Here is a 57,671-nt window from a genome sequence, read left to right as displayed (position 1 = left end):
AGGAAAACTGGAAGGCGGAGCGGAATGGCTCGATTATTTCGATATTCTCTATCCGATACAAAAAACATATATCAACGAATGGTGGTAATATGCGGTAATGCACATAATATATCTGATATATTATGTGCATTATTCTCTGTACGGTGTAAATTAATTGCTATATGGAGTCTATATGAGTTGGAAAACCTATACGGTAAAAGAACCGACGAAACTGACCGTATCTAAATATGTAAAAGAGCACTTTTCTCTATCGTCCCGCGATATTCAGATGCTGTTTCGCAAGAAACGGGTGAAAGTTAACGGTCGTGTGGCTCATTCGCAGCGTTTGTTGAAAAAGGGCGATGTCCTTACGCTTGAACTGCCGCAGGACAGGGATTACGGTGTAGAGACAGAAAACGGTCCTCTCACTGTACTCTTTGAGGATGAGCATACTCTTGTAGTCGATAAGCCTCCATTCATGTTGGTCCATCCGGCGGGACAGACAAAGTCCTCCACATTGAGCAATTATGTGGCGGGATATTATGCTAAAAAAGGTGTGGTTCATAAGATGCGGCCCGTTCATCGCCTTGATCGTGATACATCGGGATGTATTCTGTTCGGCAAGACGAAGACAGCTCAGCAATATTATGCTGATGAACTGAAAGCAGGACGTATTGACCGTATATATACGGGTCTTGTGGAGGGGCAAATTGATACATCCGGTATTGTGGATGCGCCCATAGGTGTAGACCCTGTATTTGATAATCGCCGTATTATCGATGAATTCGGGCAGCCTGCTCAAACGGAATATACTGTATTGGGTTATGAAGAAAATCATACCTTGTTGCGATTTAAATTGTTCACCGGGCGAACCCATCAGATTCGCGTTCATATGGCTTATATGGGGCATCCCATCGTGGGGGATGCTATGTATGGCACTCGTACTAAACCTTATACGAGACAATGTTTACATGCAACGGAATTAACGTTTGTGCCGTATGGCAGGAATGAGGCGGTAACGATTTTCAGTGATGTGCCTGAGAACTTCGGACGTGAGTAAGCTTTTATGCAGTTAATGCTGTTTAAGACGCTGTGATTAAGTCTCTATTATTTTGAAGGTTCATATTATATTGAAATGGCGGCATTATTTTGAATGAAGTGCCTTTGTATACAAAAAACAACCTTGATAAAAAATCATGGTCTATGCGTTCAATGCATAGACCATGTTTTTTTTATATTATCATTTCCCAATGGACAGTGGTATACTGTGCATAGACAAAAAATTCTATAGAATTTTAATTTACAGAATGGTTTGTAGTTTTACTTTCACCAAGACCGAACGGAACGATGCCGCAGTGCTTGGGATCAATCAAGTGATATACGAAGGGGTGCACGTTATGGATATGAAACAGAGCACAATTGAACAGCAGCGATTAGAGCAGGCGAACATGGAAGCCAACGGCATGTACAGCAGCCAATTTGAAAAGGATGCGTGCGGCATGGGCTTCGTCGTTAATATAAAGGGTAAGAAATCCCATGATATTATCGATGACGGACTGCGGATTTTGGAGAGACTCGAACATCGCGGCGGCGCCGGTGCGGACAAAGATACCGGTGACGGTGCCGGTATTCTGGTGCAGATCCCTCATGAATTCTTCAAACGCGAATGCGAAGTGCTGGGGATTAATCTGCCGCCGGCCGGTTCCTATGGCGTAGGGATGGTTTTTGCCCATAAATATGAAAGTCTTCGTAACGAGCAAAAGCGTATTTTTGAAGAGGTTGTACGAGAAGAAGGGCAAATCGTTCTCGGCTGGCGTGAAGTCCCTGTAGATTCCTCCGCAGTCGGTCAGGAGGCGGCGCTCATCCGTCCGTGGATGATTCAAATCCTCATCGGCAAAGGCCCGGATGTAATGAATGATAAAGAGTTTGAACGCAAACTGTACGTTATCCGTAAGGTGGCCGAAAAGCGTATCATTCCGTTGAGTAAGGAGTTATCCAGCGACTTCTATATTGCGTCCCTGTCGTCCAAGACAATCGTATATAAAGGGATGTTGACGCCGGGACAGTTACGGGATTTCTACCTTGATTTGAGCGACCTCGATTTCACATCTGCGTTGGCGATGGTTCACTCCCGCTTCAGTACGAATACATTTCCAAGCTGGGCCCGGGCGCATCCTAACCGATTCCTCGTGCATAATGGCGAAATCAATACGATTCGCGGTAATGTAAACTGGATCAATGCCCGTGAAGGCAAGGCGGAATCGCCTCTGTTCCCGGATATTAAAAAGGTGTTTCCCGTTGTAGATGACAGCGGTTCCGATTCGGCCATGTTTGATAATACATTGGAGTTCCTTCACATGACGGGGCGCTCCTTACCTCATGCGATTATGATGATGATTCCTGAACCTTGGGAACGTAATAATCTCATGAGCCAGGAAAAACACGATTTCTACGAGTTCAACAGCTTTATGATGGAGCCGTGGGACGGCCCTGCGGCGATAGGCTTTACGGACGGCACCGTTATCGGCGGTGTCCTTGACCGCAACGGCTTGCGCCCTGCTCGATACTATGTGACCACGGATGACCGCGTAATCATGGCATCCGAGGTTGGTGTCGTAAACGAAAATGCTGAAAATATCCGTGCAAAAGGGCGTTTGGAACCGGGGAAAATGCTCCTTATCGATACGGAGGAACAACGCATTATTTCCGATGAAGAAATTAAACAGCGTGTTGCCACTGAACTTCCATATCATGAATTGGTAAAGGAACATGTTATTCATCTGTCCGAAATTACTCAGGCCGATGAAAGCGCTATTCCTACCGTACATGACTTGTTTAAGGAACAGCAGGCTTTCGGTTATACACAGGAAGACCTTGTACGCATGATCGCACCTATGGCGAAGGACGGCAAGGATCCTGTAGGCGCTATGGGTGCCGATGCGCCGCTTGCGATTCTGTCCGATAAACCGCAATTGTTGTATAGCTACTTCAAGCAGATGTTCGCGCAAGTAACGAATCCTCCGATTGACTCCATCCGGGAGGAGATGGTTACGTCCACGCGCGTGATGCTCGGTAATTCCGGGAACTTAACGGATCCTAATAAGGCAGGTACCTATGCGTTATCGATGCGCACGCCGATTCTTACGAATCAGGAACTGGCATCGATTAAGGCCCTTGATTGCCGTCGCATGAAATCCGTGACCTTGTCGATTCTATTCGATCCCTCCAAGGGGGCGGAAGGCCTCCGCGATGCATTGCTGGAACTGTGCGAAAAGGCGGAAGAAGCGGCGCGTACGGATCAGAATGTATTAATCTTGTCCGATCGCGGCGTTGATGAAAATCATGCACCGATTCCCGCTTTGTTGGCGGTAGCGGCCGTTCACAATCATTTGATTCGCAAGGTGTTGCGCACGGAGATGGGGCTTATCCTCGAATCCGGTGAACCTCGTGAAGTACATCATTTCTGTACATTGATCGGGTACGGTGTAACGGCTGTCAATCCGTATTTGGCGCTTGAAACGGTTCGTGATTTACAGGCCCGTAAACGTCTCGGCGACATCACGGCAGAACAGGCTGAAAAGAATTATATAAAAGCGGCCGTGGGCGGCATCATGAAGGTTATGTCCAAAATGGGGATTTCCACGGTTCGATCCTATCATGGTGCGCAGATTTTTGAAGCCCTCGGCTTGAATTCGGACTTTATCAACAGATTCTTCGTGAACACGCCGACCCGCATTGGAGGTATCGGCCTCGGCGGGGTAGCGCACGAAGCATTGGAGCGCTTTAACCGTGCTTTCAAATCGGAAGAAAAAGTGCTCGAACCGGGCGGCTGGTATGGTCCTGTGAAAGACGGGGAAGAGCATTTGTTCAATCCTAAGACTATCGATTTGCTGCAGGAATCCCTTATCAACAACGATTATGCGAAATATAAGGAATATTCCAATGCGATTCGGAACGATTACCACGTTACATTGCGGTCCCTGATGGAATTGAATTATCCTGTAGGCGGCGGTATTCCTATTGAAGAGGTTGAGTCCGAAGAATCCATCGTTAAGCGCTTTAAAGCGGGGGCGATGAGTTACGGCGCCATCAGCAAGGAAGCGCATGAAACGATTGCGATCGCCATGAATCGTCTAGGTTCCACCTCGAACTCCGGTGAAGGCGGCGAAGATGTGGCGCGATTTAAACCGTTGCCGAACGGAGACAGTATGAACTCCGAAGTAAAACAGATCGCATCGGGACGTTTCGGGGTAACGGCGAATTATTTGATTCATGCAAAAGAATTGCAAATCAAATGCGCCCAGGGGGCGAAACCGGGCGAAGGCGGTCAATTGCCGGGCAAGAAGGTATATCCTGAAATTGCGAAGGCTCGTCACTCCACACCGGGCGTTGAACTCGTATCACCGCCTCCACATCATGATATTTACTCTATCGAAGATCTGGCTGAGTTGATTTACGACTTGAAATGCATCAATAAAGATGCCCGTATCTCCGTTAAACTGACATCCGAAGCCGGTGTCGGCACCATTGCTGCCGGTGTAGCGAAGGCAAAAGCGGATAATATCCTGATTTCCGGTTATGACGGCGGCACCGGTGCGGCAGGTCGTACGTCCGTGAAACATGCAGGCGTGCCTTGGGAGTTGGGCCTTTCAGAAACCCATCAGACATTGATGCTCAACCGTTTGCGCGACCGTGTTCAATTGGAGGTGGACTCTAAATTGATGACCGGCTTCGATGTGGCCGTAGCGGCTATGCTCGGGGCGGAGCTCTTCGGATTCGGTACGTTGCCGCTCGTAGCCGTGGGCTGTAAAATGGCTCGTGTATGTAATCTCAACACGTGCCCTTACGGCGTAGCGACACAGGATGAAAAATTGCGTGCCCGCTTTACGGGTAAACCTGAGTATGTCGAGAATCTGATGCTTTTCATCGCGCGGGAACTGCGTGAAATCATGGCGCGGTTGGGGATTCGCTCCGTCCGTGAACTCGTCGGCCGTATCGATCTCGTACGCCAGAAATCGCAAGGCGATAATTTCAAATTGTCCCGCGTTGATTTAAAACGTATCCTGTTCCGTCCGTACATTGATGCATCGGTGGGACATATGCATATGATCGACCAGGATCATGAATTGAAACGCACCTTGGATATGTCGAAGCTCTTGCGTATGTGCCGTCCTGCTATTGAGGAACAGAAACCGATTCGCGCGAAATTGGCCATCACCAATATCAATCGCGTCGTAGGTACGTTGGTCGGGTCCGAGGTCACTCGTAAATATGGTGAAAGCGGACTTCCGGACAATACCATCAAATTGAATTTTGAAGGCTCTGCGGGGCAGTCGTTCGGTGCTTTCATTCCGAAAGGCATGACCCTTGAACTCGAAGGGGATGCGAATGATTATCTCGGCAAGGGCCTGTCCGGCGGTACGATTACGGTATATCCGCCTAAAAATTCGATCTTTGAAGCGGATGAGAACATCCTTATCGGTAATGTCGCCTTCTATGGCGCCACGTCGGGTACCGCATATATCAACGGTGTGGCCGGTGAACGTTTTGCCGTTCGTAACAGCGGTATCACCGCCGTTGTAGAAGGCCTTGGTGACCACGGCTGTGAATACATGACCGGCGGTGAAGTCCTCGTACTCGGTAAAATCGGCCGTAACTTCGGTGCCGGTATGTCCGGCGGTTATGCGTATATTCTTGATTGTGATGAACGCTATGTCAATATCGGCCTTGTAGAATTACGTTCTGCCAATAATGATGATCTAAAACGGATCAAGGAACTGGTGGAACAACATGTATTGCATACCGGTTCGGCAAAAGGCCGCCACATTCTGGAAAACTGGAATAATTTTGTCAACAGATTTACAAAAGTTGTACCAGTAGCATATGAAGAAATGCATGCGGCGATTGAACGATTTAAAGAACAAGGCTTGTCCTTAGAAGAAGCACAATTGGCTGCATTTAAAGAAAAATATGCATAATAGATTTATAAAACAATGATAATACAAAAACTCCCACTAGTTGATTAGGAACTAGTGGGAGTTTTTGTATTATAGTTTAAGTGATACTAGGGATTATTCAAAGTAGGAGCTGACTAAACGTCCATCTTGATCTTTGATATACCATGTTGAATTAACTCTCTCCATGGTTACATTACCCGTAAAAAACTGATGTTTAACTCTACCATTAATTGAATCTTTTGCATGTAACTGATATTCGTAAATTACCTGATTTGGATTAGCAGATAATACCCTTGTTGAAGTTAAAGTAACATTAAGGGTTGTATTATATCCATTTCTCCAAGTGTTGTAATAACCTACGCTAGCTTGTTGCTGCTCGGATAATAGTGCATAAGCTCCATTAAAGTTCTTTTGGTTTAATCTATCGTAATAAGAACGTAATGCATTTGTGCTTTGTTCGATATAATTATTTTCGGGTTGTACAGCAGGTTGAGGTGTTGAAGTGGACTGAGGATTATTTCCTGATTGTGATACTGTTTTTGATGTATTTACTGTTGTAGTAGTAGAATTGGATGGTTTTGACTTTGTTGTATTGCTTGGAGATTTGTTGGAATCCATTGATACGAATGCAGCTACTATAATACCTATAAGAACAATGATTGTTAAAATAAATTTTGTTGCTGAACCTGAATCTGGAGATAGTTGAATATCTTTTTCCTTACTTATTTGAGGTGTTACAATCTCAAACGAAGTTGGGTAACCATAACTATTAGGTGTAATATCACCTTTTTTTAGAAGTAGATACAGTGAATAAAGTATATTAATATAAGGAATGAATAAAATTATAGATGTCCAACCAGGATTGTTTAAGTCGTGAGCTCTTCGCGTGGAGATAGCAAGTGTTGGTAAAAAAAATACTACGTTAAATAAGACTATACCATAAAAGACATATTCAGGCTTTTTACTTATATATGTAATTAATAAACCGATAGCTATTACTAAAACAAATAGCAGCGTTTCTATTAATATATAACGACAATATTCACCTCTACTTGCTCGGCCATTAAACTCAGCGTATTTTTGAGTAAATGAAAACTTGAAGTTATCTATTTCACTCAGCATATACGGATCTAGCTCGTAGTTACTAAGAGGTATTTTGTTTTGAGAAATTGTTGATCCAGAATTAATCTGTGGACTACTAGAAGAGTCTATTATTGTCATATTATCAACAGGCGTATCTTCTATTACTTCTGATTTTAATGTTGTTGAAGTTCCGCAATGAGGGCAGAAGTTATTATCAATGGGCATTGATTTACTACATTTGTTGCATATTTTTTCAGTAAGAAACTCTTGTTTTAAACCACAATTTCCACAGAATACTGTTTGGTCGTGCAGTAGTGCATCACAGTTAGGACAACGTCTCATGATGTTAATATCCTTTCAGTATAAATTATTGGGTAGTTGGAGTATATAAAATCATATTTTTATTATACTTAAATTTTGTTGAAAATGAAAGTTAAATGAAGTGTTTTTGGGGCTTAAGGTTTTTGACTATAAAGGTATTTTTATGTATAATATTTATATTGCAATATTGGATCATGGCAGTTCTCGGGCCCGTGCAATGGAGGCCTGTGAATCGTGTCAGGACTGAGAGGTAGCAGCACTAAGCGGTAACTTTCATGTGCCACGGGGACCCCGGGGGCTGTCGTGATCGAGTATTGCAAGGGCGACCGAAAGGTCGCTTTTTATGTGTCGTTATATAGAATCAATCATATTGGCATATTGGAACCCGATGGATAAATCAGTGGCAGATTTATGATATCTAACTCAGGCGAGTCGTTTGAAAACGGCCCGCCTTTTATGTTTATATGGTATAATAAAGTATTGCTTTTATATTATTTTTATGTGATTAATATGTTATTCTGATGTTTTTTTGATATTATTTTTATGTTTTTCATATTATATGAAAGGAGGTGTTCTCATGGCTTATATCGCATTGTATCGCAAGTATCGACCGCAGACGTTTACCGATGTAGTAGGGCAAAACCAGGTATCGGATACGTTGATGCGCGCTATTCGCGAGGATAAGGTGGCCCATGCGTATCTGTTTGCCGGCCCGCGCGGGACAGGTAAGACGAGTATGGCGAAGATTTTTGCGCGTGCTATCAACTGCGAACATGGTCCGACGGATCATCCCTGTAATGAATGCGGCGCCTGCAAGTCGATCTTGAGCGGTCAGTCCATGGATGTCCTTGAAATCGATGCCGCATCAAACCGTGGTATCGATGAGGTCCGTGCTCTTCGTGAAAGCGTCAAATTTATGCCTGTTGAGGGGCGCAAAAAGGTATTCATCATTGACGAAGCCCATATGCTCACGACGGAGGCATGGAATGCGTTGTTAAAGACCATTGAGGAACCTCCGGCACATGTGATGTTTATCTTTGCCACTACGGAAATCGAAAAACTGCCGGTTACCATCGTATCCCGTTGCCAGCGGTATACCTTCAGACGAATCACGTCCGATGATATCGCACAGCGCTTATCCTATGTGGCGGATAAAGAAGGCTTCGGTCTTGAACCGGCGGCGGCACAGCTTATTGCGGTGCATGCGGACGGCGGTTTGCGCGATGCGTTGAGCATCCTGGATCAATGTGCAGGTATGGCTACCGGCGATATTACGCCGAAAGTCGTAGAGGAACTCATCGGTCTCGTCAGCAAGGAATGGATTATTCATTTCCTCGATGCCCTGCAGAATGGTGACGGACCTAAGTTGTTGTCCTATATTCAGGACGCGCTTTCGGAAGGTCGCGATGCAACGCAGATTATGGAGGCTTTAATTCAGCATGTGCGGGCCCTGCTCGTGTGCAAGGTGGCACCTGATGCGGATGAACTAAAGGTATATGACGCGTTCAAGAGTGAATTTTCGGCACAGGCCGAGTCTATAGATTTTAATCGGCTCAATCGATATATCCGTAGCGCTCAGTCCATCATGAATGATGCAAAACAGGTGGATAATCCGCGAACCATCATTGAGATGGGGCTTCTTGCTCTTTGCGCGCAGTTAGGCGATGCTGATGAAAGCTTAGAAGATCGCGTGTACGCTCTTGAATCGGCAGAGCGAACCGAGCGTGAAGACTTACTTAACAGAATGGCCCGGTTGGAGCAGAGAGGTCCTGCGGTTTCCGTTGCGCCGATATATGGAGCTTCCGATTCTGTAGCCCCTCAGGGTCCTATGGGTAAAGATTTTTTGCAAGAACCTGTAGAGGATTGTAATAGTGATAATGGTATGTCCGCATCCGCTATGGATCCGGTGACTACACCTGATGTAGGGCGGACTCCGCCTCCACAAGGCCGAGTCGGGGCTGTTCCGCCACCTTCCAACGGTAGACCGGGGATGACTCCGCCACCTCATGGTGCGGTGGGCATGACTCCGCCTCCGGGGATGGTGCCTCCGACGGGGAGTCCGATAGCGGCAAATAAGAGTCAGCCGGGACGGAAAAATAACTCCGGTATCAGTACAGAGGCGGTTATCGGTGATAACATCCTATCCTCTAAGGAGTATCGGAATGTACAGGCCAATGTTATCAAGTATTTAAAGGACAGCAACCGCAATATGACTTCAACCGTGTTGGGTCAAGGGCAGCTGGTCTATGTGGATTCGACGAAAGCGGTTATGGCCTTTAAAAATAAATTGCATCTCAATGTATTGAGTAATGAAAACAATCTCGCCGAGGTGGCTGATGCATTTGCATATATGCTAGGATATGCCGTTCGCGTCGAGGTTGTAGATGCACTCACACAGGCCTATAAAGATTATAAACGGGCCGGCAGCGGACAACAACAGCAAAGTGCAAGCAGTGTGCAACAACAGCATAGTGCCAGAAGCGCGCAACAACAAAGTGCCGACAGCGCACAACAACAAAGGGGCGGCAGCACGCAGCAACAGACGAAGGCATCACTGCAGGAAGCAGCTGATTCATCATCGGCGACAGAGCTGGCTTCGTCGCAGCATGTAGATGTAACGCGGCTTGATGAAAAATCTCAATCCGATAATTCGGGTAAAGCTGAAAAGGTCGATAATTCCAACGGTATTAACAATGCTGGACACTCTCAGAGTTCAGAAACTTCTGAGGATGATATACCTGTCAGCTCTTTTGACGATATTCCGATTGAATCTCTGGATGAGGAATATATACCGTCCTTAGATGATGTGCCGCCTCATGACTTGGCCAGTGTCACCGTTATCAGTGATGACGGTGAAGTGCTGGAACGGCCTATGGACAGCGGTGCACATATCGAGGTGGAAGCTGTCCCAAAGCCTGGGCGCGGAAGCCGTGTAACAAAAGCCGCAAACGGTAACAGGTCGGCTGCTTCCGCTGAAGATAAAATGCTACCGGCGCACGGTGAAAACATACAGCTTTCACAAAAGACCGTAGAGGTGGAGCCTATCGACAGTGTAGAGGTGACGCGGGAATATCCGTGGGACCCGGAGCATATGACCGATGAGGAAAAAAGAAATCCCCTGTTGGCGGAAACATTAGGTAAGTTATCAGAAGACCACGACATCATCGTCGAGGTCATTGAAGAATAGTATAGATAAGACCGGTTTGGCTGGATAGGGATGCTTTCACGGTATTCCGACAAGCGAATCCGATTGTAATGAGGACGATGAAGTCCGGAAGGAGGAACATAATGTTTGGTAAAGGTATGGGCAATATGGCGGGCATGATGAAGAAGGTCCAAAAGATGCAGGACGATATGAAGAAGATGCAGGAAGAGTTGAAGACCCGCACCGTAGAAGCGACTGTGGGCGGCGGTGCCGTTACGGTTGTCATGAACGGTGAAAAGATTATCGAATCCTTGAAATTGAATCCGTCCGCAGTAGATCCGGAAGATGTGGAAATGCTTGAGGATTTGGTGATGGCCGCCGTAAATGAAGCCGGTAAAAAGGTTGATGACCTTTTGGCGCAGGAAATGGGCAAAGTAACGGGCGGTCTTAACTTGCCTACAGGTTTATTCTAAATGACAAATGCGTTGGAACGGCTTGTAGAACAGTTGCGCCGTTTGCCGGGCATCGGCTCGAAGTCGGCGAGACGCTTGGCCTATCACCTGGTGGAGATGCCTCAGGAGGAGGTGGATCGCCTTGTGGAAACCATCGTCGAAGCGAAGGGCGCTACGCGACACTGTTCTATATGCTTTAATTTATCTGCACAGGATCCGTGCGAGTTCTGCAGTAATCCGAATCGGGACCGGACGACGATTATGGTGGTGGAAACATCTCGTGACGTCATCGCCATCGAGCGCAGCGGTGATTACAAAGGACTTTATCACGTGCTGGAAGGCGCCCTGTCCCCTATGGAGGGCATCGGTGCCGACGATATTCGCGTGAAAGAGCTCATTGCCCGCTTGCGGGATGGCGTGGTGCAAGAGGTGATTCTCGCTACGGATCCCGATGTGGAAGGGGAAGCGACAGCTCTCTATCTGGCGCGGCTCTTGGCGCCGAGCGGTATCAAGGTAACGCGTATCGCACGCGGTGTTCCTGTGGGCGGCGATATTGAGTATGCCGATGAATTAACTCTTGGCGGTGCCGTTGTAAACCGTCAGGAAATGAAAGGATAATATGGAAGCACTATTAGCATCGCCGATTATATCTGTGGTAATTTCGATTGTTGTGGCCTACATTCTGTTTAAGGTGGCATTCTTTACGATTAAGAGCGTCGCTTTCAACGTGATAGCAGGCTTCGCTACCTATTGGGTATGCGTTAATGTCCTACATATCCCGATGGATATCGGTTGGGGCGTATGGGTGTTGACGGCTATTTTAGGGCCTATACCGATGGTTATTGCCGCTTTATGGTACGGCTTATTATAAGATTAAGATAGGGAGGATTCTATGATTATCAATCGTGAGCAGCAACGCGTTATTGATGAGGTAGAACGGAATATCCTCCTGTTGGCGTCCGCCGGGACGGGAAAAACGAATACACTTGCCTATCGGGTGGCGCACCTCATCGAAGGTGGCTTTGCGGAGGCGGACAACATTTTATGCATGACCTTTACAAATAAGGCGGCCAATGAGATGAAGGACCGCATCCAATCCCTTGTAGGCAGCCCCGCAAAGGCTGTGGAAATTAGTACATTCCACAGCTTTTGCTTTTTCGTGTTGCAGCAGGAAGGAAAGCGGAACGAGTCCTTATATACGGATGTGACCATATTTGATGAAGAGGACTGCAAGGAATTATACGGGCCGTACAAGCCGAAACAGCTGCGGGATATTAATTTCGCCAATGTAATCGCTATGGTGAAAGAATACCGCTCGCTGTACGGATTTTATACGGATGATACGGCGGCGGATTACAAGAATACGATTTATCGCCTCCGCACGGAGAATTACAAGGCCGTAGAGGCGCAGTTCAGCAGTTTTAATAAGGTTCTTTACGATGAGTTATCTCTATTCTGGGCCGAAGGTCATCAATGGTTGAGTGCCTATGATGAAAGCTTACGCGCCGTTCACGGTGTGGATTTCACGGACCTTATCTGCGGTGTGCATCGCCTCTTTCAGGATCCTGTGGTGCGTGAGCGCTGGCGCAGTCGTTATAGCTATATCTCGGTAGACGAAATGCAGGATACGGGACTTTTGGAGTATAAGGTTCTTGAAATGCTGTGGCAAGGCAATCACGTGCTGTTATGCGGCGATTACTTTCAGACTATTTATGAATGGCGCGGTTCCGACCCGTTTCGCCTGTTAAAGCGGTTCGATGAAGATTTTAAGCCTTTGAAAATCATATTCTACGAGAATTACCGGTCGAATCGAACGCTCTTTACGATGGCATTCAGGACATTACAGGCCATGTTCCCCGATTTAGTGGGCTCCGTCTATAATGAACTGCCTCGTGCCAATAGTGAAAGCACGGGTAAGCCGGTGCTCATCAAGGGTTCTAAAAATGAATATCAGGAGGGGCGATACATTTTTGATTCCATCTGCGTGTTGCCGAAGGATACGAGTATCGGTGTCCTCGTGCGGGATAATAAGACGGCACAACGTCTCAGTTCGTCCTTTGAAAGGCTCAATGCGGAGAAACCGGAAGGGGAACGCCGTCACTTTATGATTATCGACGAGTATAAATTCTTCCGCAGGCAGGAAATTAAAGATGTGATGGCCTATTTCAAGCTTCTCATGAATCCTAATGATTCGGTCAGCGCCAAGCGTATCATCAAGCGATATGTGGCGGGCATCGGGGATAATCGTATCGCCGCTATCGAGAGTCCTGAAACAAGGCAGGTGGGGTTAAAACTGACGGACTTTATGGATATGCCTATCTTTGAAGATGAACCGTACGCCAAGCTCGTACAGGGTTTAGAGCGCCGTGAAGTAATCGTGTACGATGTTGAAAGTACCGGCACGGACACGTCGCAGGATCGCATCATACAGATCGCGGCGATTCGCATTGATGAGGAGGGGCAGGTCTTAGAGACCTTTGAGCGTTTTATCAATCCGGGACGGCCGGTAGGGCAGTCCGAAGAGGTTCACGGTTTTTCCGATGCGTATTTGGCGGAGCATGGTGAAGACCCTGTAACCGTTCTTACCGCTTTTAAGGAGTTTTCCGAGAATGCCGTCATCGTGGGTCATAATGTGAATTACGATATCAGTATTTTTACGAATGAACTGGCCCGCCATAATTTAGGTCAGCCCGAGTTCAAGGCCGTGTATGATACATTGGATATATTCCGGCGCTTCCATCCGAACCTTCCGAACCATAAGCTGGGGTTTCTGGCATCTCATTTCCCCATTCATCATGAGCCTACACATAATGCGATGGATGATATTCTGGCGACGGCTCAGCTTTTAATTTATGCGGTGAAAGAAAACATCATACCTACCACGACGGGACGTATGGTGGCAATCAATAAGTATAAGGCGGCTTTCACCAATATCGCCTCGCAAATGGCGACATTGCGCCGCAAGGCGTTGACGGAGATTCCCACACAACTCTTGGCGTATATCATGAATCATATGGGTGTTCTTGAGTATTACAAATCTCATGGGGAAGCGGCCAAGGTGGAGCATATTCGCGATTTATACCGCATCATGGAAAAGCTGGACGTCGACTATGACGGACCGCCCGGATTGGCGCGATTGAATCAGATCCTGCAGATGGCGGCCCTTACGGCCGGTGAGCCGGTTCAACAGGTGAAAAATGATGATCGGATTCCGATTATCACGGTTCATCAGGCAAAGGGCAGCGAGTTTGATTACGTATTCCTGGCGGGGATGAATCAAGGTGTATTCCCGAGTCCTTTTGCGATTGAAGAAGGTCGTGAAGATGAGGAGAAACGCCTGTTCTATGTAGCGATTACGCGACCGAAACGGGAACTGGTCATCACCTATAAGCATGAAAATGAGCGGGGGCGCAGCGTTCAACCGAGCCCATTGTTGAATTATATGCCGACAGATGCGAATCTCGTAGAAAGGAGCAGTTAATGGCGCGAAAGACTCATCGTCCCGATGACATGTTGTGGACTGTCAGTGCAGAGGATATACGGATAGCCTCCTATGATGACAGTGATTATTTGCATCATGCTACGATTGATGCTAATGGTGATGATACGAATGCGGAAAATAGGTTAAATAAGCCGAATGCATTAAACACGCTGAACTCTGGTGTTGCGGTTAATAATAAGAGTGATGTTATGGATACTGTTGCTTTAGGTCGTCTGCTGGATACGAGATACCCGCGTAAATCCATGGTGAAACTGTTTGATGAAAAGTTGATTCATATTAACGAATATAAAGCTATGCCCCATGATGAGGTTAGTGCGGGTGACGAAATCCGGATCGCCATGGCGAAGGAGAAACTTGATTATGAACCGGTCCCTATGGACTTAGTAATCCTGTATGAGGATGATGATTTGCTCGTTGTTGATAAGCCCGCAGGGATGACGGTGAATTCAAAGGGGCAGGTATCACTTGCGAATGGGGTGGCTCATTATTTTAAAGAGCATGGTATCAAACGAAAAGTGCGGTTTTTAAATCGCCTTGATCGGGATACGACGGGATGTATCATCATAGCTAAGAGCGGTCTGGCTCAAAGCTTATATCAACAGCAGATGGATAGTGATGTATTTGAAAAATGGTATGTTGCCACTGTGGAAGGGCTTATAGCCGATGATTCCGGTTCTCTTGAATTTCCTATGGAGAAAGCCTCTGACGGCATTCATTATGAAGTCAGTCCGAACGGAAAGAACACGCGCACCGATTTTATCGTTTTGCACAGATGTGCGGCACGGGCTGTGGATAACTCTGTGAATAACCGTAAAAAATCTGTGGATAGAGTGGATGAAAATGTGGATATAGCACATCGGGATGTGGATAAATCAGGTCTGATTGTGGATAATGTGGTGGATAACTGTTTGCCGGATGCATATACGGATGTATCTGTGCGCTTATATACGGGAAAAACACATCAGATTCGCGTGGCTTTCAGCCATATAGGACACCCTCTTGTAGGGGATACGTTGTACGGTGCGATGGCGACAGGAACCGCTTTCAAGTTGCGCGCCGAGAAAATTGTATTTACACATATGCGGACCGGAGAACGAATTACCGTGACCGCTTAGTTTGTAAGTATAATCTCAAAATATATTTAACAATCATCTAATTGATAAATGAGAATTATTGATAATTCAGTAAAATCAAGTGGTTTTTAAAATAATCTTGCTAAAAATGAGTGACAAATGATAATCGATAAGATATAATGTATATAGAAATACATCTATATTGTTAGAGTTCATTTGGGATTATATATAAAATGTAAGGAGTATAGTTATGATTTTACAGGAAAATGCTGGTGCGGCACGTAATCGGGGGATTACGCTGGCCAGCATCAAGGGGATTATAGGCAATGTTATTCTCGTTATTTTTAAGATGATAGTGGGGCTCGCATCGAACTCCATTGCGATTATACTTGATGCGGTAAATAATTTGACCGATGTTCTTTCATCGGTGTTGACGATTATCGGTACGAAATTGGCCTCGAAAGAGGCGGATAAGGAGCATCCGTTCGGTCACGGTCGCATTGAATATATGACGACGATGGCCATCGCGTTTATCATCCTCGGGGCCGGTATCGGATCGCTCAAGGAATCGATAGAAAAAATAATTCATCCTGCGGTGTCGACCTTCGATATTCCCGGCTTGGCGATTATCGCCGCCGCAATCGTTGTGAAAGTTGTAATGGGGTACTATATCAAGGGGCAAGGTAAGAAATATCAGTCCGGTGCGCTCATAGCATCCGGTGTGGATGCCCTTTTTGATGCGGTGATTACCTTTGCTACCTTGGTGTCCGCCGGCCTCGTATTTTTCTTAAATATCGATATTCAGGGATACGTGGGGGCGATTATCTCTCTTTTCATTTTGAAAGCGGCCTTTGATATTCTACGGGACATGTATAATCATCTTCTCGGTGTTCGTGCCGATGATGAGCTGATTCGTGAGATTAAGGAAACCATTGCGCAACATCCTCAAGTCGGCGGTGTATACGATTTGGTACTCAACAGTTACGGTCCGGGGGAAACAATCGGGTCTGTACATATTTCCTTGCCGGAGAATTTGACGGTAGGTGAAATTCATCCCTTAACAAAAGGGATTGCGGTTCATTTATATAATAAATTCGGCATCGCCATGACCGTCGGTGTGTATGCTGAAAATGAACCGAGTGTAGAGGTTCTGGAAATTAAAAAAGAACTGGATAAGGTATTGAGTCTCTATACGAATGTTGTGCAGGTTCACGCTTTTTACGTCCAGCAGGAAAAGAAAGTTATTTATTATGATGTTATCTTTAACTTTGATGAAGAAGATCCTCATGGTACATTAGAGAAAATTAAAGAAGAATTACATAAGAGATATCCTGATTATACGCAATTTGCTGTTGTGGATGCGGATTTCAGTAATTAAAATATTTAGAGACCGTATGGAATACTATAAAGGTATTCTGTACGGTCTCTTTTCGACTGGCCGGAATTTAATCATATATGGATATTTTATGTATACAAAGCAATTATACATGTTTGTTCGTTTTCATAGATTAGGGGTTGATTTATGAAAATAAAATGAATATAATATATTTTGTAAAATATAATTTAGTTCCGTATTATGTATAAGGAGCCTATGATGAAAAAGTTAGTTGTAACATCATTAGCAGTGTTGGTCGTTGTCGGTACTGTATGTGTTCAACCGGCAGATGCGAAAAAAGTACAACAGGAAGAGCCTGTTATGGCGACGATTGAAGTTCCTCTTAATGATGAGATTCGTCAGAATAATGGCGCCTCCAGAGAGTTTAATAAAAAAACGCAGAAGTTAGTCGCTAAATTAGCGGAATCCACGCAGTTGATGATCAAGAAAGAATGGAAAACCATTTATATAAAGGCTGTCCTATCAGCGGATAAGGGTGCTGTCCGTTTTTATTTTACGGATAGAACAGGTCAGCTTTATAGCGGTCAAACGTTTAAAAATACCGGTCTATCAAAAAGCAATTATCTGACAGGAGCCTCACGTCAAGTGCAGGATCTTCAGAATCTATATGCGCATTTAAAAAAGGGCGGTCAGGAATTACCATCCTCAATCGATATTATTATCACTCAAAGTGGTCAACGTACTAAAACGCGGTTAAATTACGGTGAAGATACTGCAAATGTCATGCTGTATTATCAGCAATATGAATCGGAGACCTTTCCTGATGTAAAGTAAAAAACAAATTAAAGGAGCCTCCATAAATTCGCTTCGTGCCTATTCGGCATAGTTGCGATTTATGGGGGCTCCTTTTCAAATTACATAATCATCGTGATCATCATTCGATGTTTTTCTATAATGTTCTTTGACGCCTGCCATGTCGATTAATTCCTCTTCGAGAGAGTCCTTATCGTCCGTATTGAGCATGGAGTAGAATGCCCAGAGGATGATAAACCAAATCGGTGTAAAAAGCAGTGCCACCCGTGTATCTTCGTTGAGGGCGAGGATAACGAGAATGAATGCAAAAAAGATGAGAATCAGATAGTTAATAAACGGATATAACGGCATCTTGAATTTAGATTGTACCGCCAGTTCAGGATTCTTCTGACGATATTTGAGATGACAGATGACCATCATGGACCAGATAAAGATGAAGCAGAATGTAGAAATCGATGTAATCATAACGAATACTGCTTCAGGCATTACGTAATTCAATACGACCGTAATGAGCAATACCGATGCGGAAAAGATCGTCGCCTGGTAGGGAACACTGCTATGTGTGAGACGGCGCATAGACCGCGGTGCGTGCCCGCGTTTTGCGAGGGCATAAATCATACGTCCTGTGCTGAAAATGCCGGAATTCGTCGCCGATGCGGCGGATGTGAGAACTACGAAATTGACAATCCCTGCAGCGGCCGTAATCCCTACCGCCGTAAATACGGCTACAAATGGGCTGGAAGCGGGATTAACGGCAGTCCAGGGGTAAATACTCATGATGATGGCCAGAGAGCCGATATAGAACAGGATAATACGCAATGGAATATTGTTGATGGCCGTGGGGATAACCTTTTCAGGATTTTCCGTTTCACCTGCCGTTAGGCCTACCAGTTCAATACCGGTGAAAGCAAATACGACCATCTGAAATGACAGGATAAAGCCCATCGTTCCGTTCGGGAACCAGCCTCCATAGTTCCACATATTGCTGAATGCGGAAACCCCTGCGTCGGTTGAGAAGCCGGTGGCGATCATGATAATGCCGATAATGATAAGCGATATGATGGCAATGACCTTGATCATGGCGAACCAGAATTCCATTTCGCCGAAATGTCGCACTGCTGTTAAATTCATTAACAGCAGTGCGATTAAGACGATCAGTGCCGGTATCCACTGGGGCATCCAAGGTATCCAGTACTGCATATAAAGACCGACCGCAGTCAAATCCGCCATGGCCAGAGACAGCCAGCAGAACCAGTAAGTCCATCCTGTAATAAATGCTGCACGATCACCTAAGTATTCCTCGACAAAGTCGATAAAGGAATGATGATTTAGGTTGGACAGCAGTAATTCGCCGAGAGCTCTCATGACGAAGAAACAGATGATACCCGTAATGAGATAGGCGAATACGATGGAGGGACCTGCCAGATGAATGGCGCGGCCGGAGCCCAAGAATAGACCGGTACCGATGGCGCCGCCGATGGCGAGCAACTGTACGTGTCGATTCTTAAGACCCCGTTTTAACTGGTGCGTATCAGACATAATAAGACCTCTTTTCTAAACTACCCATACATGGAAAAAGCCATGGAGGGCCATGTTTTCACAATGTACAGGATATATCAAACTATTTTTTTATCATACAGTATCTATTGTATGATGTCAAATGTATTTTTACAGTAGACACAGATGATGTTTTTGTAATGAAAGTATATTCTTTTATTTATAAAAGCAAAAGAATAATCCTCTAAAATGAAAATGTATTGACGAATATTATAAAATAACTTATAACAAGTATACTTATTATAAAAGAAGAAAATGAAATGGAATTTTCGGAAGGATGGAGAACGATGAAAATCGATTTAACTAATTTCTTACCAGACTGAAGGAAGAATAAAGAGTATTATATTCACAATTTTCGTGGAGGTTGAAATGAGACGGCAGGATCGCATGGTTACTGATATTAATGATATAAAAAGCATTCTGAATAATACCCGCATCATCCATTTAGGTATGACGGATGGAGCCTATCCATACGTTCTTCCCTTACATTTTGGCTATGAATTTATAGATAATATGTTACATATTTATGTCCACGGGTATCAAAACGGGAAAAAATTTGATCTGATAAAGTTGAATTCACATGTGTTCATTGAAATTGACGGTGATGATGAGGCTCTTGTATCGGGCGGTGACATACCATGTAAATATAGTTCAACTTATTCTAGTGTTATGGGGCGCGGTGAAGCCACATTTTTAGCGGATGTTAATAAAAAAATACATGGGTTGCAGATTTTGATGAGACATCAAACGGGGCGTGAGTTTACTTTCACAGAGGCTATGGTAAATTCTGTGGGTGTTGTTCATATTGTTGTCTCTGATTATACAGCTAAAAGACGATTACAATTAACGCATGATATAATTCTTCCACCATTGGCAAAGAAATAACTAATAAAGATACCATCTCATTCTGACATTAATTATTGTAGTGTAAGATGGTTCGACGTACTTATCGGCTGCATGATGATCGAGCATATATGTTTTTCTTTGAACAAGTGACGGAACAACAGCATGTAGAAAATCTTATCGGTCGTGTGGGCGTTATGAAAGATATTGCGTTGGACAATAAAAAGAACCTATCCTTTTCATCATACAATTAATTGTGATGTACAAGGATCGGTTCTTTGTTGTATTTACTTATTAGAAAAATATGTATCGGATGATTACGAGTATTGCTAATACGTACATGATCCAGTTAACTTCTTTCGCGCGACCTGCTGCGATTTTTAGTAGCGGATAGGCGATGAGTCCTGCGGAAATTCCGTTGGCGATGCTGTATGTGAACGGCATCAATACGATAACGAGGAATGCAGGGAATGCTTCCGTCCAGTCATCGAACTCGATATTGCGGATAGCGCCCAGCATGAGGGCCCCTACGAGGATGAGGATGGGAGAGGTCGCAGCATTCGGCACAAGAGATACCAGCGGAGCGAGGAGCAGACAGATTAAGAAGAGAACACCTGTGGTTACCGCTGTCAAACCTGTACGCCCGCCGGCACCGACACCGGCTGCGCTTTCAACAAAGGCTGTAATCGTAGAGGTACCGAGCAGCGCGCCGGCACTGACACCTATGGCATCGACGGTCATCGCCTTGCCGAGTCCCGGGAATTTACCCGTCTTAGGATCTGCGATTTTTGCTTCCGTCGCCGTACCGATGAGGGTACCCATGGAGTCAAATAATTCTACGAACGTGAAGGAGAAGATAATGGTGACAAGGCCCATGTGTACTGCACCGGGAATGTCCAGTTCAAAGAATGCCGCCTTGGAGAAATCAGGTACCGCCAGAATGCTGAAGCCATTCGGTAATGTGGATAAGCCTGTAGCATAGGATATAATTGTCGTCACGAGAACCCCGATGAGCATGGATCCTTGAATATGGCGGGCCATTAATAGAGCCGTAAAGATCAGACTGAAGAGGGCCAACAATGTCTCGCCGTTATGCAGATTGCCCAATGTGAGGAGCGCCTCCGATGGCGGCGGTACTAAGTTACCGTGTGTCTGGATTATTTGACTTAATGAATTCGGTGACAGGCTGATTGAAATGGACATCAGGCCGGACAGTTTTAAGCCGATGATGGCGATGAAGAGGCCGATACCGACCGTGATGGCTACTTTCATAGAAGCCGGTATACCTTCGACAATCATTTGACGCACCGACGTCAAGGTGAGCACGAGGAATACGAGGCCTGAAATGAAGACTGCGCCCAAGGCCGTCTGCCAGGAAATACCCATACCGAGCACGACGGTAAACGAGTAGAAGGCCAGGAGTCCGACACCGGGAGCCAGTGCAATCGGATAGTTTACCAGAACACCCATGGCGATCGTTACGAGTCCGGCACCCAAAGCTGTGGCGATGAGGACCGCATCCTTATCCATGCCGGCGAGGCTTAAGATGTTTGGCGCCAGGAAGAGTATGTACGCCATAGTGATGAATGTGGTGATACCCGCCAGAATCTCGGTTTTAACGGTGGTATTGCGTTCATTAAGTTGAAAAAGCTTATCTAACATCAGATAACATCCCCCCTGCATGAAATTCAAAATTATACATTAATAAAATATTTCGATATAGTTATAGTGTATCATATCTCCCGACAATTTTTGTATGAATTTGTGATATACTAATAGTATATTTTAATCGATTCAGAGGTTATGTTATGAAAATATCTACGAAAGGGCGTTATGCTTTACGGATATTGGCGGATATTGCGGAGCACGGGGAGGAGAAAAATGTGTCCATTCGTGAAATCGCAGGACGCCAGGGATTTTCCGATAAATACTTGGAAGGCATCGTATCTCGCCTGTCAGCGGCCGGCCTCGTTAAGAGCGGACGCGGCAAATATGGCGGATATCGTTTGGTAAAATCGCCGTCCGAATACAATGTATATGAAATTTTATATGCCGCAGAGGACTCCATTGCCCTCGTATCCTGTTTGGATGATGATGTGGAACCATGTCCTATGTTCAATGACTGTTTGACGGCGCCGCTTTGGAAATACCTGCAGGATGAGTTCCGTCACGTAATGGAGCGCGTTTCCTTACAGGATGTGATGGATCAAAAGCTTCCGTATCAATAAAGGGAGTAATAATGACGGTCTTAATGGCGTGTAAATTCATGTCAACATAGCGTGTATACGCATGTCGGTTAATTTATGTTTAGCTGTTAGACCTTAAGAGTCGCGTATTCTTATGCGGCTCTTCTTTATATGTGCATGAAGTAGGAGGCACTATGTATTCAACAGAACAAGATGCTCGAGGAGGCATGCGCAATGTGTGGATTATCACCATCAGTATGACGATACTTGCTGTCTGTTATACTATGATTATTCCGTTCCTGCCGATTTACCTCCTGGAACTTGGCGTATCGAAGGGTGATGTGGCGCTCTGGTCCGGATGGGTGTTCGGGATTACCTTTCTCATTGCCGGCATTATGGCTCCTATCTGGGGTAAAATCGCCGATAATAAAGGAAAGAAGATGATGGCGCTTCGCGCGGGTTTCGCCATTGCCATTTCTTATTTTCTCATCGGGATGGTGACGGACCAGTATCAACTTTTGCTGGGCCGTGCCTTTCAGGGCTTTGCGAACGGATTCTATCCGGCGGCGATGACCATGGTGTCTCTCAGCGTGGACGAGAAAAAGGTGGGCCGTGCTCTCGGTATATTTCAGACCGGACTTATTCTCGGCAATGTGGTGGGACCGTTTTTGGGCGGCGCCGTTGAAAGCATCGTCGGCATGCGGCCCGTATTTTATGTGTCCGGTGTGGCTGTATTCTTAGCGACCGTTTCCGTATGGCTTTTTGTGAAAGAACCGAAGGTACAGGCGGAGAATGATGATACACAGGACAGTAAACCCGCATCCGAAACGACGTCTTTGCGCGATGACTTTAAAACTGTACGACAGCAACCTGTGCTGGTGCGATTATTATGGATATTTTTCTTCATGCAATGCGCTATCATGATGTTGCAGCCGATTTTGGCGCTCTATGTAGGCGACATGCAAGGAACGATGGAAGGGGCTGCCATAATTGCCGGCTCCATCCTCAGTATCGGCGGACTGGCAGGGGCTTTGACGACGAATATCTGGGTGCGTATCGGTGAGCGGAAAGGGTACTTTCAGACTATTTCTTACTGCATGATCGGTAGCGGCATCGTTTTATTACTGCAAAGTTTGCCTGTCGGCATCTGGTGGTTCGGTAGTTTACAGGTGCTCATCGGTTCCTTTATCGTAGGTATCAATCCGTCCCTGAGTGCGGCGGTAACGCTCAACACGGCGCCGGCTTTCAGAGGGCGGATGTTCGGTATGACCACGACGGCACAGCAGTTCGGCTCCATGGTCGGTCCTGTATTTGCCAGCGTTGTGTCCACGTATATGGGTATTGCTTATGTATTCAGCATTACCGGATTATTGCTGCTCTATTTAGGCTTTCAGGCGCGACGCTTATCGGTGCGTCATGACTGATGAATGTGGGGCGGAAAGGAGTTACTATGGTCCGTATCGGTCGAGTTGTACTCGGTGAAAGGGGTACAAAAATTTGCGTGCCCATTGTGGGTACGACTATGAAAGAGATTTTGGATGCCACGGCCTTGGCCTGTCAGGCGCCTTGTCATGTAGTGGAGCTACGCATTGACTATTATGAACGAGCCGATTCTATCGATGCCATCATTGAGTTATTGATGCTCGTCAAACCTCAACTGAAAGGTCGCGGACTTCTATTTACGTGGCGCACCAGGGGCGAAGGGGGCGAGCGCGCTATTTCGGCAGAGGCGTATTTCACAATGTTGGAACGGCTCATCCCGACGGGGCTCGTCGATGCGATTGATATAGAATTCTTTCTTGATCAGGACCGAATGCTGAAAACCATTGAATTTGCTAAAATGCATCACGTTACGGTCGTCATGAGCAATCATGATTTCAGCGGAACGCCGTCTCGTGAGGTTATCGTCAATCGATTGTTACAGATGAAAGAACTGTTGGCGGATGTGCCTAAAATTGCGGTTATGCCGCATACAACGGGGGATGTATTGACCCTTTTGGAGGCGACGGCCGAGGTGAAAGCTCTTTATCCGGCAGACCCTATCATTACTATCGCAATGGGCCCGCTGGGGGCTGTGACACGCACTGCAGGAGCTTTGTTCGGTAATGCAATGACATTTGCCTCGGCAGGAAAGACATCCGCACCCGGCCAAATTGATGTACATGCATTAAAACGTATCCTCGATACTACTGATGTGGACGGTATCTTTGATGAACAGCAACATCAACGCGTAAAAGTGCATTAAAAAAGTCGGCGAAAGCCGACTTTTCTATATTCTTGCCTTGTGCTAAGATTCCTAGAGCAGGTGTGCCTCAAAATCCTCTATGATACGCGCTACTGTTTCCTGTATGTTGCGATGGTGTTTTATGATGCATTGTGCGAAGGCTTCGTACATCGGTGCACGAACTGCTTCTAATTCGCGCAACCGGTCGATACCACCTTGGGAGAGAACACGTCCTTCCGTGGAAAGCCTTTCGACCGGTTGGGTCAGTTGGTAGATGCGGCCGTTTTGGCGCAAATGGGTGAAGTTTTGAGGTATCGTAACGCAGCCGCCGCCGGTTGAAATGACAAGTCCCGTTTGTCGGCCCAATTTGGCAAGTATTTTTGTTTCTTCCTTTCGGAAGGCGTCCTCTCCGTTGTTTGTAATGTAGTCGGAGATGTCGCCGATTTCTTTTGTCAGTTCCTTGTCAGCGTCAAACCATTTGCGATGTAAGGCATTGCCGAGGGCTCTGCCTATCGTAGTTTTACCGACACCGGGCATACCGATGAGGATGATGTTTTCCTTTTCGTGACGAATGTCGCGTAAAATCTGTTTAATTTCAGCGGAGCCGAATCTTCTGCCTTGGAAATGCTTGGCCGCCTCAACGCCTTGCGCTACGAGGAAAGGCAGGCCGTCGCTGTAAGGAATATCCATCATTTCGGCCTGTAACAGAAGTACGGTGCGGTGCGGATTGTAGATGAGATCCACCACACCGGTGAGGGCCGTGAAGTTTGTTATGTCAATCAGCGTCCGGGGGCTGTTCGGATACATGCCGACCGGTGTGCAGTTGATGATGACCTGAGCGGTGTTCTTGAATTGCTCCATATCTTCATAGAATGGCGACTCGTGACGAGATATATGGATGATAGAGCGGGCACCTAAATCCTCAAGGGCGATATGGACCGTTTTGGATGAAGCACCGTCGCCGAGGATGATACATTCTTTATTTTTTACATCGATGCCTGAATGCCGCAATGTGAACACAAAGCCGTCATAGTCCGTATTGTATCCGTACCAGTGTCCGTCGCGGCGCACCATGGTGTTGACGCAACCGATACGTTCCGCCCGTGCATCTACGAACGCACAGGCTTCGAGGGCGTTGATTTTATAGGGAATGGTGATGTTGATGCCCTGTAAATCGGGATCGTTAAAGAAGTCCCGCAGTTCACCGGGTTCGCGTTCAAATAACTCGTAACTGTTGTTTCCCAATGCTCCGTGAATGCGTGGGGAATAGCTGTGCCCCAAGGTGCGGCCGAGTAAACCAAATTTCATAGGACCTCCTGATCAGGTTTATAAGTAGATAATGACTAATAGAGACTGGCGCCTCTATCAGTCATTTATTATTACATGTATATGCGTTAATTTTCCGGATAGTTACCGAGCAGGCGGAATTTATCCTGCGATGTGTGCAGTTCCGCAAGGACGGAAAGTACTTTAGGATCCGCCAAGGAAGCTTCCAAATCGAGGTAGAAGAGAAATTCAAAGTTATGTCCCACAATCGGTCTTGATTCCAGCTTCGTCAAGTTGACGCCGATATTGGCGAATTTTGTCAATAAGGCGCCGAGTCCTCCCGGTGCATGGTTCGCTGAGGTTACGACAGAGATCTTGTTGGCCCCCGGGTATACATGAAAGTTCTTGCTGATGCAGATGAATCGCGTATAGTTATTGTCGCTGTTCTGGATGTTGCGCGCAATAGGGGTTAAATTGTACAGTTCCGCACATTGCGGCGCCGCGATAGCGGCTACGCCCGGATCATCACTGGCGGCTACGAGCTGTGCGGCACGTGCCGTATTGTCGAAGGAACGCAAGGTGATGCCTTTTAGGTCTTCCAGGTACTGACTGCATTGTCCCAGTGCCTGAGGGTGTGAAATGATGGTATGAATATCGGATAATTGAGTTCCCTTTTTTACGAGTAAATCGTGAGAAATCCAAAGGCGTGTGCCGCGTACGATGTAGCATTTGTGTTCCTCTAAGAGGTCGTAAACCTCCTTCACGGAACCGTTGGAGCTGTTTTCGATGGGTAACACGCCGAATTCGCATTCGCCGGATTCGACCGCATCAAATACGGCATGAAATCCCGTTACATAATGAATCTGGCTGAGCGGCAACAGGCGGTCACACGCCATTTGAGCATTGCTGCCGAATACGCCGGCACAGGCTACGCTGCCACGTTGCGGCGGTAATGTAGGGGATGCTTCCACGGCGGCTTTCATTTTCCGGGTGAATTCCGTATTTTGGAATAATTGTTCCGCCTGATAGGTGCGGCTTAAACTGAAGAGAGTTTCAAAGAATCGGCGAGCGTACAAATCCATGTCCGGCCCCGCTTCTAAGGTGACCTTATCTAAAATATCGCGTTCCCGTTTCGGATCGTACACGGCTTTGTTCATCTCTTTTTTTGCCTTCGCCACGTCTTTGGAGAGAGCCATACGTTCTTTGAACAGGCTTAACATCTGTTCGTTGATATCATTGATTTTAACGCGTAATTCATCTAAGTTCATGGTCAATATCTCCTAGAAAATCTAACAGTACGAGGGCCGTAACGGCTTCGATGACGGGAACGGCGCGCAATGCTACGCACGGATCGTGGCGCCCTTTTATGGTGAGCAGTGTGTCCTCTTCTTTTGACAATGACACGGAGTGCTGCTCTTTGTAAATGGACGGGGTCGGCTTGATGCCCACCTGCATGACGAGCGGTAAACCGTTGGTAATGCCGCCCTGGATGCCGCCGCTGTTGTTCGTCGTGGTCGTTACGGTATGGCCGTTCATGGTGAAAGCATCATTCATCTCGGACCCTAAGGCGGAGCACATGTTAAAGCCGCCTCCAAATGACACGCCTTTTATGGCAGGCACACCGAATATGACTCGGGCCAAGCGGTTTTCGATACCGTCAAAATTAGGATTTCCCAAACCTGCAGGTAAACCTGTAGCGATGACTTCTATGATGCCGCCGGTGGAATCACCTTCGCCTTTTAATTTCAGTACGAGACTTTCAACAGCTTGCCGTTTAGAAGCGTCCAGCATGGCGATCGGTTCAGTTGCAATATCGGCGAGGGCGTCCATATTCGGCTTGACCATATCGATAGGTGCATCCTGAATGGTGCCCACCTGTTTTAGATGACCGTGAATGCGGATGCCTTTCCGGGCGAGCAGCTGTAATGCAATGCCGCCGGCAACGCAAAGAGGTGCCGTAAGACGCGCCGAGAAGTGTCCGCCGCCGCGCATATCCACCTTGTCACCGTAGCGCATACGAGCTGTAAAATCTGCATGGGACGGGCGGGGAATATCCCGTAAATTGTTGTAATCGCCGGAGTGCTGTGACGTATTGCGAATCATGAAGGCCAGCGGAGAGCCGCTCAACATATCATCTACGAGGCCCGATAAAAATTCCGGTACATCCGATTCTTTACGTTGCGTCTGGAATTGGTTTTGCCCCGGCGCACGACGGCGCAAGAATGCCTGCAGTTCATCTCGGTTGATGTGATAACCGCAAGGCAGGCCGTCCACGACGCCGCCGATGGCATAGCCGTGGGAGGCACCGAAGGTGGATACCTGAATTGTTTTACCGAAATTCGATGACATATGTCCTCCTGATATCGATTGAAAAGTATTTATATTGAAATGAGGTGATTGAGATTCGTGTAATTGACAGCGTATTTCTATGGTAAACCGTGTCTTTCAATTGCACTTTAAAATGAGTTCAACAGATCGGCGTAGCCGAACCGCCCAAGAGATTCCAGTCCGTGAAGAAATCCGGATAGGATTTCGTGATGGCTTCGCTGTCTTTGAGCCGTACCGGATCCGTACTGATGAGCGCCATCAATGTGCCGGCCATGACGAGGCGGTGATCATTGACGCAGTCTGCAAGGCCTCCTGTGAGGCTTCCTGTACCTGTAATATATATATTATCACCTTCCTGGCGCACCGTGCCACCTAAATCGGACACGAGCTTTGCCACTGCGTTCAGCCTGTCCGATTCCTTGAGGCGCAGTCGGGCACCGTTGATAAAGGTGCTTTCACCTGAGATAGAACAGGCGAGGGCCGACAGAACCGGCAATAAATCGGGACATTGTTCGAGATCCACCGTCAATGGCGTAGTGGCGCGACCCGATACGGTCAGATTTGATCCGTTCCATGTAATAGTCGCACCCGAGGCGCTGATGATATCCATGATGCGTCGGTCCGCCTGTACGGAGTCCGGATTCATGCCCGTAATCGTAATGGATTCGCCGGTCATGGCCGCAGCGACCATCCAAATAGCCGCATTGGACCAATCGCCTTCAATCTGATAATGGTTTCGTCCTACGAACGTGGACATATCATTGATGGTGAAAGTCTCGTTCTGTGTGGCTGTTGCTTCCTGGTGTTCAACCGTGATACCGAAATCCGTCATCGTCGTCAATGTCAATGTCACATAATCTCGGGATTGCAGAGGTGTCGTAGATGTAATTACCGTATGACCCAGTTGAGGGGCGGCTAACAGTAAACCGGAGAAAAACTGACTGCTCACGTTACCGACCATGCTGAAATCGCCGCCTTTGAGTAATCCTTTCATCGTGAACGGCGGCGCGTCTTTTGAAAATTGTACACCGTGACGCTTCATTTCGCTTAATAAAGGTTCCAACGGGCGTTCCGGTAAGCGCCCTTTTGCATCGACCTTCACTGTATCGCATAGAGAGGCGGATACCGGTAACAGGAGCCGCAGCGTGGTGCCGGACTCATGCGGAAGTATCTTGCCTACTGCAGGGGGCTGATCGGGATTGACGGTAACGATTTTCTGTTTATAGGTTATATCGGCACCGAGGGCGCGCAATGAATCCATAGTAGCATCAATATCTCTTGATGTACGGCTCAATACAATTGTAGACGGTGTCGGCGCCAGTGCGGCGCATATGAGCGCCCGATGGGCGTGCGCCTTAGCGGGTATGGAGTCGATGGTGCCCCGTAAGAGGGCGTTCGTTACGGAATACATGTCATCTCCTTTGTAGATAATACATTATATTTAACATCTATTTTATAAGATAACCTTTGAGTTCTTCGTGAGTAACCACCTTGAGCTTACTGTGGCCGTAGTCAGTAGGCACGACGATTTTGATAGTCTCTCCCTGACTTTTTTTATCGTGTTTGGCCGCTTCCAGTAATTCATCTGCTGTAATGGACGTTTCTGTAGGTAATTCATGGGTTTCTAACAGGTTCTTTAATTTCGTTACGACTGCGGGATTGAGGTCATCGTGATGTACGGCCCCTTGTGCCATTAAGACCATGCCGATGGCTACGGCATTCCCGTGAGGAATTTTAAACCGGCTCGCCTTTTCGATGCCGTGACCGAAGGTGTGCCCCAGATTGAGCAAAGCCCGTACGCCGGATTCCCGTTCGTCCTGTTCGACGATATCCGCTTTTGCCTGTACACAGCGGGCGATGATATCAATCGCCTTTTCCTGGTTTTTTAACAGCGGTTTATTTTCCAGCTGTGTCAGCAGACCGGGTACGTCGAGGAATCCGTATTTGATGATTTCCCCGCATCCATTGATCCATTCTTTTCGAGGTAATGTATCGAGCGTTGTCGGATCGCATACTACCAGGATCGGTTGTTTGAAAGCACCCCACAGGTTTTTGCCGGCTTTCAGATTGACCGCTGTCTTGCCACCGACGGAGGAGTCGACGGCTGCCAACAGGGATGTCGGTACCTGTATGTAATCGATACCCCGCAGATATGTGGCCGCCGCAAAGCCCGCCATATCGCCGACGACACCGCCACCCAAGGCGATGAGCAAGTCCTTGCGCGTTAAGGACTGAGCCGCCATATACTCTATTAGATCGATGAGACGGGGGGCATTTTTTTCGTCTTCTCCGTGAGGGAATACGTAGTCACATACGCTGTATCCCGCTTCGGTGAGGGAGGCTTTTACCGTTTCCAGATAGAGGGGGGCCACATTATCATCGCTGACAATGATGGTTTGGCAGGGATTTTTGAGGGGGTGAATATAGTCGGCGATGTGCGATAATGAATTATTTTCAATAACTACGTCGTACGGTTCGGACGCGTTAATATGGATGCGAAACATAGGAAATCCTTTCTGATTTAACAGTTGGTGCACTCTATTAATGCGTTGTGTAATGCCTGTACCTCTTTCATTAGGCTGTTGAACTGATCGGGACGCAATGCTTGAGGACCGTCGCATAATGCTTTGGCCGGATTGTTGTGTACTTCGATCATGAGACCGTCCGCTCCGCCGCCTACGGATGCCAGTGAAAGTGGTCGTACCATACGGCTCATGCCCGCTGCATGGGACGGATCCATGATAATCGGCAAATGGGACAGCTCGTGCATCATCGCAATGGCCGTCACATCCAATGTATTTCTTGTTTTAGGTTCGAATGTACGAATACCGCGTTCGCAAAGGACGATTTGTTCGTTCCCTTCGCTCATGATGTATTCGGCAGCCATCAACCATTCTTCGTAAGTAGCGGACAAACCGCGCTTTAACAAAATCGGTTTCTTCATTTTGCCGACTTCTTTAAGTAGTGTGAAGTTCTGCATGTTACGTGCACCGATTTGAAGCATATCTACATTATCGAAGTATTGCAGTTGGGAAATATCCATTACTTCCGAAACGATCGGGAGGCCTGTTTCTTTTTTTGCAAGTTCCAATAATTCGAGGCCTTCAGGGCCCATGCCTTGGAAGGAGTATGGGGATGTACGCGGTTTGAAAGCTCCGCCGCGAAGAATCGTGGCACCTGCTTCTTTACAAGCTTTTGCGGTTTCTAAGACCTGTTCCGGAGTTTCCACGGAGCAAGGCCCCGCCATTACGGCAAAGTGACCGCCGCCGATGAGGGCGCCACCAACGTTGATGATGGAATCATCCGGATGGAATTTGCGATTTGCCTTTTTGTACGGCTCCTGTATACGTGTTACTTTATCTACAAAATCAAGAGATTCGATTTGCCGTGCATCAAGAGATGCCGTGTCGCCGATAAGACCCAGGATATTGTAACGAGTGCCTTCTACAGGATGGATGATGAAGCCCTGGTCCTCTAATTCACTGCGTAAACGGGATACTTCTTCCGCGGTTGCGTTCTGTTTCAATGTAATAATCATGATAAACCTCCTTATCGACTACCGGTGAATAGTAGGGCTAACCATACGGGACGGCAAATAAAAAAGGGCCACCCGTATATCTGATACGGGTAGCCCTTTTAACTATTCCAAGCCACCGATGATGACATCTAAATCAGTGCAGCTCAAATAGTTCCTTACCCGTACGCTGGATAAAGAACCAATAAAAGTATTGTTTTGCCGCGTTGATTCGGTTAATCATCGTTAGTTGCTCCTTTCTAAATTTGATAAATACAGTATAAACCCATTTGAGAACAATATGCAAGCTAAAAATCAAAAATTCATTTAATTTTTAAAAAATTCATGTAAGAAATATATTATGCGGTATGTAATTTAATGTGAAAGCTATATTGACTTTGTTATAATAAAAGTAGTGTATTTCGATACGTGACATATGCCGAAATAACCTGGCATATGTATTCCACTACTTCTATATATATCTTATAGGGACATTATATGAGAAGGAACCTTTATGATCATTCAGATTTTAGATACGATTAACGATGATATTAAGCAGATTCGCACCGATGTGTTTATAAAAGAACAAGGCTTTGAAGAGGAATTCGATGAAATTGACGCAACAGCTAAATTCATTCTGTTATGGAGTGAAGGTAGAGCTGTCGGTACATGTCGATTTTTCCCGGGGACGGAACCGGGAGAGGCGCATGTGGGACGAATGGCAGTTCGTAAAATTCATCGAGGCCAACATCTGGGCGAGAAAATTATGAAAGCCGCGGAACGGGCGATCCGCCGGGAGGGATTTACATCCTGTTCCCTGTCTGCACAGGTGCAGGCGCAACCGTTTTATGAATCCTTGGGATATACGGCGGAAGGCGATACATATCTTGATGAAGGCTGTCCTCATATTCTGATGAGAAAGGTGTTGTAGGGAAAATTTTATTTGAGTTCCTGCAAATATGCAATCAGTTTTTTTAATGTGCTGTTGACATATGTATTGTTCGGATACACCACGGCTACGGTGGCGGTGACGGGAGGATCTAGGGAAATCAGCCTGATGTCATTCCTTTGAATCGGGGTGGGCGTAAGTAAAAAGGAGATACTGTTTGTTTTTACCGTCATATCCAGATTGTTGTTCACCTGGTTTGAAGACATGACGATATGAGGTGTGATTGCCTGTTTTTCTAATTGCTTCGTAATATATTGTCTGTGAAAGGAGTCGAGTTGCATCATGATTAATGACTCATTCTGCAGCTCTTCAAAGGCGATCTGGGCATGGCCGGCTAAGCGGTGGCCGACGGGAACGCAAGCTTTATATTCTACATTCATGAGCGGTACCGCTGTTAGATTGGAAGGTGTATTATGAGCGATAATAATGGCCATATCCAATTCGTTTTTACTCAATTTATGTTCCAGACCGACAGAGCCTTCTTCAACTATGTTTAATTCCCAAGCGGGATTTTCTTTTCTGAAGTGATTTAGTAGCGGCTGTATCATAAATGAACCGATCATGGGAGGAATGCCTATTTTTAATACCCCGTCGTTCTTTTGGCCTAAGTCCTTGACCTCCTCCAGAGCATTAGATAAATCTTTCAAAATAGGCCTTAGACGCCTGTATAACAATTCTCCCTCTGCAGTGAGCGTAACGGATTTATGTTGTCTCTCAAACAATGTTACACCTAATTCCTCCTCCAGTTTTTTTATGGCTACTGTCAGGTTGGGTTGTGAAAGATATAGTTGCTGTGCTGCGTAGGTTATGTTTCCGGTATCGGCGATTACTAAAAAGTACTCTAAATATTTCAGTTTCATAGTTTTACTCCATGTCATGATAAATCTGCAATAAATAATATTTATTGCAAAAATCATATAACATATTTCACTATATGTAAAGACGTCTCTATAATGTAGACAGAAAACAAGATTACTTTATATTCAAGTGAAAGAGGTTATAGTATGCGTATTATCAATACTGATGAAATTGTACCGATTATTGAGAAACTGGCTATTCAGGCATGCTGTTGTTTAAGTGACAATGTGATCGATGCTTTCAAAAAAGCCTTGAAAAATGAGGAATCTCCCATAGGAAAAGATTCTCTGGAAATTATTATTGAAAATAGTGAGTTTGCCCGAGACAATATGATGCCATGTTGCCACGATACGGGGATGGCCGTAGTCGTTATGGAAATAGGTCAGGAGGTTTCCTGGGATGGTAAACCGTTATATGACCAGGTGGAAGAAGGTATTCGACGGGGCTACGAAAATGGATATTTGCGTAAATCCGTTGTAGCGGATCCTTTGGAACGGGTTAATACAAATGATAATACACCGGTTATATTTCATCCGTCTATCGTACCAGGTGATAAAGTCAAAATTACTGTTATGCCAAAAGGTGGTGGCAGTGAGAATATGGGGGCGTTTAAAGTCCTGTTACCCGGGGTCGGTGAAGAAGGTATTAAAGAGTTTGTCCTCGAAACAGTGGCTCGTGCCGGTGGTAATCCGTGCCCTCCATATATTGTCGGTATCGGTGTAGGTGGAACGATGGATCAATGTGCCTGGATGGCAAAGAAAGCATTGCTTCGAGATATTGGCGAGCGTAATCCAAATCCTCGGTATGCAAAACTAGAGGAAGATTTGCTAGAAGCGATTAATAATACCGGTATTGGTCCAATTGGTTATGGCGGACGCAGTACGGCACTTGATGTGCATGTAGATTATTATGGTGTTCATATTACGGCCTTGCCGGTAGCAATTAATTTTCAATGTAACGCAGCGCGTCAAGCGACAGCAGTCTTATAAGGAGGTTTCTATGAGTATAGAAGTTCAATTACCAATCACAAAGGAAATGGCTAAGACTTTTAAAACTGGCGATGTATTATATCTAACCGGTTATGTTTATACATGCCGTGATGCAGGGCATAAGCTTATTTCTGAGGCGTTAGAACGAGGAGAATCGTCTCCTGTGGATTGGACCAATCAACTTATATACTATGCAGGTCCATGCCCTGCACCTCCGGGAAAAGTTTTCAATTCTAATGGTCCTACTACGGCAATCCGCATGGACCCATATGTAGAGATGATGCTTAAATTAGGTGCTACTGCAATGCTTGGTAAAGGCGTACGTGAACCATATGTGGCGGATCTTTGTAAAGAATACGGAGCCGTATCACTGCTTGGTGTGGGCGGTGCCAGTGCTATTAATGCGGCTCGTATAAAATCGGCTGAAATTATGGCATACGGAGAACTTGGTACAGAATCCATCAAAAAACTTTACTTCGATCGGTTCCGTGTTATTGTCGGCATCGATACGGAAGGTAATGTATTGCAAAATCAGGAAATCCCGAAATATAAAAGATAATTGGAAAAGAGACCGGTTCCGGATCGACTTATTACAGTAGGGGGCGGCTGAGAAGAATAGCACCTTTTCAAAAACGACTTGGCGCACGAAGTGGTGGCCTCGGAGGTTTTTGGAAAGGTGCTATTCTTATTCATACATATAAAATTAGAGAAAATTGACTATATTATTCTAAATCGTCGAAATCGAATGCCGCCGCCTTTGTATAGTTCGTCACTTTCGCTTCAAAGAAGTCCGTTTTCGTACTGTTCAAATTGGAGAAGCTTTCAATCCATTCCATAGGATTTTCCTTGACTTCAGGATATAGATGAGGCAAACCGATCGCTTCTAAGCGGATGTTCGCAAGGTATTTGATGTAGCGTTCAATGAGGACGTTGTTGAGGCCGAGGATTTTGTCGTCCGTAATGTATTGACCCCATTCGATTTCATTTTCCGCACCTTGGCGAATCATGTCCGTAATTTTTGATTCCAGTTCAGGAGTGAACAGATCGGGACGTTCGCGGCGCAATTCGCGGATGATGTTTTGAAACAATACAAGATGTGTCACTTCATCGCGGTTGATATATTTAAAAATCGTGGATGTAGCGGTCATCTTGCCTTGGCGTGCCAAGGTGTAGAAGAAGCTGAATCCGGAGTAGAAGTAGATGCCCTCCAAGATATAGTTCGCAATGATCGTGTGAATAAGGTTTGCTTCGCTCGGATCGTCGCTGAAGCGTTGGTATGCGTCGGCGATGAAGCGGTTACGGGCGAGCAGAGTCTTGTCCGTACGCCATTCGTCATAAATCTTGTCGCGTGTAATCGGATTCGTTACGGTATCTAAAATATAGGAATAACTTTGCGCGTGAATTTCCTCCTGGAACGCCTGGATGTTCAAGAGGGATGCCACTTCGGCGGCCGTGATGTAGCGGCTTAAGTTAGGCAGGTTTTCCGATTGAATAGAGTCGAGGAAATTCAGAAAGGAAATGATTTTATCGAAGGCGCGACGTTCGTTGTCCGTTAAGTATGGGAACTGTTTTACGTCCTCGTTCAGGGAAATTTCCTCAGGAATCCAGAAATTATTGAGCATGGTGCGATACATTTGGTTCGCCCAGTCGTATTTGATGCGGTTCCATTCGCGCAGATTGGTCGTGTTGCCGCCAATCATGGCCTGTGTGCCGCGGTCGCCGTTTTCATTAAATATGAGTTTTTTATCCATGATAATCTCCTGTATACAGCGATGCGACCTATAGAATATAGGTCGTCATCAGATTTATAGTATGGGTGAAAGTCTCCACAGAATGCCGGCTTTCACAGAAACTGGTGCTGCTCGATTAAGAAGAGCAGCTCGTACATTCGTCCATTTCAAGGGACTGGTTGCGGATGTAGTAAATTGTCTTGATCCCCTGTTTATATGCCTCAATGTAAAGGTCAAGGATTTCTTTCGCCTTCATCTGCGGAGTGATATACAGGTTAAAGGACTGTGCCTGGTCGATGTGACGTTGACGAACGCCGCAAGCCTTGATAGACCATTGCTGGTCGATGGTATGAGCCTCTTTGTAGAGCCAGAATGTTTCGTTGTTCAAATCCGGCGCCGTTTTCGGTGTGAAAGAACCCTTTTTTTCTTCGATGAAGAATTTTTTAAAAATCGGGTCGATGCCGGCCGTGGTATTGGCGATGTTAGAGGTGGATCCCGTAGGGGCCACAGCCATCAGATAACCGTTGCGGATGCCGTATTTAGCTACATCGTTGGCCAACTGGTTCCATCGGTCGGATGTATAGCCGCGGCGTGTAAAATATTCACCCGTTTCCCATTCGGACCCTTTGAAAGCAGGGTAGGCACCTTTTTCCTTAGCAAGCTCCATAGACGCTTTAATCGCATAGAAAGCGATGTCTTCGAAGAGTTTATCCGCTATTTCGATGTGCTCATCGGATTCCCATTGAATCTTGTGGTTGACGAGGTAGTGGTGATAACCGGATGTACCGAGGCCGATGGCGCGGTATTTATCGGATGTTATGCGGGATTCCGGTACAGGTGCCTGATTGATGGAAATAACATTATCGAGCATTCGGATCTGAAGGGCGATGTTCGCCTCCAATTCGTCGTCCGTAATGCGCCCCAAGCTGATGGAGTTCAGATTACATGTCACCATGTCGCCCGTATTTGTTTTCGTCGTGATGCTGCCGTCTTCGTTGATGATTTCTTCATCGAGGTTTGTAAAGCCTACGTTTTGAGCGATTTCATGGCACAAGTTGGATGCGTAAATCATGCCCGCATGCTTGTTAGGATTTGCCGCATTTACCGTATCGCGGAAGAAGATGAACGGAGTACCTGTTTCAACGGCGGAACGCATGATTTTTTTCATCATGTCCAGCGCCGACACTTCGATGCCGTGTAAGTTAGGATCCTGTTCGCACTCGATATAGCGTTTCGTAAATTCTTTTTCGTCATCCGTATCGAAGTAGTCCTCGAGGGAGTAACCCTTTACGGTTAATACTTCATGAGGATCGAAGAGGGTGAAGTTTTCGCGTGCTATCATGCGTTCCATGAAGATGTTCGGAATGGATACGGCAGGAAAAATATCGTGGGCCTTACGACGATCGTCGCCATTGTTCGTGCGAAGTTCCACGAATTCATAGAAGTCCTTATGCCAGATGTCGAGTGTTACTGTTGCGCCGCCTTTACGTTTGCCTAACTGGTCTACGGCGACGGCTGTATCATTGTACAGGCGAATCCAAGGAATAACGCCGCCGGAGGAGTTTTTGAAGCCTCGAATGTCGGAGTTCAATGCGCGAACTTTGCCGAGGTAGATACCGAGGGCGCCGCCGTGCTTGGATACGCGAGAGAATTTGCTGTTTACATCATAAATGGACCACAAATTATCATCCACGCCGGAAATGAAGCAGGATGATAACTGATGGAACGGCGTGCCCGCATTTGCCAATGTGGGGGTGGCCGTCGTCATTTTTAATTGACTCATCAAGTCGTAGAATTCCTTGGCATATTCTACTTTTTTGTCGCCTTCTACGAGTGCGAGATGCATGGCGATAGCCATGAAACGCTCCTGCGGCAATTCAAAAATTTCCTTGTTGAAGCCTTTCACCAGGTAGCGGTCCGCTAATAATTTAAGACCTTCGTAGTTGAAGAGATAGTCGCGCTTCGGTTTGATGTAATCGCCCAATTCCTGCAGTTCGTCAGGCGTATATTCCGTAACGAAGAAGTCGGCGTATTTTTTTTCATCCACCAGCATTTGCACGAGGTTCGGGAAGTTGCCGTAACCGAATGCCTTGTAACGGCGTGTGATAGCAGCTTCCTTGTAGAGATCGAACAAGAAGAGGCGAGCCGCCACGAATTGCCAATCCTGATTCATCTTGTTGACTTGGTTGCCGAAACCGTCATCTTTTTTTGAGATAACCTTTTCGATAGCCGTTTGAACGAGTGTTTTTTGAATTTCCTTGGTGGTCATGCCGTCAACGAACTGTAATTTCGCATCCATTTCCAGTTCAAGCGGATCACAAGAGTCTAGCCCCAAACATGCGAAGGCAATCATGCGTTTCGTTTTTTCAACGGATAACGGCTCGACGTGGCCATCCCGTTTCTTGATCATAATCTCCATTATGGTTCCCCTTACGTCTTAAAACTGTTATTTAAAGCATACATAAGATTAGACTGAAAAATATAAATTATCTTTAATGAAAGTCTAATCAGAAAAATAAGAAAACTACTATATATGGTAGTTTTCTTACTTGGTTTATACAGTATGTTACGATTATAGCGAAAAAATTCTATATATTCAATATTGACATTTAGAAAAATATCAATAAAGTTAATTCACAGTAATCGATATAGATTGAGAATGTCAGGTAGAATCACTTATTTGTATAATACACTAAATGTAATGCTACGCGTTCCGTACTCGTTAAAGAAGTAGGAATAGATATAAAGTCTATAGTCGGTACCTTCAATAACGACCGGTTTTGTAGAATTTTTGTCGATAGTAAGGAGCGTATCATAGATATGGTGAGTTTCCATGATGCCGTTCGGTAAAAATACCTCTAAATCCTTCCCGTCATTGACCAGATTGAATTTGATTGTACTGAAGTCGACAGTAGCTGTTTCCGCTGTACGTGTGGTGGGCTCATATAATTTCAATTCGATATGGGAAATGAAATTATTGTAGTCCCCGATGGAAACAATCTCGGGCTGCTCAATCGCTTTGAAGTTGATTGTTTGCAGCTTGATCGTATTTTCAGATTCCTCCTGTTTCGCTTTCATTTCATCGTCTTTTTGTACTTTGTAGGCACTGTAATCCGGTGAGAAGGTTCTGGCAATATCCAGATGCGGCTGCCAGCTTTCACCATCGTAATCGTAGGTGGTAAATTTCATATAGGATGTGTAACCTATGACAGGCATTAAGAGGACAGCCCCTAACGCGAGTGCCATGATAGACGTATGTACTGACGGCGTTAATCGTTTTACAAGGGAATAGAGGTTGTAGGCGAGGAAAATCAAGTTGAAGGCGGCAACGTAAATCGTGTTGAGCCAAAGCACAGGTTCATTAATAACGCGTTTGCCGATGAGGCATAAGCACAACAGTGTCAACGTAATGAAAAAGAAACAGAGCAGCTGCTGTGTTTTGCTTCTTTCAGTAGATCTGAAACTGGCCAAGTAGAACAGATAGAACAGCGACACATACGGATAATATGTGTAGAGGAATCGCGTGTCATCGCGAAGACCCAACAGAATTAAAACTAGATAGATGTTCGCAAGGATGCCCGTTATGATTGACGCCTTAGGGATAATAACGCCGAACACAACGGTAAAGAATGAACCCGGTTCGGGAGGACCTTCAGGGGATTCCCTGTACGAGCAGATCATGGTCGTACAGATAAACAGGTTGATTGATACCAATACCTTGAACGTGGCCTCCTTAAAGGGAAAGACATCGCCTAAAATGATATATAAGAACCACAAACTCATGGCAATGATGATGTTGTACAGCAGGGAGGAAACGATGGTGATACCGATACGCTTGAGCCGATTGATGATTTCCCCTATATAGTGGCCGTCGGCGGACGTGAAATAGAGGGTAATCATGGAATACAGCCAGAGGGCTGTCATGTTTTCGATGGCCATTTTAATGCCAGGTATATCCTGGTATGTTTTATAAATTGTATGTAATCCTGCGGCGATGATAATACTGACTATGGTGAATAATAGGGAATACCTTCGTTCGCGCGTTATATATGATTGTAATATGATGATGACCGAATACATTACGTAGAATATAGTATCTATCTGGGCAAACCAGTCAGTATTAATGTAGAACGGCGTGCAAGAAAACAGAATGATCAGAATTAATAACAGGGGCGAATCTTTTGCCAGGTTTTTCAATGATGACCATAAATGCGTCAGTGCAAATTTCATAGGTTGTTCTCCTTCTAAACATATAGTCTCCAGCTTATACATAGTATACTTGTTTTGTGGTGAAAGTCCTATGAGATTTTTGAGGTTTTACATGTATAGTGAATTACATTACAATAGCGGTAAGACATGGATGTTAATAGAAAAGAGGTAGCGCAATGGAGTTTTCATATTTTTTGCCGGTGCATATTGAATTCGGTTGGAACAAGGTGGACAGTGTTTCCGAGTATGTGAAAGCATACGGCAACAAAGCACTCATCGTGACGGGGCGGACCAGTGCCAAAAAGTCCGGTTTATATGATCGCGTAGTGGCAAAGCTTGATGCGGCACATATTGATCATGTATTGTTTGACAAGGTCGATGCTAATCCGTTGACAACGACGGCTTTGGACGGCGCCGCATTAGCCAAGTCTGAAGAATGTGACATGGTCCTCGCTATCGGTGGGGGATCTATCATGGACTGTGCAAAAGGCATTGCCTTCATGGCGGTGAACGACGGGGATATTAACGATTATATTTTCAATCGGAAAACGAGTGAGAATGCACTTCCCCTCGTAGTCATCCCGACGACATGTGGCACGGGATCTGAAGGGAACGGCTTTGGCGTATTGACGAATCCGGAGACGGGTGATAAAAAATCCTTGCGTTGCAATACCATCGTACCGAAGGTATCCATAGTGGATCCCGGTGTAATGGGAACGATGCCGCCGCATATATTGGCATCTGTCGGATTTGATGCGTTGTGTCATAACATCGAGGCGTACACGTCGAAAACGGCGCAGCCTTTTACGGATGCGTTGGCACACCATGCGGTAACATTGTTGGCACAATACCTGGTGCCTCTTTATCGTCATGTGAAAGCCGTTGCTAACGGACAGGCCGGTACACTATCTGATGAACAATGTAAACATGCGTGGGAATCGGTAACCCTTGCCAGCACAATCGGCGGTATGGTCATCAATACGGCCGGTGTAACACTTGGACACGGCATGGAGCATCCGGCCAGTGGTCTTAAAGATATTACGCATGGCGTCGGTCTGGCCGTGATTGAACCTGTTGTGGTGGACTATACATGGAACGGGAATCCGGAGAAGTTTGGTGCTTTAGCATGTATTTTTAATCATGGGGACGGATCTGAACTCGGTGAGGCATTACGAAGCGTGGTGAATGAGCTGGACTTAACGACGAACCTTACGAAACTAGGATTTACCAAACAGGATATCTCCTGGCTCGTCGATAATGTATACGTCGTAGCGGCGGGGAATCTGGCAAATACTATGGCTGATGTGAGCCGTGAGGATATTGAAATGTTGTATGAGAAAATGATGTGATTTTGTTATTATTGACATCATTAAAGCATATCTTTATAATGGGTTTTACAAAGAGACCGAAAAATTTATGGTTTCCGGTTTATAGGATTGGAGTTTTATAGTCTCTCTTAGTAGTTTATTGTGAGGTGTTTTATGGTAGAGCAGAATAATAAAAAAGTTGATGCCTTAGCGCAGGAGATTACCTTAAAGAGTCGAGGCCAAGGTAAGTTGCGCCAGTTTATCTTGTGGATGGGGGCGCTCATCATTGGCGCCATCCTGGGCTGGCAGCATATTCCTGTGCTCAATGATCTTTTCAATTTCATTGCCGCTGTGTTTACGCGGTTGTTCCAGTTTATTGCGATACCGACCGTATCATTAGCGGTTATTACCACATTGTCTATGCTGGGCGCTAAAAAGGATACGGGCCGTATCTTCGGTCATGCTGTAGTTTATACGTTGTTGACTACAATTTGTGCCGCCGCCGTCGGTCTCGGCTTGTATCTCTGGATTGCGCCGGGTAATTTACCATTGGATGTAATCGGCGCAGGGGCGGCTCAGGTGCCTGAAAAATTGGGCGCCGTAACGTATTACGATCACTTCTTATCCGTAATCCCTAACAATATCTTGCAACCGTACCTGCAGGCAAATGTATTGTCCGTGATGTTCATTTCCGCTTCTGTCGGTCTGGCTTTTGCTTTTATGCCTCGTACGGAAGGTCGCGAGGCGGTATTGAAAGTCTTGTTCGGTTTACAGGAATTATTGTTCACCTTGATTAAAGCATTGCTTTATGTGTTGCCGATCGGTATTCTTGCCTTTGCGGGGCAATTGTCCGCACAAATTGAGGCCGGTGTCATCGTAGGTGCATTAGGTAAATACACCGCTGTTGTTATCGGCGGGAACTTAATTCAATTCTTTATCGTAATCCCGTTGTTTCTACTGTTCCGCGGTTTAAACCCGGTTGACGTATTTCGTAAGATGTCTCCGGCCGTAGCGGTTGCATTATTTACAAAATCATCGGCCGCAACATTGCCTGTAACATTGGCGTCCGCCGAGGATAATCTGAAAGCACATCCTGCAGTGGCGCGCTTCGTACTGCCGATCTGTACAACCATCAATATGAACGGCTGTGCAGCTTTCATACTCGTTACATCCCTGTTTGTAATGCAAAATGCGGGTATTGAGTTGACCATCGGCACGATGGTGGCATGGCTATTTATTGCCGTTCTTGCCGCTATCGGTAATGCGGGGGTTCCGATGGGATGCTATTTCCTGACCTTATCCTTGATGAGTTCAATCGGTGCTCCAATCGGACTGCTCGGTATCATCTTGCCGATTTATACCATTATCGATATGATTGAAACCGCTGAAAACGTTTGGTCCGATGCATCCGTATGCGCGATGGTTGACCATGATCTTCAAGGTAAGCTGGACGACTCCGATGGAGATATGCCTCAATTTCAAGGCGTATAAATTAGACGTTAAGTAGAATATATTTATATACTGATGTATAGAGGTGCGTAGATGCGTATATAGATATTAAGTATATAAATATATTGAAGAACAAATATAATGATGTACGCACACAAAAAAGGTTATTCTGTTATGGGAATAACCTTTTTGTGACGTAATAAGTATTTAAAGGTAGAATGTAAACATAAACGGAATACTAGTAAATAGTCATATTGCTGGCTATATCATCTGTGATATACTTTCATATAAAATAATGTCGAAGGAATAGAAGGCCGGTCGGTATATTACGGTCTGAAAATAGCATGAAAGATAAAGTAACAACACCTATAGAGCAACAATTGAATAAATTTATTCAGTCGAAGTGCCTCATTCCGGGCGGTCTCGGTTTATGGGAAGCATATTTCCGTAGGATTTGTACGGCTTGGGGGCGCATTGACGGAGCTGTTCGACCGCAACATATCATTTTTGCAGCCGATAACGGATGCAATATGGAGGGGTGCGTAGGCTACAATTATGAGGTGACTCAAAAGCAGTCCAGAAATATGGTGCTGGGCAATACGGCGGTTACTCATTTCTGCAAATTTAATCATATTCCCTATGAGGTTGTCGATGTGGGAATCGCTTGTGATGAAGGCATCGGCATAGATTGTAAGGTGGCGAAGGGGACGAAGAATATTTTGCATCATAGCGCTATGTCAAAAGAGGAATTTAATCGCGCCTTTCAGGCCGGCTATGAACGGGTTCGGCATTATGCAGAGCAGGGGGCTAATCTATTTTCCTTTGGTGAAATGGGGCTGGGCAATACGACTACGTCCGCTTGTGTGTTATCCGCACTGCTGGGCGTCGAGCCTGAAAACACGGTAGGTCCCGGGTCATGGCCTGATAAGCCGGATTTGATGAAGCGAAAAATTGATTTCGTCTGTTCTGTACTTGAGAAACATAAAGAATATTTTACGGCGAGTAATGAAATCAATAGAGTTCATCAGATTGTGGCTCATGTGGGCGGCTTTGACATTGCCGCTATGACAGGGGCGATGATAGCCTGTACAGAATTGCGCTGTCCCTTTGTTATCGATGGTTTCATATCAGCTGTGGCGGCAGCGTGTGCGGTGCGTTTAAATGCGATGGTGAAAGCCTATGCCTTGCCGTCCCATTTTTCTCGTGAACCCGGTATGGAGCTGGCCCTTGCGGAGTTAGGACTTAGTCGGGATATGGTGCCGATACAGGCTCAGATGGCGATGGGCGAAGGCACAGGAGCTATTTTGATGGTGCAACTGTTGAAAACAATACAATATATGTTTGTCAGTGTAGGCACGATGGCGGATTTGATGAAACTGTAAATATGTGGTTATAGATATTAGTTATCCTTCTGTATATTCTTTGCGAATATTCCGTATCAAAATAATTTCAACCGTGACCATGGGACGAACTTTGTAAGTTTGGCACCGGTTCACATTGAACCTTTGGCAATTTATTCTAAAAAGATTACAGATTTAAAAGACTTACCGAATGGAGCAAAGGTTGCTATTCCATCCGACCCGACGAATAGTGCCCGCGCACTTCTCTTATTGCAAAGTGCGGGCCTTGTAACATTGAAGGATCCGACGGGTTTGACTAATACACCGTTTGATGTGACGAGCAATCCGAAAAATATCCAAATTGTAGAGTTGAAAGCGGCTCAAATACCTCGTTCGATTCAAGATTTGGATGCGGCTGTTATCAATGCAAACTATGCATTGCCGGCAGGCCTTAACCCTACAAAGGATGGTCTGTTCGTAGAAAAGGCGGACTCTCCATATGCAAATCTTCTTTCCGTAAACCCGGGGGACGAAAATAAGGAGTCTATTAAGAAACTGGCGAAAGCATTACAATCTCCTGAGGTTAAGAAATTTATTCAGGAACATTACAGCGGAGCAATCATTCCCGCGTTCTAGGTGATGAGTTTCTGATAGAATAGAGGCGTATATGAAGGTGTTTTGTAAAGCCAGAGTTTATAATGTTTTTGTTCTATAGATAAAAAGCGTAACACATATCACATTGAAGTCTCTTTTTATTATAAATTAATTAAAGGTATCAATAGATACTTTATTTTTATATTATAATGATATAATAATTTATAAAACCTATAACGAATTTGGCGTTGTAAATCAAATTAGGCATATTCTTTATAACTCATTGTAATATAGAAAAACTTAGATTTTAGCTGTATTTGTTGTATAATATAAGTATAGGATATTTAAAAAATTAGATGTTCTTGTGAAGGTTAGGTGTTACTGTGAAAGCTTACTTATGTTTAATTTCATTGGATTATATGTAAGGGCGTAGTTAATACGCGTTACTTTCACGTAAGAAAGTATGATTTTGATTGAATCATACGGTTATCATAAAGAGAGGTATCTATGCAACACATGCTACGCATGGGGATTGATGTGGGGTCTACGACTGTTAAGGTCGTATTATTGGACGAACAAGATAATTATTTGTATAAAAAATATATTCGCCATTATGCTAACATTTTGGATACCGTACATACTTTGCTTCAAGAGGCTCAAGTGGGTTACGAAGATGCACCGGTACATGTATCTGTTACGGGATCCGGCGGTATGGCTATGGCTGAAAAGGTGCGTGTACCGTTTGTACAAGAGGTTATTGCGGAAACGCGGGCCATTAAGGCTTTATATCCACAGACGGATGTCATCATCGAATTAGGCGGTGAAGATGCGAAGGTAACCTATTTAGGTCAGACCGCTGAGCATCGAATGAACGGTTCCTGTGCAGGGGGTACGGGTGCTTTCATCGATCAGATGGCGACATTATTGCAAACGGATGCATCCGGTCTCAACCAGTTGGCGATGAATGCCGATACGGTTTATCCGATTGCGGCGCGTTGCGGTGTTTTCGCCAAGACAGACGTGCAGGCGTTGCTGAACCAAGGCGCATCTCATGAGAATATCGCGAAATCCGTATTCCAGGCCATTGTAAATCAGACGATTGCAGGTCTTGCGTGTGGTCATAAAATTGAAGGTAATGTGGCCTTTCTCGGCGGTCCGTTGACATTCTTGTCCGAATTGCGCCAATGCTTCTGCGATACATTGAATCTTGATGAGGAACATCGCATTATTCCTGAGAACGGCGAGCTTTTCGTCGCATTAGGGGCTGCGTTGATGAAAGAGGACTGTCGCGACATCACGGTAGGTCAGTTGACGAAGGAAATCGGTAACCTTATCGGCGAGCCTATGGAGGCGACGGACCGTATTGATCCGCTGTTTGCCAATGAGCAGGAGCTGGAGGCATTCCGTGCGCGTCACGCGAAGGCGGTGACTCCGAAAGCGAATATCGAGGATGCTGAAGGACCTTGTTATCTCGGTATCGATGCAGGGTCGACAACGCTGAAAGTAGTGCTGATTAACAGCAATAAGGAAATTATTTTCTCTCATTACGGCCCTAACCACGGAAAACCGTTAGAAAAATCCCGAGAAATCATTGAAAAAATATATGAACAGTTGCCGAAGAGGGCTTATATCGCTCATTCCGGTGTTACCGGCTATGGCGAAGCTTTCTTGAAACGCGCCCTCGGTATCGATATCGGGGAAGTGGAAACGATGGCCCATTATCGGGCGGCCCGTTTTTTCTGCCCTGATGTGTCCTTTATCCTGGACATCGGTGGACAGGATATGAAATGCTGTAAGGTTCGTGACGGTTATATTGAGGATATCGTATTGAACGAAGCCTGTTCCTCCGGTTGCGGTTCTTTCATCGATACATTCGCGACCGGTCTGCGCATTCCTATCGACCAGTTCGCCAAGGAAGGCCTGTTGGCACCGTTGCCGATCGATCTGGGGTCCCGTTGTACGGTATTTATGAACTCCAAGGTAAAGCAGGCTCAAAAGGAAGGTGCCACGGTACAGGACATTGCGGCCGGCCTTGCGTATTCCGTTATTAAAAACGCCCTTTACAAGGTTCTCAAGGTAAAAGATCCTAAAGAACTGGGCGACCATATCGTTGTACAAGGCGGTACGTTTTACAACGAATCCGTACTGCGCGCCTTTGAAAAATTGATGGGCGTAGAGGTGATCAGGCCTGATGTTTCCGGATTGATGGGGGCTTATGGCATGGCGTTGCTTGCGGCTGAAACGGCAGAAGACCTCCAAACTCAGAACAGCACATTGCTCGATAGCGAAGGGCTCGCATCATTGCAGGTGTCAACGACGATGCGCAATTGCGGTCTATGCTCCAATAACTGTATGCTCACCATTAATGCCTTCTCAGACGGGCGTACCTATGTGACGGGTAACCGTTGTGATCGCGGTGCGGGCGATATGATTCAGGAGGCGCGAAAACCGGTGCCGAACTTGGTAGAGGTCAAATTACGTCGTTATTTCGACTACTACTTAAAGAAAAATATTCCGGAATTTGAAGGTAAGTTGCGTGTCGGCATTCCTCGCGTGCTCAATATGTATGAGGACTTTCCGTTCTGGTTCACATTCTTCAATACATTAGGTTGTGAAGTCATCTTATCCGATTACACCACCAAGGATCAGTATAACAAGGCTATCGATACGATTCCGTCCGATACGGCATGTTATCCGGCGAAGGCTGTACACGGTCATATTCGCGATTTGGCGAATTCTCAGGTGGACTTTATATGGTATCCATGTGTGCAACATGGGCCTAAGGAGTTCAGCCGAGACAATAATTATCACTGTCCGATGGTTATTTCCTATCCGGAACTGATTAAAAACAACATGCAGGATGTACTTGGTGATACACCGTTTCATAGTCCGTTCCTGCCGTTGGCGGATAAGAAATCTCTTGTTCCCGCCCTTGTGAAAGCATTGGATTTCCTTGATCTCAAGAAAAAGGATATTGCCAATGCTGTCGAAAAGGCTTGGGAAGAGCAGGAAAACTGTAAGGCTTCGTATCGAGAAACTACAAAGAAAACTGTATCCCGTCTCGTAGCGGAACAGATTCCGACCATCGTGTTGGCGGGGCGTCCGTACCATTTGGATTCCGGTATCAACCACGGTATTCCTGAACTTATCACATCCCTCGGGATGGCTGTCCTCACCGAGGATGGGGTAGCACCTCTCGGCAATGAAATCAAACATCTGCGCGTTGTCGATCAATGGTCATACCATAGCCGTCTATATCGTGCAGCTGAATTTGTGAGTCGTACGGAAGGATTCCAAATTGTTGAGCTTAACTCGTTCGGTTGCGGCCTTGATTCTATCGTAGCCGATCAGGTGAAAGACATACTTTCAGCAAAACATAAGATTCATACATTATTGAAGATTGATGAAGGTACGAATCTCGGCGCTGTTACGATTCGTTTGCGCTCATTACAATCCGTAATGGAACGCAGCTTGAGACGTCATCATAATCCTGAGGCTCCGGAAGAGGTCGTTGTGGATCAAACGCCGGCTTATGATTATAACCGCGTCGTGTTTACTGAGGAAATGCGCAAGACGTACAAAATTCTGGTGCCTCAAATGTCACCGTTGCATTTTAGCCTCTTGGAACCTGTTCTTCAGAGTGAAGGCTATGATTTTGATTTGTTGCCGGCTCCGACTCGGGATGATATCGAAGTAGGCCTTAAATATATCAATAATGATGCTTGTTATCCGGCTATCATCGTCATAGGGCAACTCATGTCCGCGTTGTTATCCGGTAAATACGATGTAAATAAAACCGCTGTTATCATCTCTCAAACAGGTGGCGGCTGTCGTGCGACGAACTATATCGGTTACTTGCGTAAAGCCCTCATCGATGCCGGCATGAAGCAGGTTCCGATTCTATCCCTCAATGCGAGTGCTATGGAACGTCAGCCGGGCTTCAAATTGACTAAGGGCTTCCTGCATCGTATGATTCAGGCTGTCGTATACGGCGATGCCCTCATGCAATGCGTACTGGCTACACGTCCGTATGAAACGAATCCCGGCTCTACCGATGCATTATGTAATTACTGGGTTGAAAAGCTTCGCAAGAATATTACTTCGGCGAGCCTTCGTCAGTATAGCAAATACATCAAGGAAATTGTCAATGATTTTGATAATCTTCCGGTAGATAAAAAGGTACAGAAACCTCGCGTCGGTGTCGTAGGGGAAATTTACGTTAAATTCCATCCGAGCGCTAATAACCATATCAATGAACTCATTGAAAAAGAAGGTGGCGAAGTCGTTACATCCGGCCTGCTTGACTTCTTCCTGTACTGTGCAATGGACAGCACCTATCGCGCTAAGCATCTGGACGGTACATGGTTGTCCGGTTTCTTCGGTACCTTGGCCCGTGAAGCGCTCGAATTATATCGTTTACCATATGCTAAGGCCGTTGCTGCGTCGAAACACTTTGATCCGTTACAACGGATGACGAAGGTGGCGAAAGAAGCGTCTCACTTTATCGATCTCGGCAACCAATGCGGTGAAGGCTGGTTCCTCACAGGTGATATGATTGATCTCATCGAAAAAGGTGCTAAACAGGTCGTGTGCTTGCAACCGTTCGGCTGTCTGCCAAACCACGTAACCGGTAAAGGCATGGTGAAAACACTATCCGCCGCCTATCCGGACGTGCGCATTGCCGCCATCGATTACGATCCAGGCTCCAGTGCGGTAAATCAAGCAAATCGTTTGAAACTGTTATTGTCTACAATGTTCGAGTAAATGAGTATTCCGTTATATTTTCAATGGGGTCCCGTTACATATCGATAATTTAATTAAAAAGAGACTACCTATACCTCCGCGCTCCAAAGCGAGCTAAGTCGCGCATCGGTATAGGTAGTCTCTTTTTATAACTGTATATATGAAGCAGTCCCATTGAAAATATAACTAGTGCAGATGGTAGAGGGAGGGGGCTGTAACAAAACAGCCCCTTTTCTCTACAATCAGTTGAGCATGTGCTTTCCGTTATGGTGCTTAGTCTATTTGTAAAAAAATTAGTTGATTTTAATTTAACTGTATAGCCCCTCAATGGGATGCCTCCATAGTTAGTGTTAATATAAATAAGATACCCCTTTCCGAAGCGATTTTACGGAACGTAGTGACGTACTGAGCAAGGAAAGGGGTATCTTATTTATATACTAATAGTATTCTGTTGTAGTCGGGCCCCATTGTGGGGCTCACATAAATGTATAAAAGAGATTATTCTTTTTCTACTAATTCATATAGGCACAATAAGGAAAGCACTGCACATACTAGCATTGTTACCCCCATGGGCACCCCTGTATGTTCTCCGCCTATACCAACGAGTGGAGATACGATACCGGCAGAAAACATATTAGCGAAACCGAGTACGGCGGATGCGCTACCGGCGAGTTTTCCGTATTTTGTCATCGCCATGGAAAAAGAGGCGGAACCGAATAGGGAGACAGTGCATACTGTAAAGAACAAGATGATTGATACAGGTATGAGCGGCCACTCAAGGAGCATAGCCGTTAAAAATAATATGGACCCGATGGTGAGTTGCCAAAGGCTGAATGATAACAGCTGACGATCTGTTATGACGTTGCTTACTTTAGCACTGATGAAGCTGGCTAAGATGATGCCGCAGCTGTTGATACCGAAGAGGTAACTGAATTCTTGTGCAGATAGTCGGAATATATTTTGATATACAAAGGATGAACCTGAAATATAGGCAAAGAAGGCACCGAATGCAAAGAATTGAATTAGAGTTTGGCCTAGGAAGGCGTTGTCTTTAATGAGTTTGACATAATTAGTCAAGGCTGTGCTCACACCTCCGGTAACACGTTGATCCTTCGATAAGCTTTCACGAAATAAGAACGACCCTATCAATAAGATAAAGGAGAATACCGCCAAAATGACAAAAATCATGCGCCATGTGGTGAACAGCAGCAGTTGCCCGCCGATAAGCGGTGCCAATACAGGGGCCAATCCGTTGACCATCATGAGTAGCGCAAAGAGTTTTGTCAGCTCTGGTCCCGATGCAAAGTCACGGGCGATGGCCTTGGCGATAACGACTCCTACAGATCCGGTTAAACCTTGTAGAAAACGACCCAATAACAGTATTTCGATGCTTGGTGCGTAGGCGCAGATAATACCGGAAATAACGCATAATAGATTTCCGATAATAAGTGGTGTCTTACGGCCCAGAGTATCGCTGATAGGACCTCCGAAGAGCTGTCCCAAGGCGATACCGAAAGTCATGATGCCGATGGTCATTTGAATATTGGAGGCGGATGTATTGAGTTCGCCGGGCATAATCGGTAAGGATGGCAGGTACATGTCGGTTGCCAATGGTGTTATGGCTGTTAATAGACCGAGAAAGAATACCAGGATAAAGGAAACTTTAGTAGAGTTTTGCTGTGTCATAGAATCCTCCTATACGAGAAATGGGAAAAATAAAAGCCTGCGAATCGTGTTTCGCAGACTGCATGTAATGTTTTGACTCAAATATTTTATCATGATTGAGCTGAAAATTCTATAGATTTATGTTTGATCGCGATTATAAGATCCTTCATAATAAAAAGGAACAGCTCGTGGAACCGTTCCTTTTTATGTATATGTTTAGAAGAATATATGATGGATTTCATGGATGAAATGCTGACCGAAGTAGGAGATACAGCCGTGCATAACGATGAAGATGAGGAAGTATTTGAAAGCGCTGTTCATGATAACATTCGCCTGTACTTCGTTTTCTAATTTATGAGCTTCTTCGGCGCTGATTTCCTTATGGCTTTCCAGATATGCTTTCAAAGCAGGACCTACGGCACCGATGGAAATTGCAATGGATTGTGGAGACAGCATTTTACCGATACCGGCTGCACCGGAGTTAACGGCTGCCAACCAGAAGCCGAGGTCTTCCCAGTTTGCAGGGGTTAGGCCTTGAGCCGCAGCGATTTGAAGCGGGCCGAACAGTACGTTGGAGTTTGTTCCGGAACCGGTCAGGAACGCACCCAATGCACCTACGATAGGAGCGAATAGCGGATATAAGGTACCCGTACCGGCAACCATTGCTTTTGCGATATCTGCAGTCATACCGGAATACGTCATCAATTTAGCTGTCATAACAACCGTGATGATAGTAAGGTATGTGAATTTCAAATTCTTAACAGTGCTACCCAATGTACCGAAGATTTCACCGGCTTTTGCTTTTTGGATGAAACCGCCAACAATACCGGCGATGAAAATCATGATACCGGGAGTTGCAATCCATACGAATGTATAAGGTTTAGCACCTTGACCTGTGTAGATTGGTACAGAAGTCTTAATAGATGCTAAAGGTCCGTTGATTGCAGGGAATAATTTAGAAGTTAATAACAATAATACGAAGATTAAAATGAACGGCATAGCTGCTACAAGGCCTTCACCACCGGAAACCTTAGGAGTTTCTCCTGTCTGTTTAACTGCGTATTCAGGGTCATTAGGAGGCATGATTTTTGCACAGATAATAATAACCGCCATGATTACGATGGAGGCGGAGATTACGGACAATTCAGGACCCATTACGGCATTGATTACTGTTTCAGGAACCGCTAATGCTAAACCGGAAAGCAAGGTAACGAGGAATACGCCTTTCAATGCTTTGATACCGCCACCGATGATCATAACAACAAAGAATGGCGCAATCAAGTTGAGTAAGAATAATTGTACAGAAATGAATGTACCCAAATGACTTGGATCAAGGTTGGTCAAAGATGCCAATGTAGTTGTCGGAATACCGATGGAACCGAATGTAGTAGGTACGGAGTTTGCAACGAGACATGCAATGATAGATTTTAGCGGATCGAAACCTACGGCAACCATCATAGCAGCAGGAATTGCAACGGCAGTACCAAAACCGGCCATACCTTCCATGAAAGCACCGAAACCCCATGCTAATAATAATGCAAGTACACGAGTATCAGATGTTACAGAAGAAAGCATGGTTTTAATTGTTTCCATGGCTTTTGTGTATACTACCAAGTTATAAACAAAGATAGCAGCTGTAATAACTAATAGGATTGGCCAAAGGGCCAATGCGGCACCTTCGAGGGCGCCTGTCGCCATGTGGAATGGATCAGCTTGGAATGCTGTAATGGCGATAACAAAAGAACCGATTGCGGCAACAGTGGTTGCTTGCCATGCCGGTAATTTCAAGATGGATAATGCTACGATTAACCAAATGATAGGCGCTAACGCTAATAAAACGGTGATAGCACTCATTTCTAAAATCATCCTTTCGATAAAATAAAAATTTTTATATGCTTAACAGGACGATGTAGTGTTAATCAAATTATTTGATGAGTAAAATGCTATTATATAATTTTGTAAAAGTTCAGCAAAAATAAGAAGTTACAACATATTAATAGATATACTTATCGCAAAAAGTGATATAATCTCTAAAAATTTTTAACCTCATCGTTGTGAGAGGTTAAAACATAAGAGAGGGGACATAAACAGTGTTTATGTCCCCTTTCTGTACTAACTACATGTCCGTGTCAGGGCCAATACTAACTTAAGATATTAGTAGTTACCTTTGAACATTGTAGCAGGAGCTTCTGGTACATAATCGCCAAAGTAGGATTTGAAATCAAGGCCTAATTCGTTGCAAAGGTCTTGAACTTCAAGCATTGTACCGTTAAGAACAGGGATACCTTCTGCTTTAACTTTAGCAACGGATTCGTGTTCTTTTTCACCATGAGTGTAGATACGATCTTGACCTTGAGCTTTAGGTGCTTCACGTAATTCTTGTAAGAATTGAGAGAAGTGTTTTTTGATTTCAGCTGGGTCGCCGAAGAATTCAGGGTTGATAGCCATGAAGCCGTGGCAGATATTGGATTTACCGCCAACCATACATTTGTTGGAAGTGCCGCCTTGGGACAAGATGGAGGAGAATAATTCAGCAATCATGCCGTTACCATAACCTTTATGGCCGCCAAGAACTTCAGTAGCACCGCCTAGAGGAAGGATACCGCCGCCTTCATGACGGGAGATGTTGCCCAATACTTCAGCTGCATCAGTGGAAGGAACGCCGTCTTTATTAACAGCCCAGCCGTCTGGAGTAGCTTTGCCCATTTTGTTGTACATTTCGAGTTTACCGCGAGTTACAACAGTAGTGGAGCAGTCGAAGAAGAAGTCAACAGGATCAGCCGGAACAGTCCAAGCGATAGGGTTGGAACCGAGCATAGCTTTACGAGCATATACAGGAACCATGATTGCTTCGGAGTTCGTACAGGAGAAACCGATTAAGCCTTGGTCGGATGCCATTTTAGCATAGTAGCCGGCGATACCGTAGTGATTGGAGTTACGTACGGATACGATACCAACACCGGATTTTTTAGCTTTTTCGATAGCCATTTCCATAGCTTTGTGGCCCAATAACTGACCCATGCCGTCATGACCGTCGATAACTGCGGAGATTGGAGTTTCTTTTACAATTTCTGGTTTAGCGTCGATTTTGATCAAACCGTTAGTGATACCTTTGTGGTAACGAACCATACGTTGCATACCATGGCTTTGAATACCGAACAAATCGGAAGTTAAAAGTACATCTTGGATGATGTCCGCTTCTTTTTCAGTGAAACCGAATTTTTGGAAAGCGTCCATGCTTAATTTTTTTAGTGTTTCATAAGGGAATAACACAGTGTTTTTTGCGTCTGCCATTGTTAAAACCTCTTTTCAGAAAAATGTACCTGATATAGCCAACTCCACTTCGCGACAACCATGAACGTTACATGATATCCGGTGAGCTCTATATCCTCTCAAATGACACTGTCAGTATAGCACAGATACAAGTGATGTTGAATAGTTTTACATAGTGAATAACATTACTAAATACGCATAAGCTACGGTGATTTTCATCACAAAATCTGTAATTCATTCTTATAATGTCCGATTATACCTAAAATCATATAGGTATTACTTTTAGTCATCAATGGATGTGTTTTTTATAAAATTACAGAATTTTTATAGGCATTATTACTATATCTGTTCAATATTATAGAAAGAATGATAATGGATAGATATCGATAAATATTGAATTGTTCAAATTTATATATCACATTTAATGATGAGGTAATATATATAATGTGATAACTGAATGCATTGATATACATTTCGGTGAGTGATGTATATTCTGAAAGAAACAGGATTGTATCAAAGATTACACCTATTATATAAATCCTATATTATAATATAAATATACATCCTATAGTTTGTACAATTTATAAGTGAGGTGCTTATTATGAAAGAATATAAATCCGTATGCCCTTATGATTGCCCCGATGCATGTGGCCTTATCCTGTCGGTGGAAGACGATAAGCTGATATCCGTGCGAGGCAATAAGGAGCATGCTTTTACAAGAGGCACCTTGTGTCCGAAGATGGTTCATTACGAGCAGACGATTCATTCGCCGTTGCGTCTCAGGTATCCAATGAAGCGCATCGGCAGGAAGGGAGTCGGTGAGTCTCAATATGTACGCACATCCTGGGATGAGGCATTATCCATGATTGCGGATAATTTTGAACAGACTATTGAGACTTACGGCAGTGAAAGCATATTGCGGTATTCCTATGCGGGCACAATGGGGATTGTTCAAAGCGCTGCGGCAGATTATTTTTTTCGTCGAATCGGTGCCACGGATCAGGACAGAGGCATCTGTTCGCCCGCAAAGCAGGCCGGATTCCGTTCCGTTTATGGTGATACGTTAGCGATTAAACCTCAAGAGGCGCAACATAGTGATCTTATTATACTGTGGGGAATTAATGCTTCGGCTACGGACGTTCATATTCTGCACGATGTGAACGTGGCGAAGAAAAGCGGTGCTCGTGTATGGATTATTGATACGCATAAGACATATACCTTCAGTCAGGCTCATGAATGTGTATATGTGAAGCCGGGTACGGACGGGGCACTGGCATTGGGAATGATGCACATCATTTATCGCGACGGGCTTGATGATACGACATTTATTGAGCGATATGTACAGGGATATGCGGATCTGGTCGATAAGGTATTGAAAGATTTCACCCCTGAAAGGGCATCTGAAATCTGCGGTGTATCCACAGCGCGTATGACGGAGCTGGCTCATGCGTATGCTAAGGCGCGGGCACCGTTTATTCGTCTCGGTAGCGGATTGTCGAGATACGGGAATGGCTGTATGACCTGCCGGATTATTAATGCATTGCCGGCAGTTGTTGGAGCGTGGCAGCATTTAGGTGGCGGTCTTCTATCCAGTGCCAGCGGCAGTAAGTTTGTGGGAAAACAGGCAATGCAGCAACCGCAAGTTAATGCTCCGGCGAAACGGTTCATGCCGATGATCAAGCTTGGCTCGATGTTGACGGAACCGGAAGGAACACCGGTGCACAGTCTTTATATATTCTCGTCAAATCCGGCTATTACATTGCCGGATCAGAATATAGTGCGTCGAGGGCTCATGCGCGATGATTTGTTTACTGTCGTTCACGAGCGGTTCTTTACGGATACATGTAAATACGCTGATGTTATTTTGCCGGCCACGTCGTCGGTTGAACATGATGATATATATAATTCGTACGGACATTATACAATCGGTACCGGCTATAAAGCGATTAATCCGGTCGGCGAGTCCCGCTCCAATTGGCAGGTCATTTCGGAACTGGCCCGTCGTATGGGATTGGATGATGAATTTTTTACTTTCACGGAACGGGATCTGATTGAGCGCATTGTGCGGACGTCGGACCGTGTATCGGTGAAAGATCAGAATCGTATTCTTGACGGGGAGCCCGTAGAAATGACGGTGCCCGATAATTATAAGCTCGATTTTAAAACGCCGTCAGGTAAAATTGAATTATATAATCCGAATGATATGGAGCCTTTAATCCGGTATATGTCTCCATATGGTGATGATGCACCGTTCTGGCTCATTATCGGAAATGATATACGAATTCTTGACTCCAGTTTCTGCGAGCTTGATTTTGATGATCCGGAGTTGATGAAATTGCGGATTCATCCCGATGATGCAAAGGCTTATGGTATCGAAGACGGCGATGAGGTGGAAATTTATAATCAACGCGGCTCCGTCAAGATTAAAGCTTATCATGATGAAGATGTGCAACGCGGTACGTTGGTGACCCTCGGCGTGTGGTGGCAATCTCAATGTAGCGACCCTGAGTATGGTATTAATGTATTGACCGCCGATCGTCCGACCGATGAAGGCTGGGGCAGCACATTTTATGATGTACAGGTTTTTATACGCAAGAAATAGTTGTGTACATGGATATTGGATTTTATATTGTGTATCACCCCTTTAATTGTATATAATATAAAGTATTATTATATACGACCTAAAGGGGGTACAATTTTTATGGATGGAACAGGTAATCTGTCTACCCGAGCGTATTGGGCTATAGGCATGATGTTATTTGCGTTGTTCTTCGGAGCAGGTAATTTGATTTTTCCGGCAGCGCTCGGTCAGCACGCCGGTGATAATGTAGGCTGGGCTTTGCTCGGCTTTGTATTGACAGGTGTAGGGTTGCCGCTCTTAGGCGTTGTGGCCATGGGTTACTCCGGTTGTAAGGATGTAGAGGAATTAGCGGGCCGTGTACATCCGATTTACGGACTGCTATATACGGTTGCTCTTTACTTGAGT

General features: G+C 45.4%; 41 protein-coding genes, 1 other RNA gene and 1 pseudogene (2 of these 43 only partly in view). 27 read left to right on the top strand and 16 right to left on the bottom strand.

All coding sequences use genetic code 11. The features are described from left to right. From CKV62_RS08530 to gltB, 3 genes are all read left to right on the top strand, one after another. On the top strand, window positions 1–88 hold the 3' portion of the coding sequence (locus CKV62_RS08530) for a GNAT family N-acetyltransferase (RefSeq protein WP_095066529.1). 1,106 nt of this gene lie to the left of the window's left edge; only the last 88 of its 1,194 coding nucleotides appear in the window; the start codon falls outside the window, past its left edge; its stop codon occupies window positions 86–88. A gap of 84 nt (window positions 89–172) precedes the next feature. Then, window positions 173–1,039: an RluA family pseudouridine synthase gene (locus CKV62_RS08525; protein WP_095066528.1), complete on the top strand. Its 867-nt coding sequence runs from the start codon at window positions 173–175 to the stop codon at window positions 1,037–1,039. Window positions 1,040–1,376: 337 nt separating this feature from the next. Next, window positions 1,377–5,957, top strand: coding sequence for a glutamate synthase large subunit (gene gltB / locus CKV62_RS08520; protein ID WP_095066527.1), 4,581 nt, complete (start codon window positions 1,377–1,379; stop codon window positions 5,955–5,957). 93 nt (window positions 5,958–6,050) lie between these two features. On the opposite strand, the gene CKV62_RS08515 is transcribed toward gltB, so the two are convergent. Further along, window positions 6,051–7,361: a zinc-ribbon domain-containing protein gene (locus tag CKV62_RS08515; protein WP_095066526.1), complete on the bottom strand. Its 1,311-nt coding sequence runs from the start codon at window positions 7,359–7,361 to the stop codon at window positions 6,051–6,053. Between the two features lie 180 nt (window positions 7,362–7,541). On the opposite strand from CKV62_RS08515, the gene ffs reads away from it, so the two are divergent. The 9 genes from ffs to CKV62_RS08470 all read left to right on the top strand — a co-directional run bounded on the left by ffs (window position 7,542) and on the right by CKV62_RS08470 (window position 17,682). Further along, window positions 7,542–7,641: signal recognition particle sRNA small type (ffs, locus tag CKV62_RS08510), an RNA gene on the top strand. A 276-nt stretch (window positions 7,642–7,917) separates the two neighbouring features. Beyond that, on the top strand, window positions 7,918–10,527 hold the full coding sequence (dnaX, locus tag CKV62_RS08505; protein WP_095066525.1) for a DNA polymerase III subunit gamma/tau: 2,610 nt from the start codon (window positions 7,918–7,920) through the stop codon (window positions 10,525–10,527). A gap of 101 nt (window positions 10,528–10,628) precedes the next feature. Then, complete coding sequence (locus CKV62_RS08500; RefSeq protein ID WP_038117282.1) at window positions 10,629–10,958, top strand: YbaB/EbfC family nucleoid-associated protein; 330 nt, start codon at window positions 10,629–10,631, stop codon at window positions 10,956–10,958. Continuing rightward, window positions 10,959–11,555, top strand: coding sequence for a recombination mediator RecR (gene recR / locus CKV62_RS08495; RefSeq protein WP_038117281.1), 597 nt, complete (start codon window positions 10,959–10,961; stop codon window positions 11,553–11,555). It begins immediately after the preceding gene. Between the two features lies 1 nt (window position 11,556). Beyond that, window positions 11,557–11,808, top strand: coding sequence for a hypothetical protein (locus CKV62_RS08490; protein ID WP_095066524.1), 252 nt, complete (start codon window positions 11,557–11,559; stop codon window positions 11,806–11,808). A gap of 21 nt (window positions 11,809–11,829) precedes the next feature. Further along, window positions 11,830–14,418 carry a 3'-5' exonuclease gene (locus CKV62_RS08485; RefSeq protein WP_095066523.1) on the top strand — a complete coding sequence of 863 codons (2,589 nt, stop codon included), beginning with the start codon at window positions 11,830–11,832 and terminating at the stop codon, window positions 14,416–14,418. Further along, a complete protein-coding gene (locus CKV62_RS08480; RefSeq protein WP_095066522.1) occupies window positions 14,418–15,554 on the top strand; it encodes an RluA family pseudouridine synthase in 1,137 nt (378 codons plus the stop codon). Before CKV62_RS08485 ends, CKV62_RS08480 begins: the two co-directional genes overlap by 1 nt. Window positions 15,555–15,762: 208 nt before the next feature. Further along, entirely contained in the window at window positions 15,763–16,890 is a 1,128-nt protein-coding gene (locus tag CKV62_RS08475) for a cation diffusion facilitator family transporter (protein WP_038117274.1), read from the top strand. A 213-nt stretch (window positions 16,891–17,103) separates the two neighbouring features. After that, on the top strand, window positions 17,104–17,682 hold the full coding sequence (locus tag CKV62_RS08470) for an immunity protein YezG family protein (RefSeq protein WP_231968320.1): 579 nt from the start codon (window positions 17,104–17,106) through the stop codon (window positions 17,680–17,682). A 75-nt stretch (window positions 17,683–17,757) separates the two neighbouring features. Here the strand turns inward: CKV62_RS08470 and CKV62_RS08465 are convergent, their stop codons facing one another. After that, a complete protein-coding gene (locus tag CKV62_RS08465; RefSeq protein WP_095066520.1) occupies window positions 17,758–19,200 on the bottom strand; it encodes an amino acid permease in 1,443 nt (480 codons plus the stop codon). Window positions 19,201–19,587: 387 nt separating this feature from the next. Between CKV62_RS08465 and CKV62_RS08460 the strand changes: the two genes are divergently transcribed. Then, window positions 19,588–20,103, top strand: a complete 516-nt coding sequence (locus CKV62_RS08460; protein ID WP_095066519.1) for a pyridoxamine 5'-phosphate oxidase family protein — start codon at window positions 19,588–19,590, stop codon at window positions 20,101–20,103. A gap of 47 nt (window positions 20,104–20,150) precedes the next feature. Beyond that, window positions 20,151–20,315 carry a hypothetical protein gene (locus CKV62_RS09455; protein ID WP_157728926.1) on the top strand — a complete coding sequence of 55 codons (165 nt, stop codon included), beginning with the start codon at window positions 20,151–20,153 and terminating at the stop codon, window positions 20,313–20,315. 40 nt (window positions 20,316–20,355) lie between these two features. Here the strand turns inward: CKV62_RS09455 and CKV62_RS08455 are convergent, their stop codons facing one another. Continuing rightward, window positions 20,356–21,723, bottom strand: coding sequence for an NCS2 family permease (locus CKV62_RS08455; RefSeq protein WP_095066518.1), 1,368 nt, complete (start codon window positions 21,721–21,723; stop codon window positions 20,356–20,358). 146 nt (window positions 21,724–21,869) lie between these two features. Between CKV62_RS08455 and CKV62_RS08450 the strand changes: the two genes are divergently transcribed. From CKV62_RS08450 to aroD, 3 genes are all read left to right on the top strand, one after another. Then, window positions 21,870–22,289, top strand: coding sequence for an RrF2 family transcriptional regulator (locus tag CKV62_RS08450; protein ID WP_095066517.1), 420 nt, complete (start codon window positions 21,870–21,872; stop codon window positions 22,287–22,289). A gap of 152 nt (window positions 22,290–22,441) precedes the next feature. After that, on the top strand, window positions 22,442–23,671 hold the full coding sequence (locus tag CKV62_RS08445) for an MFS transporter (RefSeq protein ID WP_095066516.1): 1,230 nt from the start codon (window positions 22,442–22,444) through the stop codon (window positions 23,669–23,671). Window positions 23,672–23,697: 26 nt separating this feature from the next. Continuing rightward, window positions 23,698–24,492 (top strand): type I 3-dehydroquinate dehydratase, encoded by a 795-nt coding sequence (gene aroD, locus CKV62_RS08440; RefSeq protein WP_095066515.1) that lies wholly within the window; start codon window positions 23,698–23,700, stop codon window positions 24,490–24,492. A gap of 51 nt (window positions 24,493–24,543) precedes the next feature. Here the strand turns inward: aroD and CKV62_RS08435 are convergent, their stop codons facing one another. From CKV62_RS08435 to aroF, 6 genes are all read right to left on the bottom strand, one after another. Continuing rightward, window positions 24,544–25,779 (bottom strand): shikimate kinase, encoded by a 1,236-nt coding sequence (locus tag CKV62_RS08435; RefSeq protein WP_095066514.1) that lies wholly within the window; start codon window positions 25,777–25,779, stop codon window positions 24,544–24,546. A gap of 86 nt (window positions 25,780–25,865) precedes the next feature. Further along, window positions 25,866–27,005, bottom strand: a complete 1,140-nt coding sequence (locus tag CKV62_RS08430) for a bifunctional chorismate mutase/prephenate dehydratase (RefSeq protein WP_095066513.1) — start codon at window positions 27,003–27,005, stop codon at window positions 25,866–25,868. Further along, the gene (gene aroC, locus CKV62_RS08425; RefSeq protein ID WP_095066512.1) at window positions 26,992–28,086 is read right to left on the bottom strand and encodes a chorismate synthase; all 1,095 of its coding nucleotides are present in this window, start codon (window positions 28,084–28,086) and stop codon (window positions 26,992–26,994) included. Before aroC ends, CKV62_RS08430 begins: the two co-directional genes overlap by 14 nt. A gap of 118 nt (window positions 28,087–28,204) precedes the next feature. Then, window positions 28,205–29,476 carry a 3-phosphoshikimate 1-carboxyvinyltransferase gene (aroA, locus tag CKV62_RS08420; protein ID WP_095066511.1) on the bottom strand — a complete coding sequence of 424 codons (1,272 nt, stop codon included), beginning with the start codon at window positions 29,474–29,476 and terminating at the stop codon, window positions 28,205–28,207. A gap of 37 nt (window positions 29,477–29,513) precedes the next feature. Further along, window positions 29,514–30,569 carry a 3-dehydroquinate synthase gene (gene aroB / locus CKV62_RS08415; RefSeq protein ID WP_095066510.1) on the bottom strand — a complete coding sequence of 352 codons (1,056 nt, stop codon included), beginning with the start codon at window positions 30,567–30,569 and terminating at the stop codon, window positions 29,514–29,516. Window positions 30,570–30,586: 17 nt separating this feature from the next. Next, a complete protein-coding gene (gene aroF, locus CKV62_RS08410) occupies window positions 30,587–31,603 on the bottom strand; it encodes a 3-deoxy-7-phosphoheptulonate synthase (protein WP_095066509.1) in 1,017 nt (338 codons plus the stop codon). Window positions 31,604–32,093: 490 nt separating this feature from the next. Here aroF and CKV62_RS08405 point away from each other — a divergent pair, with 490 nt between their 5' ends. Beyond that, window positions 32,094–32,510, top strand: a complete 417-nt coding sequence (locus CKV62_RS08405; RefSeq protein ID WP_095066508.1) for a GNAT family N-acetyltransferase — start codon at window positions 32,094–32,096, stop codon at window positions 32,508–32,510. Window positions 32,511–32,518: 8 nt separating this feature from the next. On the opposite strand, the gene CKV62_RS08400 is transcribed toward CKV62_RS08405, so the two are convergent. Next, window positions 32,519–33,388, bottom strand: coding sequence for a LysR family transcriptional regulator (locus tag CKV62_RS08400; RefSeq protein ID WP_169835181.1), 870 nt, complete (start codon window positions 33,386–33,388; stop codon window positions 32,519–32,521). 144 nt (window positions 33,389–33,532) lie between these two features. Between CKV62_RS08400 and CKV62_RS08395 the strand changes: the two genes are divergently transcribed. Together CKV62_RS08395 and CKV62_RS08390 are read left to right on the top strand one after the other, a co-directional pair. Beyond that, entirely contained in the window at window positions 33,533–34,375 is an 843-nt protein-coding gene (locus CKV62_RS08395) for a fumarate hydratase (RefSeq protein ID WP_095066506.1), read from the top strand. Window positions 34,376–34,385: 10 nt separating this feature from the next. Further along, the gene (locus CKV62_RS08390) at window positions 34,386–34,934 is read left to right on the top strand and encodes a fumarate hydratase C-terminal domain-containing protein (RefSeq protein ID WP_095066505.1); all 549 of its coding nucleotides are present in this window, start codon (window positions 34,386–34,388) and stop codon (window positions 34,932–34,934) included. 163 nt (window positions 34,935–35,097) lie between these two features. On the opposite strand, the gene CKV62_RS08385 is transcribed toward CKV62_RS08390, so the two are convergent. The 3 genes from CKV62_RS08385 to CKV62_RS08375 all read right to left on the bottom strand — a co-directional run bounded on the left by CKV62_RS08385 (window position 35,098) and on the right by CKV62_RS08375 (window position 40,335). Continuing rightward, window positions 35,098–36,126: a ribonucleotide-diphosphate reductase subunit beta gene (locus CKV62_RS08385; protein WP_095066504.1), complete on the bottom strand. Its 1,029-nt coding sequence runs from the start codon at window positions 36,124–36,126 to the stop codon at window positions 35,098–35,100. A 115-nt stretch (window positions 36,127–36,241) separates the two neighbouring features. Then, window positions 36,242–38,524 carry a ribonucleoside-diphosphate reductase subunit alpha gene (locus tag CKV62_RS08380; RefSeq protein WP_095066503.1) on the bottom strand — a complete coding sequence of 761 codons (2,283 nt, stop codon included), beginning with the start codon at window positions 38,522–38,524 and terminating at the stop codon, window positions 36,242–36,244. A 257-nt stretch (window positions 38,525–38,781) separates the two neighbouring features. Next, window positions 38,782–40,335, bottom strand: coding sequence for a hypothetical protein (locus CKV62_RS08375; protein ID WP_095066502.1), 1,554 nt, complete (start codon window positions 40,333–40,335; stop codon window positions 38,782–38,784). A 155-nt stretch (window positions 40,336–40,490) separates the two neighbouring features. Between CKV62_RS08375 and CKV62_RS08370 the strand changes: the two genes are divergently transcribed. The 5 genes and pseudogenes from CKV62_RS08370 to CKV62_RS08350 all read left to right on the top strand — a co-directional run bounded on the left by CKV62_RS08370 (window position 40,491) and on the right by CKV62_RS08350 (window position 49,768). Then, a complete protein-coding gene (locus CKV62_RS08370) occupies window positions 40,491–41,663 on the top strand; it encodes an iron-containing alcohol dehydrogenase (RefSeq protein WP_095066501.1) in 1,173 nt (390 codons plus the stop codon). Window positions 41,664–41,795: 132 nt separating this feature from the next. Continuing rightward, window positions 41,796–43,112, top strand: coding sequence for a dicarboxylate/amino acid:cation symporter (locus CKV62_RS08365; protein WP_095066500.1), 1,317 nt, complete (start codon window positions 41,796–41,798; stop codon window positions 43,110–43,112). A gap of 302 nt (window positions 43,113–43,414) precedes the next feature. Further along, on the top strand, window positions 43,415–44,452 hold the full coding sequence (locus CKV62_RS08360) for a nicotinate-nucleotide--dimethylbenzimidazole phosphoribosyltransferase (RefSeq protein WP_095066499.1): 1,038 nt from the start codon (window positions 43,415–43,417) through the stop codon (window positions 44,450–44,452). A gap of 36 nt (window positions 44,453–44,488) precedes the next feature. Then, a pseudogene (locus CKV62_RS08355) lies at window positions 44,489–45,046 on the top strand (MetQ/NlpA family ABC transporter substrate-binding protein); the annotation flags it as partial. 465 nt (window positions 45,047–45,511) lie between these two features. Continuing rightward, window positions 45,512–49,768 (top strand): 2-hydroxyacyl-CoA dehydratase, encoded by a 4,257-nt coding sequence (locus tag CKV62_RS08350; protein WP_095066498.1) that lies wholly within the window; start codon window positions 45,512–45,514, stop codon window positions 49,766–49,768. 477 nt (window positions 49,769–50,245) lie between these two features. Here the strand turns inward: CKV62_RS08350 and CKV62_RS08345 are convergent, their stop codons facing one another. From CKV62_RS08345 to CKV62_RS08335, 3 genes are all read right to left on the bottom strand, one after another. After that, on the bottom strand, window positions 50,246–51,433 hold the full coding sequence (locus CKV62_RS08345) for a multidrug effflux MFS transporter (RefSeq protein WP_095066497.1): 1,188 nt from the start codon (window positions 51,431–51,433) through the stop codon (window positions 50,246–50,248). Between the two features lie 195 nt (window positions 51,434–51,628). Further along, window positions 51,629–53,266 carry an L-lactate permease gene (locus CKV62_RS08340; protein WP_095066496.1) on the bottom strand — a complete coding sequence of 546 codons (1,638 nt, stop codon included), beginning with the start codon at window positions 53,264–53,266 and terminating at the stop codon, window positions 51,629–51,631. 300 nt (window positions 53,267–53,566) lie between these two features. Continuing rightward, window positions 53,567–54,706 (bottom strand): Ldh family oxidoreductase, encoded by a 1,140-nt coding sequence (locus tag CKV62_RS08335; protein WP_038117179.1) that lies wholly within the window; start codon window positions 54,704–54,706, stop codon window positions 53,567–53,569. A gap of 580 nt (window positions 54,707–55,286) precedes the next feature. Here CKV62_RS08335 and CKV62_RS08330 point away from each other — a divergent pair. Together CKV62_RS08330 and brnQ are read left to right on the top strand one after the other, a co-directional pair. Continuing rightward, a complete protein-coding gene (locus CKV62_RS08330; RefSeq protein WP_095066495.1) occupies window positions 55,287–57,287 on the top strand; it encodes a molybdopterin-containing oxidoreductase family protein in 2,001 nt (666 codons plus the stop codon). A 99-nt stretch (window positions 57,288–57,386) separates the two neighbouring features. Then, window positions 57,387–57,671, top strand: the beginning of a protein-coding gene (brnQ, locus tag CKV62_RS08325; protein WP_095066494.1) for a branched-chain amino acid transport system II carrier protein. Its footprint extends 1,053 nt past the window's final position; only the first 285 of its 1,338 coding nucleotides appear in the window; the start codon lies at window positions 57,387–57,389; the stop codon falls past the right edge of the window.

It is taken from the genome of Veillonella rodentium (assembly GCF_900187285.1).
Lineage (GTDB): Bacteria > Bacillota > Negativicutes > Veillonellales > Veillonellaceae > Veillonella > Veillonella rodentium.
The sequence above is the reverse complement of the archived record's forward strand: the minus strand, read 5'-3'. Positions and strand labels throughout refer to the sequence as shown.

What these genes read in the sequence shown, in the direction of transcription:
- CKV62_RS08525 (WP_095066528.1), top strand. Translation starts at nt 173, where the DNA reads ATGAGTTGGAAAACCTATACGGTAAAAGAACCGACGAAACTGACCGTA.
- gltB (WP_095066527.1), top strand. Translation starts at nt 1,377, where the DNA reads ATGGATATGAAACAGAGCACAATTGAACAGCAGCGATTAGAGCAGGCG.
- CKV62_RS08515 (WP_095066526.1), bottom strand. Translation starts at nt 7,361, where the DNA reads ATGAGACGTTGTCCTAACTGTGATGCACTACTGCACGACCAAACAGTA.
- dnaX (WP_095066525.1), top strand. Translation starts at nt 7,918, where the DNA reads ATGGCTTATATCGCATTGTATCGCAAGTATCGACCGCAGACGTTTACC.
- CKV62_RS08500 (WP_038117282.1), top strand. Translation starts at nt 10,629, where the DNA reads ATGTTTGGTAAAGGTATGGGCAATATGGCGGGCATGATGAAGAAGGTC.
- recR (WP_038117281.1), top strand. Translation starts at nt 10,959, where the DNA reads ATGACAAATGCGTTGGAACGGCTTGTAGAACAGTTGCGCCGTTTGCCG.
- CKV62_RS08490 (WP_095066524.1), top strand. Translation starts at nt 11,557, where the DNA reads ATGGAAGCACTATTAGCATCGCCGATTATATCTGTGGTAATTTCGATT.
- CKV62_RS08485 (WP_095066523.1), top strand. Translation starts at nt 11,830, where the DNA reads ATGATTATCAATCGTGAGCAGCAACGCGTTATTGATGAGGTAGAACGG.
- CKV62_RS08480 (WP_095066522.1), top strand. Translation starts at nt 14,418, where the DNA reads ATGGCGCGAAAGACTCATCGTCCCGATGACATGTTGTGGACTGTCAGT.
- CKV62_RS08475 (WP_038117274.1), top strand. Translation starts at nt 15,763, where the DNA reads ATGATTTTACAGGAAAATGCTGGTGCGGCACGTAATCGGGGGATTACG.
- CKV62_RS08470 (WP_231968320.1), top strand. Translation starts at nt 17,104, where the DNA reads ATGATGAAAAAGTTAGTTGTAACATCATTAGCAGTGTTGGTCGTTGTC.
- CKV62_RS08465 (WP_095066520.1), bottom strand. Translation starts at nt 19,200, where the DNA reads ATGTCTGATACGCACCAGTTAAAACGGGGTCTTAAGAATCGACACGTA.
- CKV62_RS08460 (WP_095066519.1), top strand. Translation starts at nt 19,588, where the DNA reads ATGAGACGGCAGGATCGCATGGTTACTGATATTAATGATATAAAAAGC.
- CKV62_RS09455 (WP_157728926.1), top strand. Translation starts at nt 20,151, where the DNA reads ATGGTTCGACGTACTTATCGGCTGCATGATGATCGAGCATATATGTTT.
- CKV62_RS08455 (WP_095066518.1), bottom strand. Translation starts at nt 21,723, where the DNA reads ATGTTAGATAAGCTTTTTCAACTTAATGAACGCAATACCACCGTTAAA.
- CKV62_RS08450 (WP_095066517.1), top strand. Translation starts at nt 21,870, where the DNA reads ATGAAAATATCTACGAAAGGGCGTTATGCTTTACGGATATTGGCGGAT.
- CKV62_RS08445 (WP_095066516.1), top strand. Translation starts at nt 22,442, where the DNA reads ATGTATTCAACAGAACAAGATGCTCGAGGAGGCATGCGCAATGTGTGG.
- aroD (WP_095066515.1), top strand. Translation starts at nt 23,698, where the DNA reads ATGGTCCGTATCGGTCGAGTTGTACTCGGTGAAAGGGGTACAAAAATT.
- CKV62_RS08435 (WP_095066514.1), bottom strand. Translation starts at nt 25,779, where the DNA reads ATGAAATTTGGTTTACTCGGCCGCACCTTGGGGCACAGCTATTCCCCA.
- CKV62_RS08430 (WP_095066513.1), bottom strand. Translation starts at nt 27,005, where the DNA reads ATGAACTTAGATGAATTACGCGTTAAAATCAATGATATCAACGAACAG.
- aroC (WP_095066512.1), bottom strand. Translation starts at nt 28,086, where the DNA reads ATGTCATCGAATTTCGGTAAAACAATTCAGGTATCCACCTTCGGTGCC.
- aroA (WP_095066511.1), bottom strand. Translation starts at nt 29,476, where the DNA reads ATGTATTCCGTAACGAACGCCCTCTTACGGGGCACCATCGACTCCATA.
- aroB (WP_095066510.1), bottom strand. Translation starts at nt 30,569, where the DNA reads ATGTTTCGCATCCATATTAACGCGTCCGAACCGTACGACGTAGTTATT.
- aroF (WP_095066509.1), bottom strand. Translation starts at nt 31,603, where the DNA reads ATGATTATTACATTGAAACAGAACGCAACCGCGGAAGAAGTATCCCGT.
- CKV62_RS08405 (WP_095066508.1), top strand. Translation starts at nt 32,094, where the DNA reads ATGATCATTCAGATTTTAGATACGATTAACGATGATATTAAGCAGATT.
- CKV62_RS08400 (WP_169835181.1), bottom strand. Translation starts at nt 33,388, where the DNA reads ATGAAACTGAAATATTTAGAGTACTTTTTAGTAATCGCCGATACCGGA.
- CKV62_RS08395 (WP_095066506.1), top strand. Translation starts at nt 33,533, where the DNA reads ATGCGTATTATCAATACTGATGAAATTGTACCGATTATTGAGAAACTG.
- CKV62_RS08390 (WP_095066505.1), top strand. Translation starts at nt 34,386, where the DNA reads ATGAGTATAGAAGTTCAATTACCAATCACAAAGGAAATGGCTAAGACT.
- CKV62_RS08385 (WP_095066504.1), bottom strand. Translation starts at nt 36,126, where the DNA reads ATGGATAAAAAACTCATATTTAATGAAAACGGCGACCGCGGCACACAG.
- CKV62_RS08380 (WP_095066503.1), bottom strand. Translation starts at nt 38,524, where the DNA reads ATGGAGATTATGATCAAGAAACGGGATGGCCACGTCGAGCCGTTATCC.
- CKV62_RS08375 (WP_095066502.1), bottom strand. Translation starts at nt 40,335, where the DNA reads ATGAAATTTGCACTGACGCATTTATGGTCATCATTGAAAAACCTGGCA.
- CKV62_RS08370 (WP_095066501.1), top strand. Translation starts at nt 40,491, where the DNA reads ATGGAGTTTTCATATTTTTTGCCGGTGCATATTGAATTCGGTTGGAAC.
- CKV62_RS08365 (WP_095066500.1), top strand. Translation starts at nt 41,796, where the DNA reads ATGGTAGAGCAGAATAATAAAAAAGTTGATGCCTTAGCGCAGGAGATT.
- CKV62_RS08360 (WP_095066499.1), top strand. Translation starts at nt 43,415, where the DNA reads ATGAAAGATAAAGTAACAACACCTATAGAGCAACAATTGAATAAATTT.
- CKV62_RS08350 (WP_095066498.1), top strand. Translation starts at nt 45,512, where the DNA reads ATGCAACACATGCTACGCATGGGGATTGATGTGGGGTCTACGACTGTT.
- CKV62_RS08345 (WP_095066497.1), bottom strand. Translation starts at nt 51,433, where the DNA reads ATGACACAGCAAAACTCTACTAAAGTTTCCTTTATCCTGGTATTCTTT.
- CKV62_RS08340 (WP_095066496.1), bottom strand. Translation starts at nt 53,266, where the DNA reads ATGAGTGCTATCACCGTTTTATTAGCGTTAGCGCCTATCATTTGGTTA.
- CKV62_RS08335 (WP_038117179.1), bottom strand. Translation starts at nt 54,706, where the DNA reads ATGGCAGACGCAAAAAACACTGTGTTATTCCCTTATGAAACACTAAAA.
- CKV62_RS08330 (WP_095066495.1), top strand. Translation starts at nt 55,287, where the DNA reads ATGAAAGAATATAAATCCGTATGCCCTTATGATTGCCCCGATGCATGT.